The 54,106-nt window shown below is 73.2% G+C and carries 50 protein-coding genes and 1 riboswitch; of the genes, 17 read left to right on the top strand and 33 right to left on the bottom strand.

All coding sequences use genetic code 11. The features are described 5' to 3' along the window. Positions 1 to 272: 272 nt before the first annotated feature. Positions 273 to 521, top strand: coding sequence for a hypothetical protein (locus ACFV4P_RS30705; RefSeq protein ID WP_380476701.1), 249 nt, complete (start codon positions 273 to 275; stop codon positions 519 to 521). On the opposite strand, the gene ACFV4P_RS30700 is transcribed toward ACFV4P_RS30705, so the two are convergent. After that, positions 496 to 1,374, bottom strand: coding sequence for a hypothetical protein (locus ACFV4P_RS30700; protein WP_380476699.1), 879 nt, complete (start codon positions 1,372 to 1,374; stop codon positions 496 to 498). The genes ACFV4P_RS30705 and ACFV4P_RS30700 overlap by 26 nt on opposite strands. A gap of 130 nt (positions 1,375 to 1,504) precedes the next feature. Here ACFV4P_RS30700 and ACFV4P_RS30695 point away from each other — a divergent pair, with 130 nt between their 5' ends. After that, on the top strand, positions 1,505 to 3,994 hold the full coding sequence (locus ACFV4P_RS30695; RefSeq protein ID WP_380476697.1) for a helicase-associated domain-containing protein: 2,490 nt from the start codon (positions 1,505 to 1,507) through the stop codon (positions 3,992 to 3,994). 81 nt (positions 3,995 to 4,075) lie between these two features. Here ACFV4P_RS30695 and ACFV4P_RS30690 read toward each other — a convergent pair whose 3' ends face one another. Next, complete coding sequence (locus ACFV4P_RS30690; protein WP_073811544.1) at positions 4,076 to 4,357, bottom strand: hypothetical protein; 282 nt, start codon at positions 4,355 to 4,357, stop codon at positions 4,076 to 4,078. A 130-nt stretch (positions 4,358 to 4,487) separates the two neighbouring features. Here ACFV4P_RS30690 and ACFV4P_RS30685 point away from each other — a divergent pair, with 130 nt between their 5' ends. Together ACFV4P_RS30685 and ACFV4P_RS30680 are read left to right on the top strand one after the other, a co-directional pair. Then, complete coding sequence (locus tag ACFV4P_RS30685) at positions 4,488 to 6,089, top strand: DUF2079 domain-containing protein (protein WP_380476694.1); 1,602 nt, start codon at positions 4,488 to 4,490, stop codon at positions 6,087 to 6,089. Positions 6,090 to 6,152: 63 nt separating this feature from the next. Continuing rightward, entirely contained in the window at positions 6,153 to 7,784 is a 1,632-nt protein-coding gene (locus tag ACFV4P_RS30680) for a DNA repair helicase XPB (protein ID WP_380476692.1), read from the top strand. A gap of 8 nt (positions 7,785 to 7,792) precedes the next feature. Here ACFV4P_RS30680 and ACFV4P_RS30675 read toward each other — a convergent pair whose 3' ends face one another. Next, positions 7,793 to 7,948 carry a hypothetical protein gene (locus ACFV4P_RS30675; protein WP_380476690.1) on the bottom strand — a complete coding sequence of 52 codons (156 nt, stop codon included), beginning with the start codon at positions 7,946 to 7,948 and terminating at the stop codon, positions 7,793 to 7,795. A 312-nt stretch (positions 7,949 to 8,260) separates the two neighbouring features. Here ACFV4P_RS30675 and ACFV4P_RS30670 point away from each other — a divergent pair, with 312 nt between their 5' ends. Continuing rightward, complete coding sequence (locus ACFV4P_RS30670; RefSeq protein ID WP_380476688.1) at positions 8,261 to 10,330, top strand: HelD family protein; 2,070 nt, start codon at positions 8,261 to 8,263, stop codon at positions 10,328 to 10,330. Positions 10,331 to 10,475: 145 nt separating this feature from the next. Here ACFV4P_RS30670 and ACFV4P_RS30665 read toward each other — a convergent pair whose 3' ends face one another. The 5 genes from ACFV4P_RS30665 to ACFV4P_RS30645 form a co-directional block, all read right to left on the bottom strand. Then, complete coding sequence (locus tag ACFV4P_RS30665) at positions 10,476 to 11,162, bottom strand: copper homeostasis protein CutC (RefSeq protein ID WP_380476686.1); 687 nt, start codon at positions 11,160 to 11,162, stop codon at positions 10,476 to 10,478. A gap of 114 nt (positions 11,163 to 11,276) precedes the next feature. Next, complete coding sequence (locus ACFV4P_RS30660; protein WP_380476684.1) at positions 11,277 to 12,236, bottom strand: hypothetical protein; 960 nt, start codon at positions 12,234 to 12,236, stop codon at positions 11,277 to 11,279. After that, positions 12,233 to 12,577: a PadR family transcriptional regulator gene (locus ACFV4P_RS30655; RefSeq protein WP_380476682.1), complete on the bottom strand. Its 345-nt coding sequence runs from the start codon at positions 12,575 to 12,577 to the stop codon at positions 12,233 to 12,235. The genes ACFV4P_RS30660 and ACFV4P_RS30655 overlap by 4 nt, the downstream gene beginning before the upstream one ends. 25 nt (positions 12,578 to 12,602) lie before the next feature. Beyond that, complete coding sequence (locus ACFV4P_RS30650; protein WP_380476680.1) at positions 12,603 to 15,302, bottom strand: FtsX-like permease family protein; 2,700 nt, start codon at positions 15,300 to 15,302, stop codon at positions 12,603 to 12,605. Continuing rightward, positions 15,299 to 16,015 carry an ABC transporter ATP-binding protein gene (locus ACFV4P_RS30645; RefSeq protein WP_073811561.1) on the bottom strand — a complete coding sequence of 239 codons (717 nt, stop codon included), beginning with the start codon at positions 16,013 to 16,015 and terminating at the stop codon, positions 15,299 to 15,301. Before ACFV4P_RS30645 ends, ACFV4P_RS30650 begins: the two co-directional genes overlap by 4 nt. A gap of 165 nt (positions 16,016 to 16,180) precedes the next feature. On the opposite strand from ACFV4P_RS30645, the gene ACFV4P_RS30640 reads away from it, so the two are divergent. Then, positions 16,181 to 16,810, top strand: a complete 630-nt coding sequence (locus ACFV4P_RS30640; protein WP_380476678.1) for a hypothetical protein — start codon at positions 16,181 to 16,183, stop codon at positions 16,808 to 16,810. 18 nt (positions 16,811 to 16,828) lie between these two features. Here the strand turns inward: ACFV4P_RS30640 and ACFV4P_RS30635 are convergent, their stop codons facing one another. The 5 genes from ACFV4P_RS30635 to thrC form a co-directional block, all read right to left on the bottom strand. Next, positions 16,829 to 17,188, bottom strand: coding sequence for a hypothetical protein (locus tag ACFV4P_RS30635; RefSeq protein WP_380476676.1), 360 nt, complete (start codon positions 17,186 to 17,188; stop codon positions 16,829 to 16,831). Positions 17,189 to 17,279: 91 nt separating this feature from the next. Beyond that, the gene (gene groL, locus ACFV4P_RS30630) at positions 17,280 to 18,902 is read right to left on the bottom strand and encodes a chaperonin GroEL (RefSeq protein WP_380476674.1); all 1,623 of its coding nucleotides are present in this window, start codon (positions 18,900 to 18,902) and stop codon (positions 17,280 to 17,282) included. Between the two features lie 321 nt (positions 18,903 to 19,223). Beyond that, complete coding sequence (locus tag ACFV4P_RS30625) at positions 19,224 to 19,430, bottom strand: cold-shock protein (RefSeq protein WP_014137493.1); 207 nt, start codon at positions 19,428 to 19,430, stop codon at positions 19,224 to 19,226. A 573-nt stretch (positions 19,431 to 20,003) separates the two neighbouring features. After that, positions 20,004 to 20,282: a MoaD/ThiS family protein gene (locus tag ACFV4P_RS30620; RefSeq protein WP_380476672.1), complete on the bottom strand. Its 279-nt coding sequence runs from the start codon at positions 20,280 to 20,282 to the stop codon at positions 20,004 to 20,006. Between the two features lie 29 nt (positions 20,283 to 20,311). Next, a complete protein-coding gene (gene thrC, locus ACFV4P_RS30615; RefSeq protein ID WP_380476670.1) occupies positions 20,312 to 21,592 on the bottom strand; it encodes a threonine synthase in 1,281 nt (426 codons plus the stop codon). Positions 21,593 to 21,609: 17 nt separating this feature from the next. Next, positions 21,610 to 21,738, bottom strand: a riboswitch (SAM riboswitch). Between the two features lie 139 nt (positions 21,739 to 21,877). On the opposite strand from thrC, the gene ACFV4P_RS30610 reads away from it, so the two are divergent. Continuing rightward, positions 21,878 to 22,876: a glucosyl-3-phosphoglycerate synthase gene (locus tag ACFV4P_RS30610; protein ID WP_380476668.1), complete on the top strand. Its 999-nt coding sequence runs from the start codon at positions 21,878 to 21,880 to the stop codon at positions 22,874 to 22,876. Positions 22,877 to 23,034: 158 nt separating this feature from the next. Then, the gene (locus ACFV4P_RS30605) at positions 23,035 to 24,501 is read left to right on the top strand and encodes a trehalose-6-phosphate synthase (RefSeq protein ID WP_380476666.1); all 1,467 of its coding nucleotides are present in this window, start codon (positions 23,035 to 23,037) and stop codon (positions 24,499 to 24,501) included. Between the two features lie 180 nt (positions 24,502 to 24,681). Here ACFV4P_RS30605 and otsB read toward each other — a convergent pair whose 3' ends face one another. The 4 genes from otsB to ACFV4P_RS30585 all read right to left on the bottom strand — a co-directional run bounded on the left by otsB (position 24,682) and on the right by ACFV4P_RS30585 (position 28,062). Beyond that, positions 24,682 to 25,530 (bottom strand): trehalose-phosphatase, encoded by an 849-nt coding sequence (gene otsB / locus ACFV4P_RS30600; RefSeq protein ID WP_380476664.1) that lies wholly within the window; start codon positions 25,528 to 25,530, stop codon positions 24,682 to 24,684. Positions 25,531 to 25,571: 41 nt separating this feature from the next. Beyond that, positions 25,572 to 25,802 (bottom strand): DUF3263 domain-containing protein, encoded by a 231-nt coding sequence (locus ACFV4P_RS30595; RefSeq protein ID WP_073811576.1) that lies wholly within the window; start codon positions 25,800 to 25,802, stop codon positions 25,572 to 25,574. A 61-nt stretch (positions 25,803 to 25,863) separates the two neighbouring features. After that, positions 25,864 to 27,126: an extracellular solute-binding protein gene (locus ACFV4P_RS30590; RefSeq protein WP_380476661.1), complete on the bottom strand. Its 1,263-nt coding sequence runs from the start codon at positions 27,124 to 27,126 to the stop codon at positions 25,864 to 25,866. A gap of 147 nt (positions 27,127 to 27,273) precedes the next feature. Continuing rightward, entirely contained in the window at positions 27,274 to 28,062 is a 789-nt protein-coding gene (locus ACFV4P_RS30585; protein ID WP_073811578.1) for a DeoR/GlpR family DNA-binding transcription regulator, read from the bottom strand. A 193-nt stretch (positions 28,063 to 28,255) separates the two neighbouring features. Here ACFV4P_RS30585 and ACFV4P_RS30580 point away from each other — a divergent pair, with 193 nt between their 5' ends. The 4 genes from ACFV4P_RS30580 (at position 28,256) to ACFV4P_RS30565 (ending at position 32,346) form a co-directional block, all read left to right on the top strand. Further along, positions 28,256 to 29,176, top strand: coding sequence for an SIS domain-containing protein (locus ACFV4P_RS30580; RefSeq protein ID WP_380476659.1), 921 nt, complete (start codon positions 28,256 to 28,258; stop codon positions 29,174 to 29,176). Between the two features lie 125 nt (positions 29,177 to 29,301). Then, positions 29,302 to 30,234: an ROK family protein gene (locus ACFV4P_RS30575; protein WP_380476657.1), complete on the top strand. Its 933-nt coding sequence runs from the start codon at positions 29,302 to 29,304 to the stop codon at positions 30,232 to 30,234. Beyond that, on the top strand, positions 30,231 to 31,406 hold the full coding sequence (nagA, locus tag ACFV4P_RS30570) for an N-acetylglucosamine-6-phosphate deacetylase (RefSeq protein ID WP_380476655.1): 1,176 nt from the start codon (positions 30,231 to 30,233) through the stop codon (positions 31,404 to 31,406). The genes ACFV4P_RS30575 and nagA overlap by 4 nt, the downstream gene beginning before the upstream one ends. Before the next feature lie 85 nt (positions 31,407 to 31,491). Continuing rightward, entirely contained in the window at positions 31,492 to 32,346 is an 855-nt protein-coding gene (locus ACFV4P_RS30565; RefSeq protein WP_380476653.1) for a ketose-bisphosphate aldolase, read from the top strand. Positions 32,347 to 32,395: 49 nt separating this feature from the next. Here ACFV4P_RS30565 and ACFV4P_RS30560 read toward each other — a convergent pair whose 3' ends face one another. Together ACFV4P_RS30560 and ACFV4P_RS30555 are read right to left on the bottom strand one after the other, a co-directional pair. After that, complete coding sequence (locus tag ACFV4P_RS30560; RefSeq protein WP_380476651.1) at positions 32,396 to 33,322, bottom strand: hypothetical protein; 927 nt, start codon at positions 33,320 to 33,322, stop codon at positions 32,396 to 32,398. 109 nt (positions 33,323 to 33,431) lie between these two features. Continuing rightward, positions 33,432 to 35,207, bottom strand: a complete 1,776-nt coding sequence (locus ACFV4P_RS30555) for a diguanylate cyclase domain-containing protein (protein ID WP_380476649.1) — start codon at positions 35,205 to 35,207, stop codon at positions 33,432 to 33,434. A 294-nt stretch (positions 35,208 to 35,501) separates the two neighbouring features. Between ACFV4P_RS30555 and ACFV4P_RS30550 the strand changes: the two genes are divergently transcribed. Further along, the gene (locus tag ACFV4P_RS30550; RefSeq protein ID WP_380476647.1) at positions 35,502 to 36,056 is read left to right on the top strand and encodes a flavin reductase family protein; all 555 of its coding nucleotides are present in this window, start codon (positions 35,502 to 35,504) and stop codon (positions 36,054 to 36,056) included. A gap of 27 nt (positions 36,057 to 36,083) precedes the next feature. Here the strand turns inward: ACFV4P_RS30550 and arfB are convergent, their stop codons facing one another. Then, a complete protein-coding gene (gene arfB, locus ACFV4P_RS30545) occupies positions 36,084 to 36,512 on the bottom strand; it encodes an alternative ribosome rescue aminoacyl-tRNA hydrolase ArfB (protein WP_380476645.1) in 429 nt (142 codons plus the stop codon). Between the two features lie 63 nt (positions 36,513 to 36,575). Here arfB and ACFV4P_RS30540 point away from each other — a divergent pair, with 63 nt between their 5' ends. Further along, on the top strand, positions 36,576 to 37,067 hold the full coding sequence (locus ACFV4P_RS30540) for a hypothetical protein (protein ID WP_380476643.1): 492 nt from the start codon (positions 36,576 to 36,578) through the stop codon (positions 37,065 to 37,067). A gap of 102 nt (positions 37,068 to 37,169) precedes the next feature. After that, positions 37,170 to 37,745 carry a TerD family protein gene (locus tag ACFV4P_RS30535; RefSeq protein ID WP_380476641.1) on the top strand — a complete coding sequence of 192 codons (576 nt, stop codon included), beginning with the start codon at positions 37,170 to 37,172 and terminating at the stop codon, positions 37,743 to 37,745. A gap of 59 nt (positions 37,746 to 37,804) precedes the next feature. On the opposite strand, the gene ACFV4P_RS30530 is transcribed toward ACFV4P_RS30535, so the two are convergent. The 7 genes from ACFV4P_RS30530 to ACFV4P_RS30500 all read right to left on the bottom strand — a co-directional run bounded on the left by ACFV4P_RS30530 (position 37,805) and on the right by ACFV4P_RS30500 (position 44,111). Then, positions 37,805 to 38,839, bottom strand: a complete 1,035-nt coding sequence (locus ACFV4P_RS30530) for a hypothetical protein (protein ID WP_380476639.1) — start codon at positions 38,837 to 38,839, stop codon at positions 37,805 to 37,807. A 116-nt stretch (positions 38,840 to 38,955) separates the two neighbouring features. Continuing rightward, positions 38,956 to 39,453, bottom strand: a complete 498-nt coding sequence (locus ACFV4P_RS30525; protein ID WP_380476637.1) for a DUF3180 domain-containing protein — start codon at positions 39,451 to 39,453, stop codon at positions 38,956 to 38,958. A 137-nt stretch (positions 39,454 to 39,590) separates the two neighbouring features. Then, a complete protein-coding gene (gene folK, locus ACFV4P_RS30520) occupies positions 39,591 to 40,226 on the bottom strand; it encodes a 2-amino-4-hydroxy-6-hydroxymethyldihydropteridine diphosphokinase (protein WP_380476635.1) in 636 nt (211 codons plus the stop codon). Further along, positions 40,226 to 40,585 carry a dihydroneopterin aldolase gene (gene folB, locus ACFV4P_RS30515; RefSeq protein WP_043916702.1) on the bottom strand — a complete coding sequence of 120 codons (360 nt, stop codon included), beginning with the start codon at positions 40,583 to 40,585 and terminating at the stop codon, positions 40,226 to 40,228. The genes folK and folB overlap by 1 nt, the downstream gene beginning before the upstream one ends. Before the next feature lie 164 nt (positions 40,586 to 40,749). Continuing rightward, entirely contained in the window at positions 40,750 to 41,247 is a 498-nt protein-coding gene (locus tag ACFV4P_RS30510) for a nuclear transport factor 2 family protein (RefSeq protein WP_083646774.1), read from the bottom strand. Positions 41,248 to 41,249: 2 nt separating this feature from the next. Then, the gene (gene folP / locus ACFV4P_RS30505; RefSeq protein WP_380476633.1) at positions 41,250 to 42,116 is read right to left on the bottom strand and encodes a dihydropteroate synthase; all 867 of its coding nucleotides are present in this window, start codon (positions 42,114 to 42,116) and stop codon (positions 41,250 to 41,252) included. 159 nt (positions 42,117 to 42,275) lie between these two features. Then, positions 42,276 to 44,111, bottom strand: coding sequence for a phosphatidylglycerol lysyltransferase domain-containing protein (locus tag ACFV4P_RS30500; RefSeq protein WP_380476631.1), 1,836 nt, complete (start codon positions 44,109 to 44,111; stop codon positions 42,276 to 42,278). A gap of 391 nt (positions 44,112 to 44,502) precedes the next feature. Here ACFV4P_RS30500 and ACFV4P_RS30495 point away from each other — a divergent pair, with 391 nt between their 5' ends. Further along, positions 44,503 to 45,687, top strand: a complete 1,185-nt coding sequence (locus tag ACFV4P_RS30495) for an alpha/beta hydrolase (RefSeq protein WP_380476629.1) — start codon at positions 44,503 to 44,505, stop codon at positions 45,685 to 45,687. 15 nt (positions 45,688 to 45,702) lie between these two features. On the opposite strand, the gene folE is transcribed toward ACFV4P_RS30495, so the two are convergent. The 6 genes from folE to dacB all read right to left on the bottom strand — a co-directional run bounded on the left by folE (position 45,703) and on the right by dacB (position 53,334). Beyond that, positions 45,703 to 46,308, bottom strand: a complete 606-nt coding sequence (gene folE / locus ACFV4P_RS30490) for a GTP cyclohydrolase I FolE (protein WP_380476627.1) — start codon at positions 46,306 to 46,308, stop codon at positions 45,703 to 45,705. 112 nt (positions 46,309 to 46,420) lie between these two features. Next, a complete protein-coding gene (ftsH, locus tag ACFV4P_RS30485) occupies positions 46,421 to 48,463 on the bottom strand; it encodes an ATP-dependent zinc metalloprotease FtsH (RefSeq protein ID WP_380476626.1) in 2,043 nt (680 codons plus the stop codon). Positions 48,464 to 48,684: 221 nt separating this feature from the next. Further along, a complete protein-coding gene (hpt, locus tag ACFV4P_RS30480) occupies positions 48,685 to 49,239 on the bottom strand; it encodes a hypoxanthine phosphoribosyltransferase (protein WP_073811605.1) in 555 nt (184 codons plus the stop codon). 63 nt (positions 49,240 to 49,302) lie between these two features. Then, complete coding sequence (tilS, locus tag ACFV4P_RS30475) at positions 49,303 to 50,445, bottom strand: tRNA lysidine(34) synthetase TilS (RefSeq protein ID WP_380476623.1); 1,143 nt, start codon at positions 50,443 to 50,445, stop codon at positions 49,303 to 49,305. 231 nt (positions 50,446 to 50,676) lie between these two features. Next, entirely contained in the window at positions 50,677 to 51,822 is a 1,146-nt protein-coding gene (locus ACFV4P_RS30470; protein WP_380476621.1) for a zinc-dependent metalloprotease, read from the bottom strand. A 72-nt stretch (positions 51,823 to 51,894) separates the two neighbouring features. Continuing rightward, positions 51,895 to 53,334, bottom strand: a complete 1,440-nt coding sequence (gene dacB, locus ACFV4P_RS30465; RefSeq protein ID WP_380476619.1) for a D-alanyl-D-alanine carboxypeptidase/D-alanyl-D-alanine-endopeptidase — start codon at positions 53,332 to 53,334, stop codon at positions 51,895 to 51,897. Positions 53,335 to 53,471: 137 nt separating this feature from the next. On the opposite strand from dacB, the gene ACFV4P_RS30460 reads away from it, so the two are divergent. Next, positions 53,472 to 53,963, top strand: a complete 492-nt coding sequence (locus ACFV4P_RS30460) for an inorganic diphosphatase (RefSeq protein WP_380476617.1) — start codon at positions 53,472 to 53,474, stop codon at positions 53,961 to 53,963. The last annotated feature ends 143 nt before the right edge of the window (positions 53,964 to 54,106 follow it).

The following is a 54,106-nucleotide window of genomic DNA, read 5'->3' as shown; positions in this document are numbered from 1 at the left end:
ACCGCCGCGTTGGAGCGCCGCCCCGCCCGCGACGGCGAGGACGCCCGGCCTCGCATCGACGCCACCATGGCCCTCACGGCCGACGCCGCCCGCGACCATCCCCGCCTGCGCGCGCCTCGACCGTCCGGCCGCCCCCGACTACGCCCGCACCCCCGAACGCACCCTGGCCCTGTACGAGCGGGCGGGCTTCGCCCCCGACGACGCCGACGTGCCGGCCGGAGCGGTGCTCACCTCCGTCCGGCAACGCCCTGCCGGCCGCCGCCACCGCCGCGTTGGAGCGCCGCCCCGCCCGCGACGGCGAGGACGCCCGGCCTCGCATCGACGCCACCATGGCCCTCACGGCCGACGCCGCCCGCGACCACCCCCGCCTGCCTGCCCGCCTCGACCGACCGGCCGCCCCCGACTACGCCCGGGCCCCCGAACGCACCCTCGGACTCGGCCTGTCCGCCCTGCCCGACGGCCTGGCGAACCGACTGCCCGGCTGCCCGGCTGCCGCTAGGCCTTGCGGCGGCGCAGTGTGACGGCCAGCACGAGCAGCGCCGTCAGCACCGCGGCGGTCCGCAGGGCGCCCACGCCGGCGTCCATGGTGGCGTGGGCGGCGTCGGTGCCCGGGGCCAGGGCGGTGCCCCAGCGGCCCTTCTCGCGGCCCCAGTTCCACAGCGACAGGCCGGTCACGGTGATCAGCGGGATGCCCAGCACGGCGAACTTCTTCAGCAGGTCGGGCAGCCCGCTCGACAGGTACGCCAGGCCCCAGCCCAGCACCATCGCCAGCAGCGAGCCGGTCACCGCGCCGCCGATCAGCACCGCCGCGCCGAGCAGCAGCAGTGGCGCGGGCCGCCGGGCCCCGCCGGCCGCCGCGGGGGCGTCGGCCGGGGCGGCCGGGGCGGGCTCCGCCGCGGGCTGCGGCTTGCCGAACAGGAGGCGCAGGGCGCGCACCGCGAGGCCCGGGCGCGGCTGCGGCGGGGCCTCCGGCTCGGGTTCGGGTTCGGGCTCCGGTTCGGGCTTCGGCGCGGGTTCCGGTTCCGGCTCCTCCGCCGGCAGGTCGAAGTAGACCTCCGTCCAACCCGGGAACACCGAGGTGACGTCGGCCCGGCCGCGCCCCTCCGCCCAGTGCGCGGCCCGGTCCACGTCCTCGTGGGACGGCCCCGGCGGCAGGTCGAACTCGATCGGGGGCGGCACCAGCCTGTCGAGCGCGGGCTTGTCGAACGCGACGGGGCGCCGCGCCGGCGGGACGGTCGGCTTCGGCGGGACGTCCGGTTCGGGCGCCGGAACGTACACGCTCTCCCCGCTGTCCGGGCCGTCCGCCGCCCCGTCCTCGCGCCACCACGAGCCGCCCGCCATCGCCCCGCCACCCGCCCTCACGAAGTACCTCACGCCGCACCGAGACGGTACCCACCCGCACCCGCCCGAAGCGAGCCCCGTCGGGCCCGGACCGTTCCCGTTTCGCCGGGAGTTCTTCCCCCGTTCTGGGCCTCGGTCGGGGGCGTTGACTAGGCTGGACCGGATGACCGCACCGCAGAGCGCTCCGCGCGCCACCCGCGCAGGCGCCCCCCGCACGCTGGCCGAGGAACTCCGCGGCCGGGAGGACGACGCTGTCGCCGCGCTGCTCGGGGCCCGCCCCGACCTGCTGAACCCGGTGCCGACCGACCTCACCCAGCTGTCCTCCCGGCTCTCCAGCCGGGCGTCCGTGCTGCGCGCGCTGGAACGGCTGGACCGCTTCACCCTGCAGACCGCCGAGGCGCTGGCCGCCGCCCCGGAGGGCGCGTCCGACACCGTGGTGCGCAACCTGCTGGCCGGGCCCGCCCGGGTCAAGCCGCACCCCGGCGCGGACCAGGTGGACCGCGCCGCCGTCACCGCCGCGCTCCCCGGCGCGCTCGCCCGGCTGCGCGAACAAGCCCTGGTCTGGGGGCCGGACTCGGCGCTGCGGCTGGTCCTCGCCGTCCGCGAGGCGCTCGCCCCGAGTGCCGTCAACCCCGGCCGCACCGGCCTCGGCCCGACCTTCGCCGAGGCCACCGTCGGCATGTCGCCCGCCCGCCTCCAGCAGCTGCTGACCGGCGCCGGGCTGCCGCCCACGCCCGACCCGGTCACCGCCGTCGCCGCGCTCACCGCCCTGCTCGGCGACCGCAAGCGCCTCGCCGCACTGCTCGACCAGGCCCCGCCCGCCGCCGTCGGACTGCTGGAACGCCTGGTCTGGGGCCCGCCCACCGGCACCGTCCCGGACGCCGCCCGGCAGGTCGTCGCCGAGGACGCGCACAGCCCCGTCGAATGGCTGCTGGCTCGCGGCCTGCTGCTGCCGTCCAGCCCCACCTCGGTGGTGCTGCCCCGCGAACTCGCCCTCCACCTGCGCGGCGGACGCACCCACCGCACCGTGGAACCCGCTCCGCCCGCCGTCGCCCCCGTCGTCGCCCGCGACCCCGCGCAGGTCGACCGCACCGCGGCCGGGCAGGCCGCCTCCGCCGTCCGCGTCCTCGACGAGCTGCTCGAAGCCTGGGGTCTCACCCCGCCGCCCACCCTGCGGGCCGGCGGCCTCGGCGTCCGCGACCTCAAGCGCGCCGCCCAGCTCCTCGAAAGCTCCGAGCAGGACGCCGCGTTCTGGCTCGAACTCGCCTACACCGCCGGGCTGTTGGCCCCCGACGGTGAGATCGACGAGGTGTGGGCCCCGACCCCCGCGTACGACCAGTGGCGGCAGCAGGACACCGCCGAACGCTGGACCCTGCTCGCCCGCGCCTGGCTCACCGCCACCCGGGTCGGCCGTCTCACCGGCACCCCCGACGGCAAGGGCCGGCCGCGCGCCGCCCTCGGTCCCGAACTCGACCGCACCCTCGCCCCGTCCGTCCGCCGCGCCGCCCTCGCCCGGCTCGCCGAACTGCCCCCCGGCACCGCCGCCGGCGCCTCCGCCCTGCTCCCCGCCCTGCGCTGGCACCGCCCGCTGCGCGGCGGACCCGTCGGCCCCGACGGCCACGACCTGCGCGACCAGCTCACCGGCTGGGCCCTGCACGAGGCCGAACTGCTCGGCGTCACCGGCCGCGGCGCACTCGCCGCCCACGCCCGCACCCTGCTCGACGGCTCCGACCCCACGGCCGACCTCGCGCCGCTGCTGCCCGAACCGCTCGACCACGTCATCCTGCAGCCCGACCTCACCGCGATCGCCCCCGGCCCGCTGCTCACCCCGCTCGCCCAGGCCCTCGCGCTCTGCGCCGACATCGAGTCCAAGGGCGGCGCGACCGTCTACCGCTTCACCCCCGACTCCGTCCGCCGCGCCCTCGACGCCGGACGCACCGCCGCCGACCTGCAAGGTTTCCTCGCGCAGCACTCCCGGACGCCCGTCCCGCAGCCGCTCGCCTACCTGATCGACGACGTCGCCCGCCGGCACGGCATCCTGCGCGTCGGCGCCGCGTCCTCCTACCTGCGCTGCGACGACCCCCGGCTGCTCGGCGAAGTCCTCGCCGACCGGCGCGCCGCGGAACTCCGCCTCCGGCTGCTCGCCCCCACCGTCCTCGCCGCCCAGGCTCCGCCCGACACCCTGCTCACCGTGCTGCGCACCATGGGCTACGCGCCCGCCGCGGAGTCCGCCGAGGGCGACGTCGTGATCACCCGCCCCGACAGCCGCCGCACCCCGCCGCGCACCGCGCCCGTCCCCGTCCCCGACGGACCCGCGCGCCCCGACGACGCGCTCCTCACCGCCGCCGTCCGCGCGATCCGGGCCGGCGACCGCGCCGCGACCGCCCCCCGCAAGGACGCCGTCGCCGGCCCCGCGAGCGCCGCCGTCCCCCGCACCGCCGCCGCCGACACCCTCGCCTCCCTGCAGACCGCCGTCCTGCTCGGCGAACGCATGTGGATCGGCTACATCAACGCGGAAGGCCTCTCCTCCCAGCGCGTCATCGACCCCGTCAAGGTCGAGGGCGGCTTCGTCACCGCCTACGACCACCTCTCCGACGAGGTCCGGACCTTCGCCCTCCACCGCATCACCGGCGTGGCCGAGGTCGACGACTAGAAAGCGCCTGCGGGCGGGCAAGCGCGTCACCAGGGGCGCGTGGGGTACCCCCACGCGCCCCTGGTGACGCGCCCGCTCCCGCTACTTGCCGGCGTGCTGCTTCTTCGCTTCTTCGTCCGCCTTCTGCTGCTTCGCCTCTTCCATGATCGCGTGGGTGTCCGGCATCTTCGGCTCGACGCCGGTGAGCAGGCCGGTGCCGGTGAAGGCGAGGGTGCCGAGGAGGCCGCCGGGCTGGCCGACGTCGGCGACCTGGTCGAGGGCCGGGGTGGCGGTCGCGGCGTTCGCGGGGGCCGCTCCGAGGGTGGTGGCGAGGGCGGCGCCGGAGAGCGCGAGGCCGGCCAGGATTCGGTTGCGCATCGTCATGGCCTGCCCAACGATCCGGCCGCCCCGGGGTCACGTTCGACGATCCGCCCCCGGGGACATGGGCGACGGTTAGACTGCGTGGCGGCCGGCCGGAACCGGGCCTTCGTCGGCCCCCGACAGGACCGGAACCGTGACCACTTCCCCCGCTCTGCAGACCCGTCTCGTCCGGGTGGCGACCGGCCGCACGGCCGGGGCCCGTCCGGCCCGTCGACGCCGGACCGTCCTGTTCACCGTGCTGAGTTTCGCGGTCTGTCTGGCGCTGGGCGTCCAGCAGTGGACGTCGCTCCAGCTGGGCGGTTTCGACCTGGGGATCTTCGACCAGGGCGTGCGCGGCTACGCGCATTTCGGGCTGCCGGTGTCGACGTTGAAGAGCGTGCACCACGAGTTCCCGCCGGGCTTCTCGCTGCTGGGCGACCACTTCTCGCCGGTGCTGGCGCTGCTCGCCCCGCTGTACTGGGTGTGGGACGACCCGCGGATGCTGCTGGTCGGGCAGGCGGCGCTGTTCGCGGCGGGCGTGCCGCTGGTGCGCCGGATCGCGAGCCGGGCGTTCGCGGGGGCGGACGCCCGGGTCCGTACCCGGGTGCTGGACGTCGCGGCGCTGGTGTACGGGCTGGGCTGGCCGCTGCTGATCTCCTCGCGCGGCGGGTTCCACGAGGTGGGGTTCGCCGTCCCGCTGTTCCTGCTGCTGTTCGAACGGGCGGGGGCGCGGCGCTGGGTCGGGGTGGCCGTCGCGGCGGTGCTGCTGTGCGCGACCAAGGAGGATCTCGGCCTGGCGGTGGGCGCGTTCGGCGCGGTGCTGCTGTGGCGCGGGCGCGGCGGCGACGACCGGTGGGCGAAGGTGCTCGGCTGGTCGTTGCTGGTGGGCGGGCCGCTGGCGAGCGCGGTGGAGATCGCCTACGCGATACCGGCGATGGGCGGCGAGCCCGGTTACTACTGGAACTACGGGCAGTTGGGGGCGGACGGCGGCGAGGCGCTGCGGCACGTCCTCGGCAATCCGTGGCTGCTGGTGGAGTCGGCGTTCTCCAGCCCGCTGAAGCCGATGCTGCTGGGCTGGCTGCTGCTCACCACGGCTGCCCTGCCGTTCCGCTCGGCCACCTCGCTCGTCGCGCTGCCGCTGCTCGCGGAGCGGATCCTGTCCGACAATCCGAACCACTGGTCGATCGCCCGGCACTACGACGCGTTCCTGTGGCCGATCCTGGTGACCGCGGCGATCGAGACGCTGGGGGTGCTGTGGTCCCGCGGCCATCTCCGTCAGGTCCGCCGTCTGGGCGCCACCGCCGCGGTCCTGTCGCTGGCCGCGTCCGGCGCGCTCGGCCTCTACCACCTGGCGCTCCCGTACGAGTGGCAGCCGAAGGCCTCGACGGCGGCGCTGGCCCGGGCGGCGGAGCTGATCCCGGACGGCGCGACCGTGGAGGCCGACAACCAGGTCGCACCGCGCCTCACCAACCGCACCCGGGTGATGCTGGCCGACGGCACCCCGCGCGGCCAGGACTACGTGCTCCTCCGCTACACCCAGCGCGCCTTCCCGTTCCAGAAGGACCCGGACCAGGCCGCCTACCGCGCCTTCCTGCTCGCCCACGGCTACACCGAGCTGTTCGACCAGGACGGCGTCACCCTCCTCCACCGCACCGGCACCACCCCCGTCCCCGGCACCCACCTCCCCGGCCCCGGCTCCACCCCGTACCAGGAGGTCATCCCCCCGGACGTCGGCCACAACTTCTTCCTCGGCTGACGGCGCAGGTCGCGCGATGCGGCACACTGGAGGTTTGGCCCGCGCGGAAGGGGATGCACAGGCGTGAACGGACCGCTGATCGTGCAGAGCGACAAGACGCTGCTGTTGGAGATCGACCATCCGCAGGCGGCGGAGTGCCGGCGGGTGATCGCGCCGTTCGCGGAGTTGGAGCGCGCGCCGGAGCACATCCACACGTACCGGGTGACGCCGCTGGGGCTGTGGAACGCGCGGGCTGCGGGGCACGACGCCGAGCAGGTGGTGGACGCCCTGGTGACGTACTCGCGGTACCCGGTGCCGCACGCGCTGCTGGTGGACGTCGCGGACACCATGGCGCGGTACGGGCGGCTGCAGCTGCAGAAGCACCCGGTGCACGGGCTGGTGCTGTCCACCACGGACCGGCCGGTGCTGGAGGAGGTGCTGCGGTCGAAGAAGATCGCGCCGCTGGTCGGGGCCCGGGTGGACCCGGACACGGTGGTGGTGCACCCGTCGGAGCGCGGGCAGATCAAGCAGGTGCTGCTGAAGCTGGGCTGGCCGGCCGAGGACCACGCCGGGTACGTGGACGGCGAGTCGCACCCGATCGACCTGGAGGAGGACGGCTGGGAGCTGCGCCCGTACCAGCGGCACGCGGTGGACGGCTTCTGGCACGGCGGCTCCGGCGTCGTGGTGCTGCCGTGCGGCGCGGGCAAGACGCTGGTGGGCGCGGCGGCGATGGCGGAGGCCAAGGCGACCACGCTGATCCTGGTGACCAACACGGTGTCGGCCCGGCAGTGGAAGCACGAGCTGATCAAGCGGACCTCGCTGACCGAGGACGAGATCGGCGAGTACAGCGGCACCCGCAAGGAGATCCGCCCGGTGACCATCGCCACCTACCAGGTGATGACCACCAAGCGGAAGGGCGTGTACCCGCACCTGGAGCTGTTCGACGCCCGCAACTGGGGCCTGGTGGTCTACGACGAGGTGCACCTGCTGCCGGCGCCGGTGTTCAAGTTCACCGCCGACCTGCAGGCCCGCCGCCGGCTCGGCCTGACGGCGACGCTGGTGCGCGAGGACGGCCGGGAGGGCGACGTGTTCTCGCTGATCGGCCCGAAGCGGTTCGACGCCCCGTGGAAGGAGATCGAGGCGCAGGGCTACATCGCGCCCGCCGACTGCTGCGAGGTCCGGGTGACGCTCTCCGACTCGGAGCGGCTGACGTACGCGACCGCCGAGCCGGAGGAGAAGTACCGGTTCTGTTCGACCACGGCGACCAAGCGCCGGGTGGTGGAGCGGCTGGTGGAGAAGCACAAGGGCGACCAGACGCTGGTCATCGGCCAGTACATCGACCAGCTGGACGAGTTGGGCGAGGCGCTGGGCGCCCCGGTGATCAAGGGCGAGACGTCGAACGCGCAGCGCGAGAAGCTGTTCGACGCGTTCCGCTCGAAGGAGATCGGCGTGCTGGTGGTCTCGAAGGTCGCGAACTTCTCGATCGACCTGCCGGAGGCCACGGTGGCCATCCAGGTGTCGGGCACGTTCGGCTCCCGTCAGGAGGAGGCGCAGCGGCTGGGCCGGGTGCTGCGGCCGAAGGCGGACGGGCACGCGGCGCACTTCTACTCGGTGGTCGCCCGGGACACCGTGGACCAGGACTTCGCGGCGCACCGCCAGCGCTTCCTGGCCGAGCAGGGTTACGCGTACCGGATCGTCGACGCCGACGACCTGTAGGCGAGGGGCTACATCTTGACGCCGTCGCGCCCGAGGAAGAGGACGCGCGCGGCGGTGTCGAGGACGATGCCGACGTTGCGGACGGCGTTGGCGAGGGGGTTCCGGCGGCGCTCCGAGGTGCCGTGGGAGCCGTTGAACTGCGGGTTCATGGGTGCGGTCGTCATGTCTCCACGGTAGGTTCGCGCCCCCGCGGCGGGCATCGGCCGAAAGGCCGTACCTGGCGGGCGGCCCGTCGTCCCGCAGGCGTAGCGACCCCTACTCCGCCCAGGGGGGTGATCCCCCAGGGGAGGCCCGGGAAAGGATTCGCCCCTCGGCGGCGGCGGGTCTAGGATCGTCCGTCTGCCCCTCCCGAACCGTGGTGCCGCGTCGGCAGCCGTGGGAGGGTGCCGGCCGCTCGGAAACCGGCCGGTGTCCCTTCACCGTGAGCCAAGACGAGTCCGCCGCCCCTGGATGCCGGGCGGCCGGGAAGGTCCGCCGTGCACTCCCCCACCCCTACCGACACGTTCGCCGCCGACACCGATCCGCTGGGCCGCGAACGCTCCCACCTGGCCGCCTCCCGGGCCGCCCTGAAGGCGATGCGGGAGGACGTCGAGGCGCTCGACCTGCGTGACGTCACCGGCACCTGGGTGTCCGCACTGGTGCTGCAGAAGCAGATCGACGAACGGATCAAGGCGCTCGCCGACCTCGCGCACACCCCGCTGTTCTTCGGCCGGCTGGACTACCTGCACGCGATCAGCGAGGCCGAGTCGGAGGGCAGCGGCGGCGAGCAGTTCTACATCGGCCGCCGGCACGTCCACGACGCCGGCGGCGACCCGATGGTGATCGACTGGCGTGCGCCGGTCTCCCAGCCGTTCTACCGGGCCAGCCGCACGGAACCGATGGACGTCGCCAAGCGCCGCCGATTCGGTTACACCGGCGGCGAGTTGACGGCCTACGAGGACGAGAACCTGTCCGACCCGGACGAGAGCGACACGCGCTCCGCGCTCCTCGCCGCCGAGATCGAGAAGCCCCGCGTCGGCCCGATGCGCGACATCGTCGCCACCATCCAGCCCGAGCAGGACGAGATCGTCCGCGCCGACATCACCGGCACCGTCTGCGTCCAGGGCGCCCCCGGCACCGGGAAGACCGCCGTCGGCCTGCACCGTGTCGCCTACCTGCTGTACGCGCACCGCGAGCGGCTGGCCCGCACCGGCACCCTGGTGGTCGGGCCGAACCGGTCCTTCCTCCAGTACATCGAGCAAGTCCTGCCCGCCCTCGGCGAGTTGGACGTCGCGCAGGCCACCGTGCAGGAACTCGTCGGCCACGTCGAGGTGCGCGGCGCCGACACCGCCGACGCTGCCCGGATCAAGGGCGACGCCCGGATGGCCCGGGTGCTGCGCAACGCCGTCCGGGCCGGGATCACCGTGCCGACCGAGCCCTGCATGGTGGTCCGCGGCTCCCGCCGCTGGCGCGTCCCGGCGTACGAACTGGAAGAGATCGTCCGCGAGTTGATGGACCGTGACATCCGCTACGGCGCTGCCGCCGAGGCCCTCCCGCAGCGGATCGCGCACGCCGTCCTGGTCAAGATGGAACACGGCGGCGAGGCCCCCGACGACCGGGTGCAGGACGCGGTCGCCCGCAACACCGCCGTCAAGGCCGTCGTCAAGGCCAGCTGGCCGGCCGTCGACCCGGCCAAGCTGGTGCACCGCCTGCTCACCGACGCCGCGTTCCTGGCCGCCGCCGCGGACGGCATCCTGTCGCCCGAGGAACAGGCCACGATCCGGTGGACCAAGGCGCCGCGCTCCGCCCGCACCGCGCCGTGGTCCGCGGCCGACGCCGTCCTGATCGACGAGACCGCCGACCTGGTCCACCGCACCCCGTCGCTCGGCCACGTGGTCGTCGACGAGGCCCAGGACCTCTCCCCCATGCAGTACCGCGCCGTCGGCCGCCGCTGCACCACCGGCTCCGCGACCGTCCTCGGCGACCTCGCCCAGGGCACCACCCCGTGGGCGACCGGCAGTTGGCAGGAGGCCCTGCACCACCTCGGCAAGGACGGCGCGCACATCGAGGAACTCACCCAGGGCTTCCGTGTCCCCGGCGAGGTCATCGCCTACGCCTCCCGCCTCCTCCCGGCGATCGCACCCGGGCTCGCCCCCGCGACCTCCGTCCGCGACGCGCCCGGCTCGCTCACCGTCCGCCACGTGCCCTCCGGGCGGGACGAAGCCGTCCTCGCCGCCTGCCGCGACGCGCTCCGCCACGAGGGCTCCGTCGGCCTGATCGCCGCCGACGCCCGCATCCCCGAGCTCGCCGCGACGCTCGAAGCCGCGGGGCTGCCCTGCCTGGAGCCCGGCACCGAGACCACCGCCGACGCCCGGCTCACCCTCGTCCCGGCCTCCCTCGCCAAGGGCCTCGAATACGACTACGTCGTCCTCGACGAACCCACCGCGATCATCGCCGGCGAACCCGACCACCGCACCGGCCTGCGCCGCCTCTACGTCTCCCTGACCCGCGCGGTCTCGGGGCTGACGGTGCTCCACACGGACCCGCTGCCGGAAGAGCTGAGCTAGCGAGCACCACCAGGGGCGCGGGGAACTGCGCGAAGCGGAAGACATCCATCCGCAAGGTCGCGACGCAGGGCAATGACCTGCACGTGATCGCGACCTTGCGGACCGGCCTTGCGCTTGTCGCGCAGTTCCCCGCGCCCCCAGTTGCTCACCCCCCGATCAGAGTTCGCCATTCTGCGACCTTCGCCGCATCGACCGCACCCGCCCAGCCGCCGGTGCGCGCCGCCCCGCCGATGTGGAACGCGTCGAGGCCCGCCGCCCGCAGCTCGGGGACGTGTTCGGCGCGGAGGCCGCCGCCGACCAGGATCTGCTGGCGGTAGCCGGGCTCGCCGGACTTGGCGAGTTCGCCGAGGAGGACCTCCCGCCCGGCGTCCACGCCGGCCGCCGCGCCGGAGGTGAGGAAGGTGTCGAGCCCGGGCAGGTCGGTGACGGCGGCGCGGACCTCGGAGCGGTCGACGCTGTGGTCGATGGCCCGGTGGAACGTCCAGCGGCAGCCGGAGACGGCGTCGGCGACCGCGCGGGTCGCGTCCAGGTCGACCGCGCCGTCGGGGGTGAGGAACCCGAAGACGAACTCCTCCGCCCCCTCGGCGCGGAGCTCCGCGGTGCGGGCCAGCAGCACGTCGAGGTCGCCGGGGGTGAAGCCGTCGCGGATGCGGAGCATGACCCGCAGCGGCAGCGAGACGGCGGCGCGGATCGCGGCGAAGCCCTGGACGGTGGGGGTGAGCCCGTCGGCGGCCATGTCGGTGACCAGTTCGAGGCGGTCCGCGCCGCCCGACTCGGCGGCCCTGGCGTCCTGGGGGGTCAGCGCGATCACTTCGAACATTGGTCTAGACATATCCGATAGCCTGCCACATCGACCCGCCCCGAGCGACCCCCCTCGTCCGTTCGGCCCCGCGTCCTCCTCCGTTCGCTCCCCGCAGGCGTCCCGTTCGCCCGGTCAACCCCCCGTTCAGCCCATCGGGGACGCCATCTGACGCCGCGTCGGACGGACCGATCCGAGCAGCCGGTACGCCAGCAGCAGCCCCGCCGCGGTGCCGAACGCGTAGGGGGCGGCCCGCCACACGCCGCCGAGCTGCTCCCAGAGCGAGAACAGGCTGAAGCCGGCGGTCAGCGGCAGCAGGGCGAGGCCGAGCGCGGCGGGCAGCAGCCGGTCGCGGGCGGCGAACAGCACCAGCAGCAGCGGGAGCAGCAGCAACGCGATCGGCCACCAGCCGTCCATCAGGTTGCGGGTGTCGTAGCCGCCCTGGGCGCGGGTCACCGCGAAGCCGACGGCCGCGCCGGCCAGGATCAGCAGCCGGTCCGTTCGGCCGTGCGAATCGGCCGGGCGGGTCGGGGCGACGGCCAGCATCAGACCGCCCAGCAGGTAGGGCACCAAGGCGGTGGTCTCGTAGGCGAAGAACCAGCCGCTCCACACCCCGTCGGCCGGCAGGCTCAGCGCGGCGTACCCGATCCGAACGGCGCCGAGCAGCGCCACCACGGTGCCCAGGAGTCGGACGGCCTTCCAGGCGCCGAGCGCGGCGGCGGCGACCAGCAGCAGCGGAATGACGGCGAGGCCCAGGACGGCGATGTTCTCGACCAGTTGGGGCCACGGCAGGTCGGTCCCGGAGCGGGCGGCGCGAGCGATCCGGTACTCCCGCCAGTCGCCGACGCCGGGCAGCACGGCGAGGCCGAGCAGGGCGCCGACCAGCAGGGGGGCAGCGGCGGCCAGCAGGCGGCCGACCAGCGCGGTCTCGGTCAGGCCGGTGCGCAGCCGCAGGCCGTACGCGGCGAGGTCGAGGGCCTCGCGGGCGGTGGCGAGGCGGCCGGAGCCGGCGGTGGTGTCGGCGAACACCTCGGCGAGTTCGGCGCCCCGGTCGCGGCGGTAGTGGGCGGGGTAGAGCGCGAGGGCGGTGCGCAGGGCCATGCTCATGCGGTCGCTCCCCGGGGACGGACGGCGCCGCCGAGGCGGCGCTGCGCCTCGGCGGCGACGGTGCGCAGCCGTTCGGCCTCGGTGGCCAGGATGCCCCGGCCGGTGTCGGTGAGGGCGTAGGTGCGGCGGGCCCGGCCGTCCACGATCTCCTCGGCGGCGACCTCGATCAGGCCCTGCTGGAGCAGCCGGTCGAGTGCGCCGTACAGGGTTCCGGTGCGGAGCTTCACCCGCCCCCCGGAGATCGCGTCGATCTCCTGGATCAACGCGTATCCGTGCCGGGGGGCGTCCGCGAGGGCGGTGAGCAGCAGCAGGGTGGGTTCCTGCATGGCGCGTTCAGTCATACGACTACATATATCGCCGACCTGCCTATCCGCGCCATCCTGCGGGGTCGTCCCGGCGCAGCGCGCCGAGCAGGCCGGCCACCACCGGCAGCACCAGGGCGAGCAGCGCGATGGTGGTCCACGGGACGTCGGCGGGGTTGAGCACGGTGGGCGCGCCCATCATCCCGGACACCCGGGAGCGCAGCAGGGCGTACGCGGGGACGAAGCCGCCGACGGTGCCGAGCACGCCGCCGAGCAGCGCGATCAGTCCGGCCTGGAGGCCGGCGACGGTGCGCCGGGTACGGGGCCGGGCGCCGATCGCGGACAGCAGGGCGCGTTCGCGGCGGGCGTCGGCGGCGGCCAGCGCGGTGGAGACCACGGCCGCGCCGAGCACCACCAGGGCGGCGAAGCCGCTGAGCGCGACCTGCACCACGCTGTCCTTGGCCCGGAAGCCTCGCTCCACCCCGAACTCGGAGCGCGGGGCGAGCCGGGCGACGGTGGCGGCGGCCCGCTGCTCGGCCTTGTCGGCGACCGGGGTGCCGGGCAGCCAGATCGCCCCGGTCGGCTCGACCTTCAGGCCGAGCCCGCGGATCGTGTCGGGCGCGATCACCACCGGCGTGTAGCGCTGCGCCCCGGGGCGGGCGACCAGGACGGCGTCGACGGTGACCTGCTTGGGCTCCATGTTGACGCCCCGCATCCGCAGCACGGCCTTGCCGTCGTGCAGGTAGGACGGGTCGGTGACCACGGCCTTCCCGGAGAGCAGCGCGGCCTCGGCGTCGCGGTCGCGCAGCGCCAGCAGGTTGTGCAGCGCCGCGGCGTCGCCGACCACGACCGGCTTGGCGTCGGTCTGGCCGTAGCGCGGCCCGCCCTCCGCGTACACCACGTCCAGGCAGCCCTCGCAGAACACGTACTGCGCCTCGTAGAGGTCGGCGCGCTCCCCGAGGTCCGGGATGTCCTGGACGATGGCGGTGCGCAGCTGGGGCATGGTGTCGGCGTCGCCGTGCAGGGTGAGCCTGACGGCGCCGACGGGCTGCTCCAGCCGGTAGGAGGCGCGGTCCTGGGCCTCGGCGCCGGCGGTGTGCACGCCGACCGCGACGGCTCCGGCGACGGCGGCGAGCACGGCCGCGACGGCGGGGCCGGTGCGGGAGCGGTGCCGGGCGGTGTCGCGCAGCGCGAGCCGCGGGCCGACCGGCAGCAGGCGGGCGAGCCGGCCGAGCAGGGCCAGCAGCGCCGGGGTGAACAGCAGCAGGCCGAGTTCGGCGAGCATCGCGCCGCCCAGCACCGACAGGGTGCGGGTGGTGAGGCCGGCCAGCACCGGCATCGCGCCGGTCGGGGCGGCCACCGCGCCGTACAGCGCGAGGCCGACGCCGGCCAGCACGATCACCACGCCGAGCACCGGCGCCCAGCGGGCGGAGCGGCGCACCGGGTCGCGGTCGGTCAGGCCGTCCAGCACCTCGCGGCGCCCGGCCTGCAGCGCGGGCAGCAGGGCCGCCAGCAGGGCGGTGACGGTGCCGACGGCGGCAATCGCCAGCAGGTCGGTCGGACGCAGGGTGAACTCGCCGAACCGGCTGCCGCCCCACTCCTCGATCCGGGTGCGCAGCACGGCGACCAGGCCGGCGCCCAGCACCGCGCCGAGGGCCGCGCCGGCCGCGCCGAGCACCAGGCCGCCGCCGAGCACCACGGCCCGGACGTGTCCGGGGCGGCCGCCGGCCGCGCCGAGCAGGGCGAGTTGGCGGCGGGCCCGCCGGGCGCCGACCGCGAAGGCCGGGCCGGCCAGCAGGGCGACCTCCAGCAGCGCCATCGCGGCGGTGGTGGCGACCGTCATCATCCTGCGCTCACGGGCGTCCTCGCTGCCGATGGCCTCCGCCACGGCCGGCGCGTCGGCCGGCGGGTGGGCGGCGACCTGACGGCCGGCCAGGGTGTAGCCGTGGCGGTTGAGTTCGCGGACCTTGTCCCAGCCGAGCTGCGCGCCGGCGGGCAGCTGGACCAGCCAGGCGTCCTTCTTGGCGGCGGCCTGCTCGGCGCTCGGGCTCTGCGGGGCGAGCCCGGCGGTGACCTGGGCGGCGTCCAGCTGCTGGTACAACTCGCCGGGGCGAGCGACCAGTTCGGACTTGTTCAGGTCGTCGGGGTGCTCCACGGTGCCGGTCAGCGTGAACGGGGTGGACTCCAGGCCGCGGACGGTGACGGTGTCGCCGATCCGCAGGCCGGTGCCGGCGAGGAACGCCTTGGTGGCGGCGGCCTCGTGGCCGGCGGCGGGGGCGCGGCCGGAGACCAGGTTCAGGCGACCCTTCCAGAGGTCGCCGCTCAGGTCGGCCTCGAAGGTGTCGACGGGGGCCAGGCCGTCGCGGGTCTGCACGGCCGCGACCGGGCCGGTGCGGGCCGGCGTCAGGGTGCTGCCCTGCGGGAGCAACTCGCCGAGCAGCACGACCGGTTCGGTGCTCGCGCCGCGCTTCTGCTCGGGCGTCAGGCTGTCCTGGCGCTGCGGCAGGGTGCGGACGCCGTCGGCCGGGAACACCGACTGCTCGATGCTGCGGCCCGGGTCGTAGGCGCCGATCAGCGCGTCCGCCCGGCCCATCAGCCGGTCGGAGCGCTCGGCGGCGGTGAGCTGTCCGCTGCGGTGCACCACGTCCACGCCGGTCGCGCCGAGCACCGGCAGCGCGATCATCGCGACCACCAGGGCGCTGCGGCCCTTGGCCCGCAGGGCGTCGCGGCGCGCCATCCGCAGCACCGCCCGCCAGGCGCTCATCGCTCGGCCCCGGCGCGCTGCGCCGCCTCACGGAGGAACCGGCCGTCCCGGAGGAACACCACCCGGTCCGCCCACGCCGCGTGCGCGGGGTCGTGGGTGACCATCACCGCGGCGGCGCCGGCGTCGCACCGCGAACGCAGCACCTGCAGGACGGCCTCGCCGGTGGCCGAGTCGAGCGCGCCGGTCGGCTCGTCGGCCAGCACCAGCCTCCGCTCGCCCGCCAGCGCCCGGCCGATCGCGACCCGCTGCTGCTGGCCGCCGGACATGTCCTCCGGGAACCGGTCGGCGAGCTGGGCGATCCCCAGCTCCTCCAGCGCGGCGAGCGCCTCCGCCCGCGCGGTGCGGGCCGAGACACCGTCCAACTCCCTCGGCAGCGCGATGTTCTCCGCCGCCGTCAGCGCCGGGATCAGGTTGTACGACTGGAACACGTAGCCGACCGAGCGACGCCGCACATCGGCGAGCTTCGCCCGGCTCAGCCCCTCCAACGGGGTGCCCTCGACCAGCACCCGGCCGACCGACGGGCGGTCCAGGCCGCCGGCCAGCGCCAGCAGCGTGGACTTCCCGGAGCCGGACGGCCCCATCACGGCCAGGAACTCCCCGGCCCGCACCTCCAGGTCGATCGGGTGCAGGGCGTGCACCTCGGCCTCGCCCCGGCCGTGCACCCGGCCGACACCTTCCAGGCGCAGCACGGCCTGCGCGCTCGATCCGGTCATGGATCCCCCTCGGAACAGCGGAACGTCTTGCATACCGAGTATGTATAGCCTCCGCGCGACGACTACTCAAGTCTGCGGCATAAGTAGGTGAACTACATATAGTCTGGGTCACATCCGCGGACGGACCACGCCACCACGACGACGGCAGGGAGCAGAATGACCGTCATGACCGCATCGCTGCCCGAGCGCTGGCACGCCCTGCTCACCCGCTGCGGCGCCACCGTCGACCCGGAGCCCTACGCCCGCGACCTGCTCGCCCGCTGGGCCGAACCGCAGCGCCGCTACCACACCACCGACCACCTGCGGGCCGTCCTCGACCGGATCGACGAACTCGCCGACCACGCCGACCACCCCGACGCCGTCCGGCTGGCCGCCTGGTTCCACGACGCCGTCTACCGGCCCGACCGCTCCGAGAACGAGGAACGCAGCGCCGCGCTCGCCTGCCGCGCCCTCCGCGAGGCGGGCCTCCCCGAACCCGTGGTCCACGAGGTCGCCCGCCTGGTCCGCCTCACCGCCACCCACCACCCCGCGCCCGGCGACCGCAACGGCGAAGTCCTCTGCGATGCCGACCTCGCCGTCCTCGGCTCGTCCCCCGACCGCTACGCGGCCTACACCGCCGCCGTCCGCGACGAATACTCCTTCGTCCCCCCGGACGCCTTCCGCGAGGGCCGCACCGCGATCCTCCACCACCTCCTCGCCCTCCCCGCCCTCTACCGCACCCCCGAGGCCCACGACCGCTACGACGCCCAGGCGCGCGCCAACATGCAGGCCGAGCTCAGGGACTTGGCACCATAGGGAGAGCCCAACCAGGGCTCAGCCGAGCTCCCCCACCGCCGCGACGACCAACCCCTTCTTGCCGCACACCCAGTGCGGATCCGCCCCCAACTCCGGCTCCACGCCGAGCGCGTGCGGGTCGCCGTCCTCCGCCGCGCAAGCGGAACAGAGCGGCCACCGCCCGTACGACTCCAGCAGCGCGTCCTGCACGTCCTGCGCGATCAGCCCGAGCACGAACTCACAGCCGTCCGGCCACTGTTCGAGCCACCACCGCCGGTGGGTGACGGCGTCCTCGACCAGCGAGACGATCGCGGCATCGGCGACGTCCCTCGCGGTGAGGTCGGCGAGGATCAGCGCACGCGCGTTGTGCAGGGCGGTTTCGATCTGGGGGCTGGCCATCCGCCCATTGTCCCAAAGAACGCCGCAAGGGCGGCCTCCCGAAGGAGACCGCCCTCAGCGTGAGAACGACAGATCCGTCCGAAGGGCCGGATCAGAAGTCCATGTCACCGCCCGGCATGCCGCCGCCGGCGGCCGCAGCGGCCTTCTCCGGCTTGTCGGCGATGACGGCCTCGGTGGTGAGGAACAGCGCCGCGATGGAGGCGGCGTTCTGCAGGGCGGAGCGGGTGACCTTGGCGGGGTCGATGATGCCGGAGGCGATCAGGTCGACGTACTCGTTGGTCGCGGCGTTCAGGCCGTGGCCGGCGGGCAGGTTGCGGACCTTCTCGACCACGACGCCGCCCTCAAGGCCGGCGTTGGTGGCGATCTGCTTGATCGGGGCCTCCAGGGCCACGCGGACGATGTTGGCACCAGTGGCCTCGTCGCCCTCCAGCTCCAGCTTGTCGAACGCGACACCGGCCTGCAGCAGGGCGACGCCGCCACCGGCGACGATGCCCTCCTCGACGGCGGCCTTGGCGTTGCGCACCGCGTCCTCGATGCGGTGCTTGCGCTCCTTGAGCTCGACCTCGGTGGCCGCGCCGGCCTTGATGACGGCCACGCCGCCGGCCAGCTTGGCGAGGCGCTCCTGGAGCTTCTCGCGGTCGTAGTCCGAGTCGGAGTTCTCGATCTCGGCGCGGATCTGGTTGACGCGACCGGCAACCTGGTCGCTGTCGCCGCCGCCGTCGACGATGGTGGTCTCGTCCTTGGTGATGACGACCTTGCGGGCGGTGCCCAGCAGGTCCACGCCGGCGTTCTCGAGCTTGAGGCCGACCTCCTCGGAGATCACGGTGCCGCCGGTCAGGATGGCGATGTCGCCGAGCATGGCCTTGCGGCGGTCGCCGAAGCCCGGGGCCTTGACGGCGACGGACTTGAAGGTGCCGCGGATCTTGTTCACGACCAGGGTCGACAGGGCCTCGCCCTCGACGTCCTCGGCGATGATGACGAGCGGCTTGCCGCTCTGCATGACCTTCTCCAGCAGCGGGAGCAGGTCCTTGACCGAGGAGATCTTGGAGTTGGCGATGAGGATGTACGGGTCCTCGAAGCTCGCCTCCATGCGCTCCAGGTCGGTGGCGAAGTAGGCGGAGATGTAGCCCTTGTCGAAGCGCATGCCCTCGGTGAGCTCGAGCTCCAGGCCGAAGGTGTTGCTCTCCTCGACGGTGATGACGCCTTCCTTGCCGACCTTGTCCATGGCCTCGGCGATGAGCTCGCCGATCTGGGTGTCGGCGGCGGAGATGGAGGCGGTGGAGGCGATCTGCTCCTTGGTCTCCACGTCCTTGGCCTGCGCCAGCAGCTGGTCGGAGACGGCGACGACGGCCTTCTCGATGCCGCGCTTCAGGGCCATCGGGTTGGCGCCGGCGGCGACGTTGCGCAGACCCTCGCGGACGAGCGCCTGGGCGAGCACGGTGGCGGTGGTGGTGCCGTCACCCGCGACGTCGTCGGTCTTCTTGGCGACCTCCTTGACGAGCTCCGCGCCGATCTTCTCGTACGGGTCCTCGAGCTCGATCTCCTTGGCGATGGAGACACCGTCGTTGGTGATGGTGGGGGCGCCCCACTTCTTCTCCAGAACGACGTTGCGACCCTTGGGGCCGAGCGTGACCTTCACGGCGTCGGCAAGCTGGTTCATGCCACGCTCAAGGCCGCGGCGGGCTTCCTCGTCAAAGGCGATGATCTTGGCCATTAGAAGTGGTCCTCCGGGACACGGTCGACTGCTCGGACCAGGGGTGCCCGCGACGGACGGCCCAGGAGAGCGGGGGTCTCGTCCCCTACCGCTTCCGGGGCCTCACCGGCCCGGTCCGTTGTCACTCTCACGCTGTGAGTGCTAACGCCAATGATTAGCACTCGGGGGTGTCGAGTGCAAGCCCATTCGGCACCCTCCGACACCCCTTCGGGGAAACCCGCAGGCCGGGCCGGAGAACGCCGACAGGCCCGACCCCGGACGCGTCGCGCCGGGGCCGGACCTGCCGGTCGGATCTGTGGTGTGTGCGGTCTGCCGGGGCCGTCAGGCGCCGGCGGCGCGGACCATGTCGGCCTGCGGACCCTTCTGACCCTGCGAGATCTCGAACTCGACCCGCTGGCCCTCTTCCAGGGTGCGGTAGCCGTCCATCTGGATCGCGCTGTAGTGGACGAACACGTCCGCTCCACCGTCGACCGCGATGAAGCCGTAGCCCTTCTCGGCGTTGAACCACTTGACGGTGCCCTGAGCCATTCCGAACTCCCCTTGTGCTGTGCTGGCCCTTCAGAGATCCGCGGGACGCGGACCCGGAGGTCTGGAAGACCGGCCTTGTGGGGATCCCCCCCGTACGGCGCAGCCTCTGTCGCGGCTGAATGTATCCGGATATGCGCCCTCTGCAACAGGCCCTAATTTCGCGGAAAGTCCTTGCCCCGCAGGGGATATGACGGGGCGAAAGGTATGCGGCGCGACAATTGCCACCGGGCATAACGGACGTGTCACCGCAAATCGCCGGAAGAATTCTGACGGCGGCCTTACAGATGGGGCGGTGAACGGTCCGGCGCATGTCTCGAAGCGCGGGACGGGGCGGGGCCGGCGCGAGGTGCGGTGCGGGGAAAAACGAGGATTGGAACGGGCCGTGGAGGGGAACGGCTTCCCCGGCACTCTACTCCCCCGGGGGTCCGGGAATTCCCGCGACCCGCCGGTCCGTAATCACGGCTGCCCGCATCCGGGAACAGGTGGCGGGCACAGTGCGCGAAGCCGCCGCCAGGCGGCTCGGAAATCGAATTCCGAGGCCTGACGGCGGCAGGGCGAATGCACGGGGCGGCGTCAGCAGCCGCCGGCCACCGCCGGAATGATCGACACCGAGGCGCCGTCCTTGATCTCGGTCTCCAGGCCCTCCGCGAAGCGCACGTCGTCGTCGTTGACGTACACGTTGACGAAGCGGCGCAGCTTGCCGGTGTCGTCCAGCAGGCGGGCCGCGATGCCCGCGTGGTTGGCCTCCAGGTCCGCGACGACGGCGGCCAGGGTGGCGCCCTCGGCGGTCACCTCGGCGGCGCCGCCGGTGTAGGTGCGGAGGATGGTGGGGATGCGGACGGTGGCGCTCATGGGGGGTGCTCCTCGGAAGACGTGGGGGATCAGGCGGAGGCGAGGCCGGCGGCGCGGAAGGACTCCAGCGTCGGGCGGATCACGGCGGTCATGCCGGAGTCGGCGACCGCGTCGAGGGTCTTCAGGCCGTCGCCGGTGTTGATCGCGACGGTCTCCTTGCTCGGGTCGAGCTGCCCGGTCTCGACCAGCTTCTTCAGCACGCCGACGGTGACGCCGCCGGCCGTCTCCGCGAAGATGCCCTCGGTACGGGCCAGCAGCCGGATCGCCTCGACCACCTCGGCGTCCGTGACGTCCTCGACGGCGCCGCCGGTGCGGCGGGCGATGTCGAGCACGTACGGGCCGTCGGCCGGGTTGCCGATCGCCAGCGACTTGGCGATGGTGTCCGGCTTGACCGGCTTGATCACGTCGCGGCCGGCCTTGAAGGCGGCGGAGACCGGGGAGCAGCCCTCGGCCTGGGCGCCGAAGATCTTGTACGGGCGGTCCTCGACCAGGCCGAGCTTGATCAGCTCCTGCAGGCCCTTGTCGATCTTGGTCAGCTGGGAGCCGGAGGCGATCGGGATGACGATCTGCTCGGGCAGCCGCCAGCCGAGCTGCTCGCAGATCTCGAACGCCAGGGTCTTGGAGCCCTCGCCGTAGTACGGGCGCAGGTTGACGTTGACGAAGCCCCAGCCCTCGCCGGCCGGGTCGCCGATCAGCTCCGAGCAGAACCGGTTCACGTCGTCGTAGTTGCCGTCGATGCCGACCAGCTCGCCGCCGTACACCCCGGCCATCACGACCTTGCCCTGCTCCAGGTCGTGCGGGATGAACACGCAGGACTTGAAGCCGGCCCGGGCCGCGGCGGCGCCGACCGCGCCCGCCAGGTTGCCGGTGGAGGAGCAGGACAGCGTGGTGAAGTCGAACGCCCGGGCGGCCTCGATCGCGCAGGCCACCACCCGGTCCTTGAAGGAGTGGGTGGGGTTGCCGGAGTCGTCCTTGATGTGCAGCTGCGCGGTGAAGCCCAGCTCGCGGCCCAGGTTGTCGGCCTTCACCAGCGGGGTCCAGCCCGGGTTCAGGTTCGGCTTGTCCGCGACGTCGGCGGGGACGGGCAGCAGCGGGGCGTAGCGCCAGATCGACGCCGGGCCGGCCTCGATCCGCTTGCGCAGCTCCTCGGCGTCGTGTCCCGCGTAGTCGTAGGCGATCTCCAGCGGGCCGAAGCACTCCAGGCAGGCGAAGCTCGGGCCGAGCGGGAAGCGGGTGCCGCACTCGCGACAGGACAGCGCGGTGGCCGGACCGAGGTCGACGGCGGCAGGTGCGGGGGTGTCAACAGCCATGGTGGCGAGGCCCTTTCTCCTCATCTTCCCCGGGTCGCGGTCGCGCCCGGGACGGAATTGGCACCTGTCCCGCCGGGCCTGCGAGGCCGCGCGGGAGGGTTGCCGGGACTTCGACGGGCCGTTCCCTCAGTCCCTCTGGATGAGCTCTGTGAAGTTGTGGTCGTACGCTGCGAGCGACCCCGACGTGCGAAGGTCCGACCGCAGTACGAAGACTGTAACCGAAGGCCCGTGCCGTCCAACCCCACCGTCCGACACCCGAGACGGACCGAGACAGGGAGCGAGATCTTGCCCGAGCAGCCCGAGCCCGGGGTCCTGCCGGAAGTGGCCGACTGGCTGCGCCGCCGGTCCTGGGCGGCCGCCGACCGACCGCTCGACCGGCTGCTCGCCGCCAAGCGCGCCGCCGGCCCGGCGGGCACCGTCAGCGTGGTGCTGCCCGCCCTCGACGAGGAGCCCACCGTCGGCGAGATCGTCACCGCGATCCGCACCGAGCTGATGGAACGCGTCCCGCTGGTCGACGAACTCCTGGTGGTCGACTCCGGCTCGGTGGACGGCACCGCCGCCGCCGCGGCCGCCGCCGGCGCCCGGGTGGTCCACCGGGACGCCATCCTGCCCCGGCTGCCCGCCGCCGCCGGCAAGGGCGAGGTGCTGTGGCGCTCGCTGCTCGCCAGCAGCGGCGCGATCGTCTGCTACATCGACGCCGACCTGCGCGAATTCGACCCGGCGTTCGTCTCCGGCATCGTCGGCCCGCTGCTCACCGACCCCGCCGTGCACCTGGTCAAGGCCATGTACGACCGCCCGTTCGAGACCGACGGCGCGATCGTCCCGGCCGGCGGCGGCCGGGTCACCGAACTGGTCGCCCGCCCGCTGCTCAACCTGCACTGGCCGCAGCTGGCCGGCTTCGTCCAGCCGCTCGGCGGCGAGTACGCGGCCCGCCGCAGCCTGCTCGAACGACTGCCCTTCCCGACCGGCTACGGCGTCGAACTCGGCCTGCTGGTGGACGCGTTGGAACTGGTCGGGCTGGACGCACTGGCCCAGGTCGACGTCGGCGTCCGGCACCACCGCCACCAGGACGGCCAGGCCCTCGGCCGGATGGCCGCCACCATCTACCGCACCGCCCTGGAACGCCTCGACCGCACCCACCGCCTCAAGGCCGACGCCGACCTGGTCCGCCCGCTGCTCACCCAGTACACCCGCACCGCCGCAGGCTTCACCCCCCGCACCCACCCCGTCGCCGCCACCGAACGCCCCCCGATGATCACCGTCCCGGAGTACCGCAACCGCTGACCACCCGCCCACATCCCGGGGAGGGGCCGTGATCGGTCGCAGAGGCCCGCCGATCGCCTTCGGCTTGCCGGGCACGGCCGGGCCGACCCCCCGCTGTTCACCCGGCGCAGGCCGCGCCGGGTGGTTTGGTCGGCTGATCACACGGCAAGGTTGGCTGTATGGCCGATCACGCGTCCGAACGCCCCACGCAGTCCGGAGCCGCCCCGATCCTGGTGGCCTCCAACCGCGGCCCGGTGTCCTTCCGCACGGAGGACGACGGCACGCTGAGCCTCCGCAGAGGCGGCGGCGGCCTGGTCTCCGGGCTCTCCGCGATCGACGACCCGAACGCCGTCTGGGTCTGCGCCGCCCTCTCCGACGCCGACCGCACCGCCGCCCGGCAGGCCCCCGACGGCCGCCTCGACCGGGCCGGCCACGACGTCGGCGGACAGGCCGTCCGCATGCTCGACATCGACCCGGAGACCTTCGCCCGCGCCTACAACGGCGTCGCCAACTCCACCCTGTGGTTCGTCCACCACCTGCTGTACGACATCCCCACCAAGCCCGCCTTCGACGCCGACTTCCGCGACGAATGGGCCGCCTACCGCGCCTACAACACCGCCTTCGCCGAAGCCCTCGCCACCGAAGCCGCCCCCGGCGCGGCCGTCCTGGTGCAGGACTACCACCTCTCACTGGCCCCCGCGCTGCTCCGCGAACTCCGCCCCGACCTGCGCATCGGCCACTTCTCGCACACCCCCTGGGCCCCGCCCGACTACTACCGGCTGCTGCCCGACGACATCGCCGCCGACGTCCTCCTCGGCATCCTCGGCGCCGACCGCGCCGCCTTCCTCACCCGCCGCTGGGCCCTCGCCTTCGCCGACTGCTGCGAAGCCGTCCTCGGCGCGAGCGTCGACCGCGACGTCCTCGCCGTCACGTACGCCGGCCGCACCACCCGGCTCGGCGTCCACGGACTCGGCGCCGACGGCGAGTTCCTGCGCGAACGCGCCCACCGGCCCGACGTGGACGAACGCCTCGCCGCCCTCCGCGAAGCCGTCGGCCACCGGCGCACCATCGTCCGGGTCGACCGCACCGAACTCAGCAAGAACATCGTCCGCGGCCTGCTCGCCTACCGGCACCTGCTCCGCACCCGCCCCGAATGGCGCGACCGGGTCGTCCACATCGCCTTCGCCTACCCCTCGCGGACCGACCTCGTCGAGTACCGCGACTACACCGCGGCGGTGCAGCGGATCGCCGAGGAGATCAACGCCGAGTTCGGCACCGCCGGCTGGCAGCCGCTCATCCTGCACGTCAACGACGACTTCCCCCGCTCCCTCGCCGCGTACCGCCTCGCCGACGTCGCCCTGGTCAACCCCGTCCGCGACGGCATGAACCTGGTCGCCAAGGAAGTCCCCGTCGTCTCCGACAACGGCTGCGCCCTCGTCCTCTCCCGCGAGGCCGGCGCCCACGCGGAACTCGCCGACGACGCGATCACCGTCAACCCCTTCGACGTCATCGCCACCGCGGACGCGCTGGCGCTGGCCCTCGCCATGCCCCACACCGACCGCGCCGACCGCACCAAACGCCTGGCCGCCGCAGCGACGGCGCTCCCGCCCCAGCAGTGGTTCCTCGACCAGCTGAACGCGCTGTAGACACCGGGGGCGAAACCAGGGAGAGCACAACCAGGGGCGCGGGGAACTGCGCGAAGGGGAACGCACCCGTCCGCAAGATCGCGACGCAGGACAATGACCTGCACGTGATCGCGACCTTGCGGACGTGGTGTGCGCTTGTCGCGCAGTTCCCCTCGCCCCTGTTTTCGCGCCCGCCTGCCGTCACACCCTCAACCGCGACGCCAACTCGTTCAGCAGGTCCACCACCCCCGCCGGCCCCGCCACCACCAGGTCCGCCCGGTCCGCCAGCTCGCGCACCGGCGCCTCGCCGGTGACCGGACCGCTGCAGACCAGCAGCCCGGGGTGCCCCTGCGCCCTCCGCCGGGCGACCTCCTCGTACGCGGCGATGTCCCCGAGGTCGTCGCCCGCGAACAGCACCGGGCCGGCCTCCCGTTCCGCCAGGAACTTCCGGAGCGCGACGCCCTTGTCGACGCCCGGCGGGCGGAGTTCGAGGACCATCCGCCCGGGCTCCACCACCAGGCCGTGGCGTTCGGCGAGTTCGGCCAGCGGCTCGCGCAGCCGGGCGAGCTCGCCGTCGGGGTCGTCCGCCCGCCGTGTGTGCACCGCCAGCGCCCGTTCCTTGTCCTCCACGGAGACGCCCTCCGCAGCCTTCAAGTCGCCCAGCAGTAGCGGGAGTTCGTCCCGCACGGCCGCCACCCCGGGCGGCGGCGGGGCGGCGGTGACGGCCCCGGTCCGCGCGTCCCAGCGTTCGGCGCCGTAGTGCCCGAGGACGGTGAGGTGCTCCAGGCCGGGGCTGGCGGCGAAGCCGCCGTACGCGGCGGCGGTGGCAGCGGGCCGCCCGGTCACGACGACGACCGAGCCGACCAGCGGCGCGAGCGCGGTGAGGGCGGGGACGACGCCGGGGTGGGCGCGGGCCTGCCCGGGGTCGCGGACGATCGGGGCGAGCGTGCCGTCGAAGTCGAGTCCCACGACCGCGGAGCGCGGGTCGGCGAGCAGGCCCGCCAGTCCGGTCCGCCCTGCCTGGGACGTGATCTGCTCAGCAATTCCCATGCCCCAGACGCTACCTGGCGCACGCCGCCGGCGGGCGTCTCTCACTGCCGGGCGTCACGCCGGTTCTCCCGCACCCGTCGCAGCCGGTTGACCAGGACGGGCTGGTGGGCGAGTGCCTCCGGCCGGTCGAGGAGGGCGTTGAGCAGTTGGTAGTAGCGGGTGGCGGAGATGCCGAGTTCCTGCCGGATCGCCTGTTCCTTGGCACCGGCGGTCCGCCACCCGCGTGCTTCCAGTTCGAGTACCGCCCGGTCGCGTTCGGTCAGTTCGGCCATGCGTCCAGGCTAAGCATCCCGACCGTCAGAGCACCAAAGGACGCCGGAGAGCCGAAGGACGTCAGCCCTTGCGGGCCCGCGACGACTCGGCCGCCGCCGCGGCCTGCAGGTCGCCGAGGACACTCTCGGCGCCCGGCCGCACGGCCTCGCCGATGCGCTGCTTGAGCATGCTGGAGACCTTGTCCCAGGAGGGGTCGCCGAGCGGGTAGAAGTTGGCGCTGGGCAGCGCGTTGAGGAACTCGGTGAGGTCCTTGTGGGCGGGGTTGGCGGACATCTCCTCAAGGGTGTCCTGGGTGACGGGCAGCATGTTGTACTGCTCGTCGAACTTGAGGGTGTTCTCCTTCGTGTAGACGAAGTTGAGGAACTTCTTGACCTCGGCCTTGTGCCCGTTCGCCTTGAACGCCATGACCCAGTCGGCGACGCCGAGGGTGGAGGGCTTGACGCCGATGTCCTTGCGCGGGATCACCGCGGTGCCGTACCGGATCTTTCCCGCGACGGCCTTGCTGACCAGTCCGGGGTGGCCGTTGAGCATGGCGGTCTTGCCGGAGGCGAAGTCGTTGAACGCGGTCTTGCGGTCGACCTTGGCCGGGTCGTCGTAGGTGAGGCGCTTCTCGACGAGGTTGGTGCGCAGCCAGCTGAAGGTGGAACGGTTCTGCGCGCTGTCGATGGTGTAGTTGCCGGCGTTGTCGGAGAGTCCGCCGCCGCCGCTCATGGTCCAGATCATCGCCTCGCCCTGGGCCTCCTCGGGGCCGAGCGGCAGCGCGTACGGGACGACGCCGGGGACCTTCGACTTGATCAGTTCGGCGTCGCGGCGCAGTTCGTCCCAGGTGGTGGGCGGGTTCGTGATGCCGGCCTTGTCGAAGTAGTCCTTGTTGTAGAAGAAGACCCGGCTGGAGGAGATGAACGGTATGCCGTACTGGCTGCCGAGCACCTGGCCGGCCTTGGCGAAGGAGTCGAGGAGGTTGACCTGGGTGCTGTTGGAGAGCACCTCGCCGGCCGGGTAGAGGCGGTCGGCGGCGACCTGGTCGGCGTAGCCGCCGGTCTGGGCGATGTCGGGGGTCTCGCCCTTGGCGATCAGGTCGGCGAGGTGCTTGTCGATGTCGGTCCAACCGACCACGTCGACATGGATCTTGATGCCGGAGTTGGCGGCCTCGAAGCGGCGGGCCAGGTCGTTCCAGTAGATCGCGCTGGAGTTGGTCTCGTTGTCGCCGTAGTCGGCTGCGACCAGGTTGAGCGTGACACCCCCCGACATGTCCAGGGCCCCGCAGCCGGTGAGCAGCAGGGATCCGACGATGGGCAGGGGGAGCAGCGCTGATCGCTTCACAGATGGACCGCTTTCATAGGGTGACAGCGTGACCCTGTCAGGTGACCGGTTTGCGGTCCAGACCTGTCCTGACGGAAGTTATCGAAGCGTCAGATCTTGTTGCGCTCAGCATGACGGACCGTCAGCGACTGTCCGGTAATGGGACATTCAAGCTTTCAGAACGGTGACCCCGGCGTCGGCGAAATCGGCTGCCAGACGGTCGTCGACCTGGTTGTCGGTGACCAGGGTGTGCACCCGGTCGAGGCCGCAGATCCGGGCGAAGGCGCGGTGGCCGAGCTTGGTGGAGTCGGCGGCGACCACCACCCGGCGGGCCCTCTCGGCGAGCAGTCGGTTGACCGCAGCCTCGCCCTCGTGGTGGGCGGTGGCGCCGTGGTCGGCGTCGATCGCGTCCACGCCGAGCACCGTGGTGTCCAGGGTGAGTTCGCCGAGCACCTGGGCGGCCAGCGGGCCGATCAGTTCGTAGGACTGCGGGCGGGCGACGCCGCCGGTGACGACGATCTTCACCTGGGGGCGGACCGTCAGTTCGTTGGCGATGTTGAGGGCGTTGGTGACGACGGTGAGGCTCTGGCCGTTCTCGGGGTGCTCGGCGAGGTCGGGGCGGACGGCGAGGGCGCGGGCCACTTCGGTGGTGGTGGTGCCGCCGTTCAGGCCGACCACCTCGCCGGGAGCGATCAGGCCGGCCACCAGGGCGCCGATCCGCTGCTTGGCGTCGGCGTTCCGGGCGGTCTTGTAGCGCAGCGGCAGGTCGTAGGAGACGCTGTGCGCCACCGCGCCGCCCCGGGTGCGGGTGACCATCTGCTGGCGGGCCAGCTGGTCGAGGTCGCGCCGGATGGTCGCGGCCGAGACGTCCAGCGCGCCGGCCGCCTCCTCGACGTCCAATTTGCCGTGCTCGGCCAGCAGTTCCAGCAGTGCGTTCCACCGCTCGTACCTGGACATCGTTCCGCTCCTTCCACACCCGCCGACGCGCGCCCCCGCGGCCGGTCGGGACAGCTTGGCACACCCCGGTCATGGCCCATGCATTGCGCAGTGATGCGCGAAACGGCTATAAAACAATCAGCTTTGCGCACCCCCATGGTGCACACGTCCTCACGTACAGCCACCCGCAGGCAGTCATAAGGAGTCCGCACCCATGCCGCACCTGTCCCTGACCGGCGAGGAGATCGCCACCCAGCCCGAGAACTGGCGCACCGCCGCGGCGCTGGCGGCGAGCGGCCCGACCGGCCTGCCGCAGCGCGGCGAGCGCGTGGCCGTGGTCGGCTGCGGCACCTCGTGGTTCATGGCGCAGGCGTACGCCGCGCTGCGCGAGTCCGGCGGCCACGGCGAGACCGACGCCTTCGCCGCCTCCGAGTTCCCGCACGGCCGCCGCTACGACCGGGTGCTGGCGATCACCCGCTCCGGCACCACCACCGAGGTGCTGCGGCTGCTCGCCGACACCGACCTGCCGAGCACCGCGATCACCGCCTGCGTCGACCAGCCGGTCGCCGCGGACGCCGGCCACCTGATCGACCTGGGCTTCGCCGACGAGCGCTCGGTGGTGCAGACCCGCTTCGCCACCACCGTGCTGGCCCTGCTCCGCGCCCACCTGGAGCTGGAGGAGGCCCGCCCGGCGGGTGTCGCCACCGTCGCCGAGGCCGCCGCGGACGCCGAGCGCGCCGTCGCCTGGCAGGTGCCGCAGGAGCTGGTCGAGCTGGAGCAGATCTCCTTCCTCGGCACCGGCTGGACCAACGGCCTGGCGCAGGAGGCCGGGCTGAAGATGCGCGAGGCCGCGCTGGCCTGGACCGAGGCGTACCCGGCGATGGAGTACCGGCACGGCCCGATCTCGATCACCGCTCCGGGACGCGCCGCGTGGGCGTTCGGCGCGCTGCCGGTCGGCCTGGCCGACGAGGTGGCGGCGGTCGGCGGCCGGCTGCTGGCCGACTCCGGCGCGGACGGCCTGGACCCGCTGGCCGACCTGGTCCGGGTGCACAAGCTGGCCGTCGCGGTGGCCGAGCACCGCGGTCTGAACCCGGACGAGCCGCGCAACCTGACCCGCTCGATCGTCCTGGCCTGACCGCCCGCCAAGGCCCCGAATACCCCCAGGAGTCGGCAAAGAGCGACAAAGCTCACCTCTCAGGACCAGACCAATCGATCGACTGGACTAGACCTCTTCGACCTGGCCAAGGGAAACTGTCCCCCGTGAAGCACGTCATCGCACTCGATGTAGGCGGCACCGGCATGAAAGCCGCGCTGGTCGCCCAGGACGGCTCCGTGCTGTACGAAGCACGCCGACCGACCGGGCGGGAGCACGGCACTGATGCCGTCGTCGCCACCATCCTCGACTTCGCCGCCGACCTGGCGCAGGAGGGCCGCACCCGATTCGGTGCCGCCCCCCTAGCGGCAGGCGTCGCCGTGCCGGGAACGATCGACGAGAAGAACGGGATCGCGGTCTTCTCCGCCAACCTCGGCTGGCGGGACCTGCCGATGCGCAAGCTGCTCGGCGAGCGCCTCGGCAACATCCCGGTCGCTCTCGGCCACGACGTCCGGTCCGGCGGGCTCGCCGAGGGCCGGATCGGCGCCGGTCGGGGGGTCGACCGTTTCCTGTTCGTCGCGCTCGGCACCGGCATCGCCGGCGCGATCGGGATCGGCGGCACGATCGAGGCCGGCGCCCACGGCTACGGCGGCGAGATCGGGCACGTGGTGGTCCGCCCCGGCGGCCCGCAGTGCGGCTGCGGCGCCCGCGGCTGCCTGGAGACCCTGGCCTCCGCCTCGGCGGTGTCCCGGGCCTGGGCCGAGGCCGTCGGCGACCCGGCCGCCGACGCCGCCGACTGCGCGCTGGCGGTCGAGACCGGCGACCCGACGGCCCTGGCGGTCTGGCAGAACGCGGTGGACGCGCTCGCCGACGGCATCGTGCTGGCGCAGAGCCTGCTCGACCCGTCGACGGTGATCGTCGGCGGCGGGCTGGCGGAGGCCGGTGACACCCTCTTCACGCCGCTGCGCGCCGCGGTGACCGAGCGCCTGACCTTCCAGATGCCCCCGAAGGTCGTTCCGGCCATGCTCAAAGACACCGCCGCGTCCCTGGGCGCAGGTTTGCTCGCCTGGGATCTGCTCTCCATGGAGGTGACCGCGTGACCGCGGACCGAACTGCACTGGCCGGAGCCCGACTGGTCCTGCCCGGCGGGGTGATCGAAGGCGGCCGGCTCACGGTCGGGGGAACCCGCATCGCCGACCTCGGCGGCGACCCGCTGCCCGGTGACCTCGACCTGACCGGGTACACCGTCGTCCCCGGCTTCGTCGACCTGCACGTGCACGGCGGCGGCGGCGCCTCGTACGCCTCCGGTATCGCCGAGGAGGCGCTCACCGCCGCCCGCACGCACCTGGAACACGGCACCACCACGACGATGGCCTCCACCGTCACCGGCGAGATCGACGAGGTCTGCCGCCAGGCGGCCGTGCTCTCCGAACTCGTCGAGGACGGCGTCCTGGCCGGCATCCACTTCGAGGGCCCGTTCATCTCGCACAACCGGTGCGGCGCCCACCGCCCCGACCTGCTGCGCGACCCCGACCCGGCGCTGGTGCGCAAGCTCGCCGACGCCGCCCGCGGCCACGCGAAGATGTTCACCCTCGCCCCGGAACTGCCGGGCGGCCTGGAGTCCGTCCGGATGCTCGCCGACCAGGGCATCATCGCCGCCGTCGGCCACACCGACTCCGACTACACGATCACCCTGGAGGCGATCGACGCCGGAGCCACCGTCGCCACCCACCTGTTCAACGCGATGCCGGGCATCCAGCACCGCGCGCCCGGCCCGATCGTGGCGCTGCTGGAGGACGAGCGGGTCACCGTCGAGCTGATCAACGACGGCATCCACCTGCACCCCTCGGTGCTCGAACTCGCCTACGGCACGGCCGGCGCCGAGCGCGTCGCGCTGATCACCGACGCGATGGGCGCGGCCGGCATGGGCGACGGCCTGTACCCGCTCGGCCCGCTCCAGGTCCGGGTCGAGGACGGCGTCGCCCGCCTCGTCGAGGGCGGCTCCATCGCCGGCTCCACCCTCACCCTGGACGTCGCCTTCCGGCGCGCCGTCACCGTGCTCGGCCTGTCGCTGAACCAGGCCGTCACCTCGCTGTCCACCGTCCCGGCCCGGCTGATGGGCCTGGCCGACACCCTCGGCACCCTGGAGGCAGGCAAGAACGCCGACCTGGTCGTCCTCGAATCCGACACCTACGAGCTCGCCGCCGTGATGCGCCGCGGCGAGTGGATCGTCGGCGCGGACCGCTTCACCGGGGCCGGCAACCCGGCCTGACCCGGCACCGCCCGCGAGGGCGGCTCTGCACGGGGGGTGAGCAGCGGAACCTGCGCCTCGTTGCTCACCCCACCCGGAGACCTCCTTGCCGCTCGCCGCTACTTCCGACCTGCTCGCGTCCGCCGCCGCCGACCGGCGCGGACTGCCCGCCTTCAACGTGATCACCCTGGAGCACGCCGAGGCGATCGCCGCCGGCGCCGAAGCCGCGGGGACGCCCGTCGTGCTCCAGCTCAGCCAGAACGCGATCGCCTACCGCGGCGGCCGCCTGCTGCCGATCGCCCGGGCCTGCGCGGAGATCGCCGCCGCCGCCCGCGTCCCCGTCTCGCTCCACCTCGACCACTGCGAGGACTTCGAGCTGCTGCGCGCGGCCCCCGCCGCCGGGTTCTCCTCCGCGATGTTCGACGCCTCCGCGCTGCCGCACGACGAGAACGTCAAGGCCACCGCCGAGGCCGCCGTCTGGGCGCACCGGCACGGCCTGCACCTGGAGGCCGAACTGGGCCGGGTCGGCGGCAAGGACGGCGAGCCGCCGCTGTCCGCGCACGCGCCCGGCGCCCGCACCGACCCGGCGGAGGCGGCCCGGTACGTCGCCGACACCGCCGTGGACGCGCTGGCCGTCGCCGTCGGCTCCTCGCACGCGATGACCTCGCGCACCGCCGCCCTCGACCTCGACCTGATCGGCGACCTGGCCGCCGCCGTCCCCGTCCCGCTGGTCCTGCACGGCAGCTCCGGCGTCCCCGACGAGCTGCTCACCGCGGCCGTCGCGGCCGGCATGGTGAAGATCAACATCGGCACGGCGCTCAACCTGGCCTACACCGCCGCCGTCCGCGAGCACCTGGCCGCCCACCCCGCCGCCACCGACCCGCGCAAGTACCTCACCGCCGCCCGGGACGCGATGACCCGCACCGTCGAACAGCTGTCCCGGGTGGTCGCCGGCCGCTGACACGCCGACGGGGGCGCCGGAGTGTTCCCCGGCGCCCCCGTCGCGATGGTCACTTGGCGGGGTACTTCTCCACCGAGAACGGCGTCACCGCGATCTGGTCGAGCAGCACCGTGCCCGCACCGGCCGGCAGGGTCACCGTGATGGTGTTGGAACCGGCCTGCAGGTCCGGCCATATGTTGGTGCTGTACCAGGACTGCGCGGGGTCCTGGTTCCCACCCTTCGAGTAGTTCTTGAAGGTCACGCCGCCCGAGTGCTCCTTGCCGTTCACCGTGACCTGCGCGGGCTGGTCGGCGCCGGTGTTGTTGAAGTGCAGCCAGACCTTGGTCCGCCCGGCGGCGTCCCAGTTGACCGTCCAGGTGACCGACGAACCGCCTTGCAGCGTCAGGTACTTGCCGTCCCCGGAGGACGCGCCCTTGACCGCCGCGTCGAGGTTCGCGCCCTGCGCCTGCAGCGTGGAGGCGTCGCCGATCGGCTCGTTGGCGGCGCTCGGGCTGGGCGCGGGGCTGGACGGGCCCGGGGAGCTCGGCTCGGCCGGGGCGGACGGGCTGTGGCTGTTGCCGGCGGCCTGTCCCTTGCCGCCGGCGTCCGGGTCGCCGGTGGAGAGGGCGACGCCCGCGCCGATGGCGATCGCGGCGACCACCGCGACGGCGCCGATCACGGTGGCCTTGCCGCGGCCGGCCGGCCGGTCCTCACCGGGGCGGGGCCGGGAGCGCTCGGCGTACCGCGACTGCTGCGGCAGCGCGGTGGTCTCCTGCCCGGGCGCGGCGCCGGGCCCGGCCTGCGGGTGCCCGGGGCCGGCGGGCGGCGGGGTCTGCGAGTACGCGGGCCGCTCGCCGTAGGTGGCGCGGCCGACCTCCATCGGACGGCTGTAGCCGGTGGGCCGCTCGGCCACGGGCTGCTCGCCCTCGGCGGGACGGTAGAGGTACGCGAACGGGTCGTCCTCGCCCGCGCCGTCGTTGTTACCGGCGGTCGTCACGGTCAACTCCCCAGGACTGGATGCTCTCGTACCCAGGGCACCCTACCTGTCGCCTTTCGGCCAGGACCAAGCGGTTCAGCCGGCCGCGCGGTTCAGCCCGCCGCGCGGTTCAGCCCGCCCGGCGGTGCGAGCGCTCGCCGCGCGAGCCGCGGGCCGTGCCGCCGCGGGTGCGCTTCTCGTCGTACATCCGCTCGTCCGCGGAGTGCAGCACCTCGTCGATGCTCATGCCGCAGCCGGCCCAGCCGATGCCGAGGCTGACGCCGACCCGGACGGCCCGGTTGTCGATCCGCATCGGCGGCAGGATGGCGCTGCGCAGTCGCCCGGCGAGTTCCTTGGCCTCCTCGCGGCCGATGGCGTCGGCCAGCACGACGAACTCGTCGCCGCTCATCCGGGCCACCGTGTCGCCCTCCCGGACGACCTGCTGGAGCCGGCGGGCGATCTCGATCAGCACGGCGTCGCCGGCGTTGTGGCCGTAGCGGTCGTTGACCAGCTTGAAGCCGTCGAGGTCGCAGTAGAGGACGGCGAGGCCCTTCTCCGGGCCGGGGCGGCGGTGGCCGTGCCAGGGCTCGCCGCCCGACGGGTCGGCGGGGACGACGGCGTGCACGTGGTGCGCGGCGGTGGCGTCGTGGCGGAGCATCTCACCGGCCGCGAAGGCCTCCCGGTCGCGCTCCAGGGCCTCGTCGGGGGGCGGGTAGCCGTGCGCCAGGGTGACGGGGCCGCCGGGCGCCGGCGGGCCGTTCTGGACGGCGCCTGAGGGCGGGTGGCCGGTGTCGGGCGGCCCGCCGGGGGCGGGCAGCTGGGGCCGGGAACAGAGCCGGCGGGCGAGCCGGGACCGCAGCTCGGCGCCGTTGGGCAGGCCGGTGAGGGCGTCGTGGCTGGCCCGGTGGGCGAGCTGGAGCTCGTGCCGCTTGCGGTCCTCGATGTCCTCGACGTGGGTGAGCAGGAAGCTGGGGCCCTCGGTGGCGTCGGCGACCACCGAGTTGCGCAGGCACACCCACTGGAAGCCGCCGTCGCGGCGGGACAGCCGCAGTTCGGCGCGTCCGCCCTCGGCGCTGGTGCGCAGCAGCAGCGCCAGGTCGTCGGGGTGGACCAGGTCGACGAAGCGCTGCTGGCGCAGGGTGGCCCGGGGGCGGCCGAGCAGCCTGCACAGCGCGTCGTTGACGCGGGTGAGCTGCCCGGTGCCGTCGCCGTGCAGTTCGGTGATGGCCATGCCGCTGGGGGCGTACTCGAAGGCCTGCCGAAAGGATTCCTCGCTGGCCCGCAGGGCCTGCTGCTCCTTCTCCAGGCGGGCCAGGGCGCGCTGCATCTCGGCCCGCAGCCGGGCGTTGCCGATGGCTATGGAGGCCTGCAGGGAGAACATCTCCAGCGCCTCGCGGGTCCACGCGCCGGGCCGCTTGCCGCTGCGCGGTCGGTCCACCGAGAGGATGCCGAGCAGGTCGCCGCCGGCGCTGTACATGGGCGCGAGCAGGACGTCGGCGGGGTGCCAGTCGTTGTCGTAGACGGGCAGCGGGCCGTCGCCGGTCCAGGTGGGGATGTCGGTGCCGATGGCCCAGCCGCGGTCGTACGGGAGGAAGCGCAGGGTGCCCCAGTGGTCGGCGACCTGGAGCATCCGGTCCCAGGACTCGCGGGAGCCGACCTGGCCGAGCAGCACGGAGGGCCCGCCGAAGGTGCTCTCCTCGATCTCCCAGACGGCGGCGATCACCAGGTCCCCGTCGGGCCGCACCAGACTGACCGCGGCGGCGTCGAACCCGAGCCCGTGGACCGCTCCCTCGACGACCGCCTGGAGGGTTCCCGCCAGGCTCCGGGCAGCGTTGAGGTCCGCCACGACCCGGTGCAAGGTGCGGAGGGTCGCGAGGCGGACGTAGGGCTCCGACTCGGCTTCCATGCGGGGGCTCCCCGGCTGCTTCGGATGGTTCTTGAGAGGTGTCGTCCGATTGCCAGAAGAACTGAATCACAGCGAGCACTTCGATAGGCACGCTCGGTCAGCAATAGGCTGTCAGTGTGACTCAAATCACATAATGATCAAGTGATGATCGTATTCGGAAACGGCAGGGAACGACAGGACGCCCGGCAGGCGACTTCCGACGGCACACCACCCCCACGCTCGGCCCAGCGACCGATCCGACCTACGACCAGGGCCCGATACCGCTGCGCCCGCGCGGAGACTACCGTGCGGTACGTGTACAGCTCCCCACAGTCCCCCGCCTCCCCCGCCGCGCCCGCCCCCGTTGCCGACGCCGACGCCACTCCCGAGGAGTTCCGCGCCGCCCTCGGCCAACTGGCCGCCGGCGTCTCGCTGGTGACCGTGCACGACCCCGAGGACGGCGAGGACGTCGGCATGACCGCCACCTCGTTCCTGTCGGTGTCGCTGGAGCCGCCGCTGGTGCTGGTCTCGGTGCGCGAGGACTCCCGGATGGACGACCTGCTCGCCCGGGCCGAGACCTGGGCGGTCTCGCTGCTCGGCGAGGAGCACCGCACACTGGCCTCCCGGTTCGCCATGAAGGGCCGGCTCAGCGACCGCCTGCTGTTCGCCGACGCCGCCTGGCAGCGCGGCCCGCACTCCGGCGCCCCGCTGATCGACGGCGCGCTCGCCACCGTCGAGTGCCGCACCGAACAGCGCATCCCGGCCGGCGACCACACCCTGGTGCTCGGCCGCGTCCTGGCCGCGCGAGTCCCCGCCCCGGCCGCCCGACCGCTGGTCTACTTCCGCTCCGGCTACCGCCAACTCGGCTGAGCCGAAGCAGCCGGGGCCGGACAGGCCCTAGTCGGGCTTGACCCGGCCCCGCCCCTGCTTCAGCGTGGCGCGGTGCCGCTTGTTCTCCAGCCGCCGCTCGATCATGCCCCGGGTGGGCTTGGTGGCCCGCCTGGTCTTCGGCGGCGGCGCGGTGGCCTCGCCCAGCAGCGACGCCAGCCGGGCGGCCGCGACCTCGCGGTTGCGCCACTGCGAGCGGTGCTCGGAGGCGCGCACCACCAGCACCCCGTCGACCAGCCGCGAGGCCAGCCGCTCCAGGGCGCGGTCCTTCCACACCGGCGGCAGCGCGTCGGAGGCGGCGAGATCCCAGCGCAGCTCGACCTTGCTGTCGGAAGTGTTGACGTGCTGGCCGCCGGGGCCGGAGGAACGGGAGAAGCGCCAGACGAGCTCGGCGTCGGGTACGACCACCGAACCCCGTACGCGCACGGGCTCAGTCATGCCGCCCATCATCCCGCCCGGGCGCGGCGCCCGTCACCTGGTTAACCCGGCACAATGGCGGGCGTGATCGAGCTCGGCTACTCCCTCTCCAACCGCTTCCCCGACCCCCCGCAGACCGACTACCGCACCGCACCGGTCCGCGCGCTGCGCCACGACCTGTTCGCGGGGGACGTCTACCTGGAGAGCGACGACGGCACCGGCGTCGAGACCCTCTGGGGCTGGGTGCCGGTGCTGGACTTCGCCTGGGCGCTGTGCGACGTCGTCGAACGCCTCGACGAGGACCCGCGCGGCAGCCGCGAGGCCCGGGTCCGCACCGAGGACCTCGACTTCACCCAGAACACCGAGCTGCTGCGCTTCGCCCGCCGGTTCGGCTGGGTGGAGATCACCGCCACCTGGCGTCCGGACGACGAGCCGGTGGTGGTCCGGCACGCCGAGCTGCGCCGGGAGGCCCGGGACTTCCTCCAGGACGTGCTGGCCGACCTGACCGAGCTGCACGAGGACCTGGCCGACAATCCGAACATCTGGACCGTGCAGGGCCGGTACCCGAGAATCTGACCCGGCGTCGGACGGCCCCGCACCCCGTGTGGAACCAAAGGCCGCCCGTCCCGCGTTCTCTGGGCAAAACCGACCGAACCGACCGAAGGGACACCACAGACCATGCCCGTGAGCCTCACCAAGGGTGGCAACGTCTCGCTGACGAAGGAGGCCCCCGGCCTGACGGCGGTCACCGTCGGCCTCGGCTGGGACGTGCGCACCACCACCGGCACCGAGTTCGACCTGGACGCCAGCGCGATCGTGCTGAACGGCGAGGGCAAGGTCTACTCCGACCGCCACTTCGTCTTCTTCAACAACACCAGCACCCCGGACAGCACCGTCGTCCACACCGGCGACAACCGCACCGGCGAGGGCGACGGCGACGACGAGCAGGTCAACGTCAACCTGGCCGCACTGCCCGCCGACGTCACCCGGATCACCTTCCCGGTGTCGATCTACGACGGCAACGGCCGCGGCCAGAGCTTCGGCCAGGTCCGCAACGCCTACATCCGGGTGCTCAACCAGGCCGGCGGCGCCGAGCTCGCCCGCTACGACCTCTCCGAGGACGCCGCCACCGAGACCGCGATGATCTTCGGCGAGCTGTACCGCAACGGCGCCGAGTGGAAGTTCCGCGCCATCGGCCAGGGCTACGCCTCCGGCCTGGCCGGCATCGCCCAGGACTTCGGCGTCAACGTCTGACGCACCGGCACAGCCGGAAGGGCCCCCGCTCCGTCAGGAACGGGGGCCCTTCCGCGTGGTCACGGCCGGCCGGCCCGCAGCTCGGGCAGCTCCAGCAGCTCGGTCTCGTCGTGCGGGGTCAGGTCGACCACCTCGACGGGCTCGGTGTCGGACTCCGCGTGCTGGTGGCTCGGCGGCTGCTCCACCGCGCGGTGCGCGGGCTGCCCGGCGTCCACCGGCGCGGCGTCCAGCACCGCGTAGCGCTCGCTGTCGGCCAGTGCCTCGTCGCCCACCACGTCCGCCAGGTCGCCCACCGCCGGGGCCGGCGCGGCCGCCCGCAGCGCGGCCCGGGCACTGCCCGGCCGGCCGAAGAAGCTGAACGCCGCTCCCCGCGGCCGCTGCGGGGCCGCCTGCTCCGCGGCCTGCGGGCGCGGGCCGGGCAGCGCCGGGCCGACCGGACGCAGCGCCGCCGAACCGGTGGCCGGCACCGGCTCCGGCATCTTCGGCCGCAGCTCGACCTGGGCCCGCTCGTCCACCGCGCGCTGCGCCTCGGCGGACACCGCGCGCTGCGCCTCGGCGGACACCGCCTGCCGCTCCAGGTGCCGCATCGCGGCCTGTGCGCGGACGAACGCGGCCGGGGTGACCGGGTGCTTGGGACGGGACTCCTCGACGGCCCGGCGGGCCGCCTCGGCCTCCTTCAGCGCCTGCTCGGCGACCAGCACGGCGCGCTCGCGCAGCAGCCGGGCGATCTCCGTCTCCGCCTTCGCCAGCCGGGACTTCTCCGCGGTCAGCCGCCGCCCGAAGCGGGTGGCCCGCTCCTCGGCGACCTCGGCCGCGTACTCGGCCTCGGCGATCTGCTCCTCGTAGCGCTCCTCGGCACGCAGCCGGCGCGTCATGGCCAGCTCGACAGCGGCCCGGGCGGCCCGGTCGCGCTGCCGCAGCACCAGCGCCAGGCCGACCACCGCGACCACCGCGGCGACGCCGACCGAGCGGGCCACGATCTGGTCCGGACTGGCCACCAGCGCGGCCACCGCCGCGACCACGAGCACACCGGAGGCGACCGGTGGCAACGACCGGCCCAGGACGGAGGAATGACGGTGGCGTCCGCGAGGCATGGCTAGAAACTAGCGTGCGAGTCGCGGCCCTGTCAGCCTCGCCCCCCATTCCGCCCTTGACACGCCGACAGAAACACGGGCCGCGTCCGAACCGTCACGCAGTGCGAGCAGCGGCCTCAGCGGGAGGAGGCGGCCGTGCCGCGCGGGTGCTCCGGGTCGTCGTGGTCCTCCGGAAGCCGGCAGATGTGCTGCAGCCACAGCGCCACCGCGATCACCGCCGCACCGGCCAGCACCGCGAACAGCGCGGTGGCGGCCTGCGCCCGACGGGCGGCGACCTCCAGCGAGCCGAGCAGGAACACCCCGACGCCCGCGTACACGCCGGTCACCACCGCCGACACCAGCGCGCTGGCCTGCCCCAGCACCAGCGCCCGCGCCGCGTGCAGCGGATCGACCCGCTTCGCGCCCGGCTGCCGCTCCCGCATCGCCTTCAGCCGCGACCGCAGCGAGATCGCCACGGCCAGCAGCACCACGGCGATCGCCGCCAGCACGTACGGCGCGTACGCGGGCACTCCGGGCAGCGTGCCCAGCGAGTCCCACAGCCGGGCACCGCCCCAGGACAGCAGCCCCGTGATGGCGGTGATGCCGAGCAGCAGGCGGAGACGGAGCGGCTTCACGCGGACGGGCTTCCTTCCAGTGGTTCGACCCGGCCCTGCACGGCCCGGGAGTTCGGCGCGGCGACCAGCCCACCGTACCGGCCGGGCCGCACCCGCAGGGAGCTACGGCCGTGGCCGGCCGGAAGTTCCCGGACGGCTCACTCCGGCAGTCGCAGCTGCAGGTCGGCGCGCAGCCGCACGCCCTGGCCCTCGGCCCCGCCGAGCGCCGCCAGCAGCTCCGCGACCGGCCCGTGCCCGGGCACCTCGGCCTGCGGGTCGGCGTCCTGCCACGGCGCCAGCACGAACGCCCGCTCGTGGGCCCGCGGGTGCGGCAGCGTCAGCTGCGGGTCGTCGCTGCGCACGCCCTCGTAGCTGAGGATGTCGACGTCCAGCGTGCGGGAGCCCCAGCGGACGGCCCGCACCCGGCCGAACGCGTCCTCCACGGCGTTGGCCCGCTCCAGCAGGTCCTGCGGCGGCAGCGAGGTGCGCAGCAGCGCGACGGCGTTGAAGTAGCTGGGCTGGTCGGCGGGCCCGCCGACGGCGTCCGTCTCGTACACCGCGGACAGCGCGGTCACCCGTACGCCGGGCGTGTCCTCCAGCGCGTCGACCGCGCCCTGCAGGGTCTCCAGGCGGTTGCCCAGGTTGCTGCCGAGCGCGATCGCGGCGTCCCGCGACTCGTGCATGGTGGATTCCACGCGGTCCACCTTGCCCTGCAGGTCGAACGTGGTCGGCGTGGCGGTCGGGTCTGTGGTGGCCATGGGAGTTCCCTCCACTCGGGCTCCACCGGGCGCCATCAGGCGCGGCCCCGGCGGATCGTGATGGTGACGTCGTCGAACGGGACGGTGATCGGGGCATCGGGCTTGTGCACGACGACCTCGACCTCCTCGACCACCTCGTGCCGCAGGCACTGGTCGGCGATCCGCTGGGCCAGCGTCTCGATCAGGTCGACCGGATCGCCCGCGATCACCGCGGTGACCTCCTCCGCGATCACGCCGTAGTGCGCGGTGCGGGTCAGGTCGTCACTCGCGGCGGCCGGCCGGGTGTCCAGGAACAGCGTCAGGTCGACGACGAAGGTCTGCCCCTCGATCCGCTCCCGCTCGAAGACGCCGTGGTGGCCGCGGGCACGGAGCCCACGCAAGGTGACGCGGTCCAGCACAAGAATCACTGCTCCCAGCTGACGGCCCCGCCGAAGCGGGGACCGGCGGGCATCGTCGCCCGCCGCCCCTCGAATCTACCTTCGAGCGCCGACCCTCCCGGACCGCCTCCCCGGCCGCCCACCCGATCGGACCGGCCACCGCGGCCCTTGACGGGCGGCGATCACTCGTCCTCGTCGTCCTCGTCGTCGCCACTGGTGAGCACCGGCGAACCATGGTGCGACCACAGCTTCCAGCCGTCCGGAGTGCGCCGGAACAGGTTCGTCGACACGACCTTCCCGCCCACCAGCGGCCCCAACTCGCCCTCCTCTTCGGGCTCGCCGCCGGACAGAATGTTCTCCGTACAGGTGACCAGCGCCACATCGCCCTGCACGTCCACCTCCACATCCGTCAGGAAGAACTGGATGTACTCGGTGTTCGCCATGATCAACATGTACGAGCGGGTCACCTGGGCCCGGCCCACCAGCGCCGGCCAGCCCGGGTGCACACAGAACACCCCGCCCTTGTCGTCCGCCTCGCCCGGGCCCAGCCAGATCGACTCGACGGCGTCCAGGTCGCCGGTCTCCAGAGCCTCGTACAGCGCCTGATTGGCCGCCAGCACGGCCTCCTCGTCCGGTTCCAGCGCCGCCGCCCGGTCGTTGCCGCTCACTGCCTCCGCCACGTCTACCCCCTCTGCTCGGCCTGCTCCCAGGCCGCCACGACTCGTACGGCGTCAGCCGTGCCGGACACGTCATGCACCCGCACCGCCCAGGCGCCCGCCTTCGCCGACAGCACCGAGACCGCCGCCGTCGCGTCGTCCCGCTGCCGCGCCGGGCGCAGCTCCCCGGTTTCCGGGTTGGCGAGCAGCGTACCCAGGAAGCGCTTGCGCGAAGCCGCGACCAGAACCGGCCGACCGAGCGCCGTCAGCGCGTCCAGCCGACCCAGCAGCGCCCAGTTGTGCGCGCTCGTCTTGGCAAACCCCAGGCCCGGGTCCAGGATCAGCTGATCCTCCTTCACCCCCGCCGCGAGCAGCTCCTCCACCCGGTCGGACAGCTCCCGCACCACGTCCGCGACCACGTCGTCGTACACCGCCTGCGCGTACATGTCCGCCGACTGCCCGCGCCAGTGCATCACCACGAACGGCGCGCCGGTCTCGGCGACCACGTTCGCCATCTCCGCATCCGCGAGTCCTCCGGACACGTCGTTGACGATCGCCGCACCCGCCTGCACCGCGGCCCGCGCCACCGCCGCCCGCATGGTGTCCACCGACACCACCACCCCCGCCCGGGCCAGCTCCGTCACCACCGGCACCACCCGGCGCAGCTCCTCCTCCTCCGTCACCCGCACCGCCCCCGGCCGGGTCGACTCCCCACCCACATCGACCAGATCCGCCCCCCGCGCCACCAGGTCCAGCCCGTGCGCGATCGCCTTCGCCGGATCCAGCCACATCCCCCCGTCCGAGAACGAATCCGGCGTGACGTTCACCACCCCCATCACCGCACAACGGTCCAGGACGGGCAGGCCAGGGAGGTTCTCGCTCATAAGACCCATTATCGACGCAGCCGGCCACCCCCGACCGGCCGGGGAACCCCGCAAGCGGGTCGGGTGCGAAAAGGCACCCGCCCGCAAGGTCGCGACGCCGGCAATGACTTGCCATCGATCGCGACCTCACGGACGGGTCTGCGCTTGCGCCCCTGGTGGTGCTCCCCGCTACGCCGCCCTGCCGAGCTCGGCCGGAGCCTCCGGCATGAGGCCCTGCCGCTGCCGCTTGCGCCCGAATCGCGGCATGCCCAGCGTGATGAAGGCCTCCGCCTGCATCGCCGCGAAGCCGATCCGCGGGAGGTCGCGGGTGTGCTTGTAGACCAGGAACCGCGGCTCCCAGGTCGGCTGGAACTTCGCGTTGAACTTGTACAGCGACTCGATCTGGAACCACCGCGACAGGAAGACCAGCAGCCCGCGCCAGGCCCGCAGCACCGGCCCCGCGCCGATCCGTTCGCCCCGGGCGAGCGCCGAGCGGAACATCGCGAAGTTCAGCGAGACCCGCCGGACGCCCATCGCGCCGACCTCCTGGAGGGCCGCGACGATCAGCAGCTCGTTGAGGCCGGGGTCGGCCTCCCGGTCGCGGCGCATCAGTTCCAGCGAGATGCCGTCCTCGCCCCAGGGGACGAAGTGCAGCACCGCCTTCAGGTCGTCGGAGCCGCTCTCGTCGCCTTCCGGCGCCTTGTGCGCCGTGACGACGACGCACTCGTCGTCACCGACCTCGCCGAAGCGCCCGAGCGCCATCGAGAAGCCGCGCTCGGTGTCGGTGCCGCGCCAGCGGGCCGCCGCGTCGGCGATCTGCCGCTTCTCCTCCAGCGTGAGGTCGCCGACCCGGCGGACCTTGCAGGAGTAGCCGTTGCGTTCGATCCGCTTGACCATCTGGCGGACGTTGCGCATGGCGCGGCCGGAGAGCGAGAAGGTGGAGGTGTCGACGATGGCCTCGTCGCCGAGTTCGAGCGCGTCGAGGTCGGCCTCACGGGTCCAGACCTCGCCGCCGACCTCGGAGCAGCCCATGACGGCGGGCACCCAGGCGTGCTCGCGGGCGGTGGTCATGAAGACCTTGATCGCGCCGGGCCAGGCCTCGACGTCGCCGACCGGGTCGCCGGAGGCGAGCATCACGCCGGAGACCACCCGGTAGGAGATCGCGGCCTTGCCGGTGGGCGAGAACAGGACGCTCTTGTCGCGGCGCAGGGCGAAGTAGCCGAGCGAGTCGCGCTTGCCGTGCCGGGCGAGCAGCTCGCGGACCTTGAGCTCGTCCTCGGCGGTGAGCTCGGGTTCGGGCTTCTCGGGGCGGAGCGCCAGGTACGCGGTGGTGAGGGCGGTGAGCAGGCCGAGCCCGCCGAGGGAGTAGGCGACCAGGTCGCTGACCCACTCCTTGGTGTAGTGGATCGGGCCCTCGAAGCCGAACAGGCCGTAGCCGACGTGTTCCAGGCGCTGGAACAGCGTCGGGTCGCCGAGTTCGTCCTTCCAGCGGACGGACACGATGGCGAGGCCGATCAGCGCCGAGACGGCGCCGAGCACGACGAAATTGACCACCGCGCGCCAGCGGGTGCGCGGGTCGGCCTTGGCGTAGAACTCGCGCTGGTGGATCAGCATCAGCACGAACAGCGCCAGCGAGATCGCGGCCTGGCCGAACTGGTGCCAGCGCAGCATGTGCAGCGCGGCGCCGACCGGCAGCAGCACGCAGACGGCGCGCCAGGCGCGGCGCTTGCGGCGGCGCAGGGCGTGCGCGAGCAGCACCAGCAGCATGCCGACCATCAGGGTGCCGGCGGCGGCCAACGTGGTGGTGCCGCCGGGCAGTTGGCCGGCCCAACTGTGCATCCTGGTGGCCCGGAAGCGGGGGAAGACCGCGCCGACGATGTCGATCAGTCCGATCGCCAGGCAGGCGTACCCGACCGCGCCCGGCACCCATGCCCGCGGTACGGCGGAGGCCTGGGACCGGAGCGCCTTCAGCCCACGCCGGCGGGGCTGGTCGGACGTCGTCTCAGCGGACACGGGAGCGCTCATGAGAACCCAGCCTAGAGGCACCCGGGCGCTGCTCGCGCACCCCGGGACCCGGGTTGTGATGAACCTTCATGACTGTTCCTTTTTCTGGCAATCCGCACGTCAAGAGGGGTCCACCGGACGGATGAGGGGGTCCGCCGGGGGCTCGGTTCGAACGGGTGCACTCGTCAGACCGGGGGACGCGGCGGGTACTACCGATGCCGCACCCGTGGCCGCCGACTCGGCGGTTCGGCGCGATTCCAACCCGTGGACGCCGCATTCTAGGGCGACGGTTCCCGTTCGTGCAGTCATCCGGTCGTACTGGTTTCCGACGCTCGGTCAGACTACCCCCACTCGCACCAGACGGACCGTCAGACAACGTTGACCGAGCGGGATTCGAGGAGGGCCGGAAGGCATGGAGCTGACCAGCCGGACACTGGTGTACGCGCTGATCGCGGTGGGAACGGCGGCCCTGGTGGCCACTCTCTGGCTGTGGCCGCGGCTGTCCGCGCAGCGGCCGCTGCCGATGCTGGGACGACTCGGACTGCTGGCGGTCACCCAGGTGGCGGTGCTGTCGGTGCTGCTGCTGTCGGTGAACAACGCGTACGGCTTCTACACCTCCTGGAACGACCTGCTGCGCCCCGGCGCAGGAGCCCCGTTGGCACTGACCTCCGGGCGCGCCCCCGGCGCCGCCCCCGAGAGCGACAAGCTGGTGCAGCCGACCACCGAGGGCGGGCTGGAGACGGTCAAGGACGTGTTGCCGCCCGGTCCACCCGAAGAGGTCGGCCGGGTCGATTCGGTGAAAGTGACCGGCGCCGAGTCCGGCCTGTCCGATCAGATGTTCGTCTATCTGCCACCGGAGTACTTCAACCCCCGCTACAACCGCGAGCACTTCCCGGTGCTGCTCGCCCTGGCCGGCTACCCCGGTCCGACCCTGCACCTGGTGGAGAGCCTGCAACTGCCGCAGACCGCCGCCGAGCTGCAACGCACCGGCCAGATGGCCCCCACCGTGATCGTGATGGCCCGCCCCACCGTCGCCCCGCCGCGGGACACCGAGTGCGTGGACGTCGCCGGCGGCCCGAAGACCGAGACCTGGTTCGTGAAGGACCTGCCGGCCGCGCTGCGCTCCGCGTACCGGGTCGGCCGGGCGGCGGAGTCCTGGGGTGTGTTCGGCTACTCCACCGGCGGGTCCTGCGCGCTGCGGCTGGCGATGCGTCACCCCGACGTGTACCGCAACGCGGCCGGGATGCACCCGGACTACACGGTGCCGAACGACCGCTGGACCGACGGCGACCTGTTCCGGGGCGACGCCGACGCGGCCCAGAAGTCCGACCTGAACTGGCGGCTGAAGAACCTGCCCGCGCCGTCCGCGGCCCTGCTGGTGGTCTCCACCCACGCCGAGGACGACTACCCGGCGACCGAGCGGTTCCTCACCGCCGCCAAACAGGCCTCCGACGACCACCCGGAATTCCTGGTGGACTCACTGCTGTTGCCGGACGGCGGCCACTCCTTCGACACCTGGCGCCGCGAACTGCCGGCCACCCTGGAGTGGCTCAGCGACCACCTCACGCCCCCGCAGGACCGCGAACCGCGGCCCTGACGGGGGCGCACCCGATCAACGACCGATGATGAGGCTCATCGCCTCGGCCCGGGTGGCGGGGTCGCGCAGCTGGCCGCGGACCGCCGAGGTGACGGTGGTCGCCCCGGGCTTGCGGATGCCGCGCATCGACATGCACATGTGCTCGCACTCGATCACCACGATGGCGCCGCGCGGCTCCAGGATCCGCATCAGCGCATCCGCGACCTGGCTGGTGAGCCGCTCCTGCACCTGCGGGCGGCGGGCGAACACGTCGACCAGGCGGGCCAGCTTGGACAGGCCGGTGATCTTGCCGGTGGTCGCGGGGATGTACCCGACGTGCGCGACGCCGCGGAACGGCACCAGGTGGTGCTCGCAGGTGGAGAACACCTCGATGTCCTTGACCAGCACCATCTCGTCGTGGCCGAGGTCGAAGGTGGTGGTGAGCACCTCCTCCGGCTGCTGCCACAGACCGGCGAATATCTCGCGGTAGGCGCGCGCGACCCGGGCCGGGGTCTCCAGCAGGCCCTCGCGGTCCGGGTCCTCGCCGACCGCGATGAGCAGTTCGCGGACGGCGTTCTCGGCCCGCTTCTGGTCGAACTCGCGGACGGGGGACTCACCGTCGAGCGTCACCGGATCGATCATGCGTGCCTCGCTGCTCGTGAAAGGGAAAAGTTTCCGTGCAGCACGAATGCCGCGCCTCCAGGGTACAAACCCCGGAAACGCGGCATCCATTCCGAACAGGTGCTCGGGTCGATCAGCTGTCGACCTGGCCGCCGTCGGCCGGCGGGAGCTTCACGGTGTCGACCGGGCTGTCGGTGCCGGAGACGGCGCCGTTGGTCAGCGCCAGCTCCTTCGGCGACTGCACCGGCGGCCGGGTGGACGGGGTGCGGCGGGCCGAGCCGGTCCACGCCGGACGCGGGGGACGCTTGATGACCGGAGCGAAGACCTCGGCGATCTGCTCCTTGTTCAGCGTCTCCTTCTCCAGCAGTTCGAGGACCAGGTTGTCGAGCACGTCGCGGTTCTCGACCAGGATCTCCCAGGCCTCGTTGTGCGCGGCCTCGATCAGCTGCTTGACCTCCTCGTCCACCAGCCCGGCGATCTCCTCGGAGTAGTCGCGCTGGTGGGCCATCTCGCGGCCCAGGAAGGGCTCGGAGTCGGAGGAGCCGAACTTGATCGCGCCCAGGCGCTCACTCATGCCGTACTGGGTGACCATGGCCCGCGCCGTGGCGGTGGCCTTCTCGATGTCGTTCGAGGCGCCGGTGGTCGGGTCGTGGAAGACCAGTTCCTCCGCCGCCCGGCCGCCCAGCATGTAGGCGAGCTGGTCGAGCATCTCGTTGCGCGTGGTCGAGTACTTGTCCTCCTCCGGCAACACCATGGTGTAGCCGAGCGCCCGGCCCCGGGACAGGATGGTGATCTTGTGCACCGGGTCGGAGTAGTTGCAGGCCGCCGCGACCAGGGCGTGACCGCCCTCGTGGTACGCGGTGATCTTCTTCTCCTTGTCGGACATGATCCGCGAGCGCTTCTGCGGACCGGCCACGACGCGGTCGATCGCCTCGTCCAGCACGTTGTTGTCGATCAGCTTGAGGTCCGAGCGCGCAGTGAGCAGCGCGGCCTCGTTCAGCACGTTCGACAGGTCGGCGCCGGTGAAGCCGGGGGTGCGCTTGGCGACGGCCGAGAGGTCGACGTCGGGCGCGATCGGCTTGCCCTTCTGGTGCACCTTGAGGATGTCCAGGCGGCCCTGGAGGTCCGGGCGGTCGACGGCGATCTGCCGGTCGAAGCGGCCGGGGCGCAGCAGCGCCGGGTCCAGGATGTCGGGGCGGTTGGTGGCGGCGATCAGGATGACGCCGCCCTTGACGTCGAAGCCGTCCATCTCGACCAGCAGCTGGTTGAGGGTCTGCTCGCGCTCGTCGTGACCGCCGCCGAGACCCGCACCGCGGTGCCGGCCGACGGCGTCGATCTCGTCGACGAAGATGATCGCCGGGGCGTTGGCCTTGGCCTGCTCGAAGAGGTCGCGGACCCGGCTGGCGCCGACACCGACGAACATCTCGACGAAGTCCGAGCCGGAGATCGAGTAGAACGGCACGCCCGCCTCGCCCGCGACGGCGCGGGCCAGCAGGGTCTTGCCGGTACCGGGCGGGCCGTACAGCAGCACGCCCTTGGGGATCTTCGCGCCGACGGCCTGGAACTTGGCCGGTTCCTGCAGGAACTCCTTGATCTCGTGGAGTTCCTCGACGGCCTCGTCGGCGCCCGCGACGTCCGCGAAGGTGGTCTTCGGGGTGTCCTTGGTCAGCAGCTTGGCCTTGGACTTGCCGAACTGCATGACCCGGGAGCCGCCGCCCTGCATCTGGTTCATCAGGAACAGGAAGACCACGACGATGATCACGATCGGCAGCATCGAGAAGAGCAGGCTGACGAAGGTCGACTGCTTCTCGGGGCTGACGGTGTAACCGTCCGGGATCTGTCCGGCGGCGTACTTGGTCTGCAGGTTCTTGGCCAGGTCGGCTGCCTGGGCGTCGCCGGTGTAGGAAGCCTGGAAGTTGGAGCCGGACGGCGACTTGCCGTTGGCGCCCGGCTTCAGCTTCTGACCGTCCTGCAGCTTGATCTTGATGAGGTTCGAGTCACCGGTGGTGAGCTGCGCCGACTTCACCTGGTTGTTGTCGATCGCGCTGATGATCTGACCGGTGTCCGCCGTCTTGTAGCCGCTCGAATCCGAGACGAGCTCCATCAACGCGAACACGGCGAGGGCGGCCAGCACGACCCACATGATCGGCGCACGGAAGTATCGCTTGACGTCCATCCATGCGGGGCGTCACCGCCCCGTCCCTCCTGCCATTCAACGGGCGCTGCTCGGCTGGGGGCCGCGGCGCTTCCGATATGTGCTCGTCAGACGAGCGGTTGATTGGACCGTACCGCAGCGGGCCCCGCTCACGACGGGATCACACCACGGTGCGGTCTATTTTCCTACCCCCGCACAACGGGTGGGAACAGGGCCCTGTTCCCACCGGTCGCCCGAACGGTTCAGCCCCCGTAGACGTGCGGGGCCAGGGTGCCGATGAACGGCAGGTTGCGCAGCTTCTCCGCGTAGTCCAGGCCGTAGCCGACCACGAACTCGTTGGGGATGTCGAAGCCGACGTACTCGACGTCGATCTCGACCTTGGCCGCGTCCGGCTTGCGCAGCAGGGCGCAGACCTTCAGCGAGGCCGGACCGCGCGAACCGAGGTTGCCGAGCAGCCAGGACAGCGTCAGACCGGAGTCGATGATGTCCTCGACGATCAGCACGTCACGGCCCGCGATGTCGGTGTCCAGGTCCTTCAGGATGCGCACCACGCCCGAGGACTTGGTGCCCATGCCGTAGGAGGAGACCGCCATCCAGTCCATGGTGACCTGGCTGTGCAGGGTCCGGGCGAGGTCCGCCATCACCATCACGGCGCCCTTGAGGACGCCGACCAGCAACAGGTCCTTCCCCGCGTAGTCCTGGTCGATCCGCGCGGCCAGCTCCACCAGCTTGGCGTCGATCTCGTCCTTGCTGATGAGCACCTTCGCGAGGTCTGCGCCCATGTCGTTCTGGTCCACCGGGGATACGTCCTCAAACGTTCGGGGTCTGGGTTCGGCGGCGGTAGTACGACTGGTTCGTGCTCAGTCGCCCTGCCGCCGAAACACCAGCGTGCCACACCGCCGCACGGCTTCGACGCCCCCGGGTAGGTGCAGGGGGCCTTGGCCGCGCCAGCCGGTGACCAGCGAGTCCACGGTTTCCAGGTGCCTGGCGAACAGGTCGCCGGCCGGGCAGCCCGCGCGCAGGGCGGCGCGACGCAGCACCCGGCGGCGCACCGCGGGGGGCAGTTCGGAGAGCTTGCCCACGTCGAGCGCCCCGTCGGGGGCCCGCAGGTCGTGCTCGGCGAGGGCCGCCCACTGGTCCAGCGCGTCGGCGTCGTCGCGGAACAGCCGGGCGGTGCGGGCCAGCGCCTCCACCACGCCGCCGCCGAGGTGCTTCTCCAGCACCGGCAGCACCTCGTGGCGGACCCGGGAGCGGGTGTACGCCGGGTCGGTGTTGTGCGGGTCGTCCCAGACCGGGATGGACTGCGCGGTGCAGGCCTGCCGGGTGGCGGCCCGGTCCAGCTCCAGCAGCGGGCGGCGGTAGTGGCCCTTCTGGGCCGGCATGCCGGCCAGCGAGCGGGCGCCGGAGCCGCGGGCCAGGCCCAGCAGCACCGTCTCCGCCTGGTCGTCGCGGGTGTGGCCGAGCAGCACGGCGAGGGCGCCGAGGCGTTCCGCGGCGCGGTCGAGCGCGGCGTAGCGGGCCTCCCGGGCGGCGTTCTCCGGGCCGCCCTCGCGGCCGACGTGCACCGCGACCGCCTCCACCGGGTCCAGGCCCAGCTCGCGCAGCCGGACGGCGACCTGCTCGGCGCGTTCGGCGGAGCCGTCCTGCAGGCCGTGGTCGACGGTGACGGCGCCGACCCGCAGGCCGAGCTTGGGGGCCTCGAAGGCGGTGGCGATGGCCAGCGCCATCGAGTCGGCGCCGCCGGAGACCGCGACCAGCACCAGCGGGGAGCCGGGGGCGGCCGGGGTGCGGGGCAGGCCGGAGGGGTGGCGGCGGGCGTTGCCGATCAACGTGCCGGGCACCGTGGCGGTGGTGGCCAGCGCGGGCAGCGGGGCGGTCTGCGCCGGCGGCGCGCTGCGGGCGCGCACCGGCCCGCCCGGGGTGACGCCGGCCTCGGCGGCGAGGTCGGCAAGGGTACGGCGGACGGCGAGGCGTATCGCCGCGACAGCGGGGTGTGGGCCCATGGTTGGCACTCCTTGGCGGAGGGGGTTCGGGACCGCCTGTCAGCTCTCGGTCACCAGGCGCTCACAGATGGTCGCAGAATCCGGCCTCCGCCCACGCCACCCGCGCCAACGGCGGATCCACGGTCCCACGTACGGGTGAATGGAGAAACGTTACGTCTGCCGCCAGGTGTACGACTCGCCCGCGTGACCGTCCACGCCGGGCCGCGCCGTGACCGCCAAGGGGTCCGGTCGTCAGCCGACCACCCGGGCCACCCAGGACGCCGGGTCGTGGATCTCGTCCTTGGTGGGCAGCGTGTTCGGCGAGGTCCACACCCGGTTGAACCCGTCCATCCCGGCCCGCTCCACCACGCCGCGCACGAACACCGCGCCGTCCTGGTACTGGCGCAGCTTGGCGTCCATGCCGAGCAGGCGGCGCAGCACCAGGTCGAGCCGGCCGTTGCCGCGGTCGCGGCGGCGCTGGAACTTCTCCCGGATCTCGGCCACCGAGGGCACCACGGCCGGGCCGACGCCGTCCATCACCACGTCGGCGTGGCCCTCCAGCAGCGACATCACGGCGGTCAGCCGGGCCAGGATCTCCCGCTGCGCGGGCGTCTGCACCAGGTCGGTGAGGCTGCCCGCGGTGGAGCCGTTGCCGCGGCCGGCCAGGCCGCCGAAGGCCTCGCGCAGCCGGTCCAGCAGCGCCGACGGGTCGACGTCGGTCTGCGCCAGGAACTCCTGCACCTCGGACTGGATGTGGTCGCGCAGCCAGGGCACGGCGGTGAACTGGGTGCGGTGGGTCTCCTCGTGCAGGCACACCCAGAGCCGGAAGTCGTGCGGGTCGACGCCGAGTTCGCGCTCCACCTGGACGATGTTCGGGGCCACCAGCAGCAGCCGTCCGGGCGGCGTCGCCAGGCCCCGGCGCGGCTGGTCGAACAGGCCCTCGGGGCTGTCCGGGGCGGTGGGCAGCTCGGCGGGGGCGAAGGTCTCGTACTGGCCGAGCACCTTCCCCGACAGGAACGCCAGCACCGCGCCGACCTCCACGCCGGTGGCCTTGGCGCCCACCGAGCCGGCCGCCGCCGCGCCCGGGCCGTCCGGGCGGCGGGCCGCCAGGCGGTCCGTCAGCGGGCGGACCACGGTGCGGAAGCCCGCCACGTTGGCCCGCACCCAGCCGGGCCGGTCGACCACCAGGACGGGGGTGCCGGGAGTCTCCTCGCCCATCCCCATCCGGGTGAACTCGCGGACGTGCCGCTCGGCCTCGACGGCGTGCCGGCGCAGCTCGGAGACCACCAGGCGGGCCTCCTCCCGGCCGACCCGGGGCCCGGGCCGGGCGAGGCGCACCGCGGTCGCCACCGCGAGATCCCAGTCGACCATCTCCGCACCGCTGTTCGCGCTCGTCATGCCCTCACGGTACGTGCTCGCCACCGCCCGGGGGAGACAACGGCGGCGGCCGATCGACGGGCCGACGGGCCGTCAGCACCCGCAGGCGGCGATCTTCGCGACGATCCGGTCCATCGCGGCGCGGGCCACGAACGGGTCGGCGCCGGTCCGGGTCATCAGCGCGAACACCAGGACCCGGCCGTCGGCGTCGACCAGCGTGCCGGCCAGCGTGTTGACGCCCGCCAGGCTGCCGGTCTTGGCGCGCACGATGCCGGCCGCCTCGCCGGCCCCGGACTTCGCGCCGTACCGGCCGGCCAGGGTGCCGGTGAAGCCCGCGATCGGCAGGCCGGTGATCACCGGGCGCAGCTCCGGGTGCCGTGGGGAGGCGGCCTCGGCGAGCAGCTTCACCAGGACGGTCGGCGGCAGCTGGTTGGCCTTGGCCAGGCCGCTGCCGTCGGTGAGCACCACGCCCGTCAGCGGCAGGCCGAGCTTGCCGAGTTCGGCGGTGACGGCGCTCGCGGCGCCCTCGAAGCTCGCGGGCTGCTCGGCGGCGAGCGCGACCTGCCGGGCGACGGCCTCGGCGAGCTGGTTGTCGGAGGTGGTGAGCATCCGTTCCACCAGCCGTCCGATCTCCGGCGACTCCACCCGGGCCAGCTCGGCGGCCCCGGCGGGCGCGGTGGCCTGTCCGGCCTTGTTCTGCACGGTGATGCCTTCGGCCTTCAGCAGGTTCGCGAAGGCCTCGACGGCCTGCCCGGCCGGGTCGGACACCCGCTGCGGGGCCTCCTCCTGGGAGCGCGGGTCGGACCTGGCCTCGTCGATCATCAGCGGGGCGACCGCGGCGATGTTCGTCCCGTCGTGCTCCTTGTGCAGCAGCGGGCCGGTGTACAGCGAGGCGTCGTAGGAGAGCTTGACGCCGGTGGCGCCGGCCGCCTTCAGCGCGGCGGCGGTGCGGTGAGCCAGGTCGGCCAGCGAGGCGGGCGCGCTGTCCGCGTCCACGGGGGCGCCGCCGATCCGGACCTGGTCGACGGGCAGCACCGTCAGCGTGGGGTCGCCGCCGCCGACCAGGGTGATCTCGCCGGGGGCGCCCTGCACCACGGTGGTGGCGATCCGGCGGTCGGCCGGCAGCAGGGCCAGCGCGGCGACGGCGGTGGCCAGCTTGGTGGTGGAGGCGGGCGTCGCCGGGGTGTTCTCCTGGGCGCCTAACAGCAGCTCACCGGTGGCGGCGTCGGCGACCGCGTAGCTCAGGGTGCCCAGCGACTTGTCCTGGACGGTGCTGCCGACCGCGCTGCGCAGCGCGTTGCCGTTCGGGGCGCGACTGTCCCCGGCGTCCCCGGCGGACAGCACCGGGCCCTTGACGGGCACCGCGCGCCGCCGGTCGCCGTGCCGGTCCTGCCGGCCGTGCCCCTGCGGGTCCCCGTCCTGGTGGTGCCCGTCGTCCGGGCGTCTGCCGTGCCCGTCCGAGCGGCCTGCGCTCGGCGAGGGCTGCGCCGTCGCCGGGTCGGCGACGGTCAGCACCCCCGCGGCCAGCGCCACCCCCAGGACCCCCGCGAGCGCCGTTCTGCGCCCGCGTCCCACCCCTGTCCCTGATCTCACCGACCGGCCCCTTTCAAGAGCACTCCCCGTCGTAGGAGACACTTGGATTCTGTCAGTCCCAGACCTTGGAGGAACCGTTGGAGTTCGACGTCCTGATCGAGATCCCGAAGGGCTCGCGCAACAAGTACGAGGTCGACCATGAGTCCGGTCGCCTGCGCCTGGACCGCATGCTCTTCACCTCGACCCGCTACCCGGCCGACTACGGCTACGTCGAGGGCACCCTCGCGGACGACGGCGACCCGCTGGACGCCCTGGTCATCCTGGACGAGCCGACCTTCCCCGGCTGCCTGATCAAGTGCCGCGCCATCGGCATGTTCCACATGACCGACGAGGCCGGCGGCGACGACAAGCTGCTGTGCGTCCCGGCGACCGACCCGCGCTGGTCGCACCTGCAGGACCTGCAGGACGTGTCGGAGTTCGACCGCCTGGAGATCCAGCACTTCTTCGAGGTCTACAAGGACCTGGAGCCGGGCAAGTCCGTCCAGGGCGCCGACTGGGTCGGCCGGGCCGAGGCCGAGGCCGAGATCAACGCCTCGATCAAGCGCCTCGAGGAGCAGGGCGGCCACTGAGCCGCGACGCCCTCCGGGGCGGCCCTCAACACCCGTGCGAGGGGCGGGGGGGCCGGTTGGGACACCCCCCCCCCGCCGGGTTGTGGGGGGCCGGTCACGCGGCGTCGGAGCGCCGGCACCCCACCAAAGCGCCCCCCAGGTAA

Origin of the sequence: Kitasatospora sp. NPDC059795 (assembly GCF_042732175.1) — a bacterium.
Classification (GTDB): Bacteria; Actinomycetota; Actinomycetes; order Streptomycetales; family Streptomycetaceae; genus Kitasatospora.
This window is presented reverse-complemented; position numbering and strand designations above follow the sequence as displayed.

What these genes read in the sequence shown, in the direction of transcription:
- ACFV4P_RS30695 (WP_380476697.1), top strand. Translation starts at nt 1,505, where the DNA reads ATGACCGCACCGCAGAGCGCTCCGCGCGCCACCCGCGCAGGCGCCCCC.
- ACFV4P_RS30690 (WP_073811544.1), bottom strand. Translation starts at nt 4,357, where the DNA reads ATGACGATGCGCAACCGAATCCTGGCCGGCCTCGCGCTCTCCGGCGCC.
- ACFV4P_RS30675 (WP_380476690.1), bottom strand. Translation starts at nt 7,948, where the DNA reads ATGACGACCGCACCCATGAACCCGCAGTTCAACGGCTCCCACGGCACC.
- ACFV4P_RS30665 (WP_380476686.1), bottom strand. Translation starts at nt 11,162, where the DNA reads ATGTCTAGACCAATGTTCGAAGTGATCGCGCTGACCCCCCAGGACGCC.
- ACFV4P_RS30660 (WP_380476684.1), bottom strand. Translation starts at nt 12,236, where the DNA reads ATGAGCATGGCCCTGCGCACCGCCCTCGCGCTCTACCCCGCCCACTAC.
- ACFV4P_RS30655 (WP_380476682.1), bottom strand. Translation starts at nt 12,577, where the DNA reads ATGACTGAACGCGCCATGCAGGAACCCACCCTGCTGCTGCTCACCGCC.
- ACFV4P_RS30650 (WP_380476680.1), bottom strand. Translation starts at nt 15,302, where the DNA reads ATGAGCGCCTGGCGGGCGGTGCTGCGGATGGCGCGCCGCGACGCCCTG.
- ACFV4P_RS30645 (WP_073811561.1), bottom strand. Translation starts at nt 16,015, where the DNA reads ATGACCGGATCGAGCGCGCAGGCCGTGCTGCGCCTGGAAGGTGTCGGC.
- ACFV4P_RS30640 (WP_380476678.1), top strand. Translation starts at nt 16,181, where the DNA reads ATGACCGCATCGCTGCCCGAGCGCTGGCACGCCCTGCTCACCCGCTGC.
- ACFV4P_RS30635 (WP_380476676.1), bottom strand. Translation starts at nt 17,188, where the DNA reads ATGGCCAGCCCCCAGATCGAAACCGCCCTGCACAACGCGCGTGCGCTG.
- groL (WP_380476674.1), bottom strand. Translation starts at nt 18,902, where the DNA reads ATGGCCAAGATCATCGCCTTTGACGAGGAAGCCCGCCGCGGCCTTGAG.
- ACFV4P_RS30625 (WP_014137493.1), bottom strand. Translation starts at nt 19,430, where the DNA reads ATGGCTCAGGGCACCGTCAAGTGGTTCAACGCCGAGAAGGGCTACGGC.
- ACFV4P_RS30620 (WP_380476672.1), bottom strand. Translation starts at nt 20,282, where the DNA reads ATGAGCGCCACCGTCCGCATCCCCACCATCCTCCGCACCTACACCGGC.
- thrC (WP_380476670.1), bottom strand. Translation starts at nt 21,592, where the DNA reads ATGGCTGTTGACACCCCCGCACCTGCCGCCGTCGACCTCGGTCCGGCC.
- ACFV4P_RS30605 (WP_380476666.1), top strand. Translation starts at nt 23,035, where the DNA reads ATGGCCGATCACGCGTCCGAACGCCCCACGCAGTCCGGAGCCGCCCCG.
- otsB (WP_380476664.1), bottom strand. Translation starts at nt 25,530, where the DNA reads ATGGGAATTGCTGAGCAGATCACGTCCCAGGCAGGGCGGACCGGACTG.
- ACFV4P_RS30595 (WP_073811576.1), bottom strand. Translation starts at nt 25,802, where the DNA reads ATGGCCGAACTGACCGAACGCGACCGGGCGGTACTCGAACTGGAAGCA.
- ACFV4P_RS30585 (WP_073811578.1), bottom strand. Translation starts at nt 28,062, where the DNA reads ATGTCCAGGTACGAGCGGTGGAACGCACTGCTGGAACTGCTGGCCGAG.
- ACFV4P_RS30580 (WP_380476659.1), top strand. Translation starts at nt 28,256, where the DNA reads ATGCCGCACCTGTCCCTGACCGGCGAGGAGATCGCCACCCAGCCCGAG.
- ACFV4P_RS30555 (WP_380476649.1), bottom strand. Translation starts at nt 35,207, where the DNA reads ATGGAAGCCGAGTCGGAGCCCTACGTCCGCCTCGCGACCCTCCGCACC.
- arfB (WP_380476645.1), bottom strand. Translation starts at nt 36,512, where the DNA reads ATGACTGAGCCCGTGCGCGTACGGGGTTCGGTGGTCGTACCCGACGCC.
- ACFV4P_RS30535 (WP_380476641.1), top strand. Translation starts at nt 37,170, where the DNA reads ATGCCCGTGAGCCTCACCAAGGGTGGCAACGTCTCGCTGACGAAGGAG.
- ACFV4P_RS30530 (WP_380476639.1), bottom strand. Translation starts at nt 38,839, where the DNA reads ATGCCTCGCGGACGCCACCGTCATTCCTCCGTCCTGGGCCGGTCGTTG.
- folK (WP_380476635.1), bottom strand. Translation starts at nt 40,226, where the DNA reads ATGGCGCCCGGTGGAGCCCGAGTGGAGGGAACTCCCATGGCCACCACA.
- folP (WP_380476633.1), bottom strand. Translation starts at nt 42,116, where the DNA reads ATGGGTCTTATGAGCGAGAACCTCCCTGGCCTGCCCGTCCTGGACCGT.
- ACFV4P_RS30500 (WP_380476631.1), bottom strand. Translation starts at nt 44,111, where the DNA reads ATGAGCGCTCCCGTGTCCGCTGAGACGACGTCCGACCAGCCCCGCCGG.
- ACFV4P_RS30495 (WP_380476629.1), top strand. Translation starts at nt 44,503, where the DNA reads ATGGAGCTGACCAGCCGGACACTGGTGTACGCGCTGATCGCGGTGGGA.
- folE (WP_380476627.1), bottom strand. Translation starts at nt 46,308, where the DNA reads ATGATCGATCCGGTGACGCTCGACGGTGAGTCCCCCGTCCGCGAGTTC.
- ftsH (WP_380476626.1), bottom strand. Translation starts at nt 48,463, where the DNA reads ATGGACGTCAAGCGATACTTCCGTGCGCCGATCATGTGGGTCGTGCTG.
- tilS (WP_380476623.1), bottom strand. Translation starts at nt 50,445, where the DNA reads ATGGGCCCACACCCCGCTGTCGCGGCGATACGCCTCGCCGTCCGCCGT.
- ACFV4P_RS30470 (WP_380476621.1), bottom strand. Translation starts at nt 51,822, where the DNA reads ATGACGAGCGCGAACAGCGGTGCGGAGATGGTCGACTGGGATCTCGCG.